Here is a 55,885-nt window from a genome sequence, read left to right as displayed (position 1 = left end):
GGATCGGCAGGTCGGACACCGTCCAGGCCTGGGCATCGGCGCGCTGCAGCTTGCGGACCTCGTCCCGGCTGAGCCACGGAGCACACATCCGCAGATAGGCGGGCACCGACCACAGGTCCGACACGAGGTCGGCCGGTTCGAGCAGCGGCCATGCGCGGTTGAAGACCGTGAGCAGCTCCCGGTTCTGCGTCAGTGATCTGCGGAGCAGGTCGGCCGGCACGTCGCCGTCGTGCTTGTCCTGGAGGATCGTGAGCAGTTCCTCCCAGACCTGGTCGCGTGCCTCGTTGTGCGGGGTGCCGGGTTCCGCCGCTTCGAAGGCCACGGCCCAGTCCTGGGCGCTGAGGTGGATGTCGGACCAGTGGGTCGTGACCGTCATTCCCTCGGCGGGCGGCTCCTCGTAGAACCGGACGGCCTTCTCGATCGCCCTCACCATGTCCGCCGACGATTTCAGGCGTGCGACGTCCGGGTCGGCCTCGGCCCCCGCCGCGGCTCCCTCGGTGACGAGGTCCCGCAGGACGCAGGTCTGCACGCCTTCCTCGCCGAGGCTGGGCAGGACGTCGGAGACATAGGACAGGTAGGGCCGGTGCGGGCCGACGAACAGCACGCCGCCCTTGCGGTGCCCGAGGCGGGGGTCGGAGTAGAGGAGGTAGGCGGAGCGGTGCAGGGCGACGACGGTCTTGCCGGTGCCCGGGCCGCCGTCGACGACGAGGGCGCCGCGGGAGCCCGCGCGGATGATGGCGTCCTGGTCGGTCTGGATGGTGCCGAGCACGTCCCGCATCCGGGGCGAGCGGTCGGTGCCCAGGCTGGCGATGAAGGCGGACTGGTCGTCGAGCGCGGCGTGCCCGGAGATGCCGTCCGCGGTGAACACCTCGTCCCAGTAGTCGCTGATCCGGCCGCCGGTCCAGCGGTACCTGCGGCGGCTCGCCAGGCCCATCGGGTCGGCGTGGGTGGCTCCGAAGAACGGCTCGGCGGCGGGGGAACGCCAGTCGACCAGCAGCCGGCTCCCCTCGCTGTCCGTGAGGCCGAGTCGTCCCACGTAGACGGGCTCGGAGCCGTCGGCACCGACCATGTGCCCGAGGCACAAGTCCAGTCCGAAGCGGCGCAGTGCGCGCAGGCGGGTGGTCAGCCGGTGGATCTCCGCATCTCTGTCCATCGCCTGCCGGCCATGGCCGCCGGGCGCCTTGCGCTCAGCCGCCAGTCGGCCGGACAGTTCGGCGATCGACTGCTCGAGGCACTCGGCGATGGCCGCGAAGTGCCGCTCGTCTCCGGCGGTCAGCGCAGGGTCGGCCTTGTGGGAGAGGCGGTCGGGAAGATCGAACGCGGTGGTGGTCAGGGGGGTCACGTCATGCTCCCGTATCCGCAGGTCCTGGGCTCAGGCCGGACAGTCTGCGGCACCAGGGGGGCCTTGCCGCAAGGCCCCCTGTGCGCTATAAGTTGAGAGTGGCAAGGAGATCTCTCCTTGCCTTTCTTGTTTTCCTTTCTTGTTTTCCGTTCTTGTTCTCGCCGACGTTTCGGCACCGTTGAGAGGCGGCGGCATGCGGATAGGACTGCTGGGCACCGGACCGTGGGCGCAGCTGGCCCACGCGCCCGCACTGAGCGGGCACGAGGAGCTGGACTTCGCAGGAGTGTGGGGCCGCCGTCCCGAGGCCGCCAAGGAGTTGGCCGAGCGGCACGGTGTGCGGGCGTACGACGACGCCGACGAGCTGTTCGCCGACGTGGACGCGGTCGCCGTGGCGCTGCCTCCGCAGGTGCAGGCCGAGCTGGCCGCGCGTGCGGCCCGGGCCGGGTGCCATCTGCTGCTCGACAAGCCTCTCGCGCCGACGGTGGAGCAGGGGCGGGCCGTGGTCGAGGCCGTCGAGGAGGCGGGGGTCGCCTCGGTCGTGTTCTTCACGACCCGCTTCCAGCCCGAGCCGGAGGCGTGGATCACCGAGCAGGCGGCGGCGCGGGGCTGGTTCACGGGGTGGGCGCAGTGGCTCGGGGCGGTGTTCACGAGCGAGAGCCCCTTCGCGACGCCGTGGCGGCGGGAGAAGGGCGCCCTGTGGGACGTCGGTCCGCACGCCCTGTCCGTGCTGCTGCCGGTGCTCGGCGACGTGCGGCGCGTGACGGCCGCCGCCTACGGCCCCGGGGACACGGTGCATGTCGTCCTCGACCACGCCGGCGGCGCGTCGAGCACCCTCACCCTGAGCCTGACGGCACCGCCCGCGGCGGCCGGTGCCGCACTGGAGTTGAGGGGAGAGGCCGGGGTCGCGGTCCTGCCGGAGAGCTCCGACGGGGCGGTCCCCGCGCTGATGCGGGCCGCGGACGCCCTGCTCACCGCGGCCCGCACCGGCCGCCCGCACGCGTGCGACGCGGCGTTCGGCCTCCGTGTCACGGAGATCCTCACGGCGGCCGAGAACCTGCTCAACGGCGGCGCGCACTAGAAGCTTTCGGGCCCGCGCCGCCGGACGACCGCCTACGCCGGGTGGAAGTTGAGCCGTTCCCTGACCACCGGGTACCCGGCCTTGGCGAAGTTCGCGGCCATGGGGAAGTTGCCCTGGTCCGTGGCGGCGGCGACGAACTCCGCGCCCTGTCCGACCAGGAAGTGGGTGCACTCGGCCAGCAGGTCGTAGGCGTAGCCGTGGCCGCGCTGGTCGGGCAGGACCCCGATGAAGCCGACGCACGGGCCCGACGGGTTGTGGGCCGGGATGTGGATGCCGGCCGGCTCGCCCTCCGCTGTGTACGCGACCTGCCACCACTCGCGCGGCGAGGGGCACCAGTGGAAGAAGTCGAGTTCCTCCTGGGCGGCCCGGTCGAGTCCGCCCTCCTCGATGGCCTTCAGCGCGTGGGCGTCCAGGGTGGCGGAGTGGATCCGGCGCAGCGCGTCGAAGAACACGGCGTCGTCCGGTTCGGCGCGGAACACCAGGCGCCCGGACCGTTCGGGCAGGCCGTGCTCAGGGGTCCACCGGTACAGCAGGCGTTCGACCAGGAGGTCGTAGCCGGCCTTCCGTGCGGCGGTGAAGCGGGTCTCGGCGGCGGTGCGCAGGGCCGGGGTGTCGCGCCAGCCGGCCGGCAGGTTCAGTTCGAGTTCCACCTGCCAGGGGGCGGAGCGCAGGAGTGCGGCGCCCGCTTCCTCCTCGCCCTCCGCCACGTCGAACCAGTTGAGGTTGACGGGCTCGGTGTCGTCGGGGCCGCCCCACCAGGCGCCGCGGGCGACGACCGTGCCGTCGCGCAGAGCCACCCGTTTCCAGTCGGGGCGGTGCCGGGTCTGCCGGTGGCCCTCGCGGGCGCCCAGCGGGTCGGGCAGGGTGTCGAAGAGATCGGCGGTGCTCGCGTCGAGCGCGCGGATGACCACGTCGGTCATGGACTTCCTCCGGGAAGCATGCTGTGCGGAGCGCTCCCGGTCAGGTCGGTCGAGACACGCCGGGGACGAGGGGCAGGGAGCGCTGGAACAGTGTGAACTGCACGGCTCTGCCCTCCTTCCACGGGTCTCGGGGCGTGCGCCCCACAGGTTACGAGGCCGCCGACGGACCATCCATCGAATTCCCGGCCCGGCTCAAGGGACCCTCCGGCCTGACCGGCCACTCCTCCCGGCCGACGCCCACGCCCCGCCTGCCGGCCCGGGGTGCCCGCGCGGGTCCGGCGTGCGGCGCCCGGCCGGGCGTAGCAGCGTGGTGGTGTGAGCAGTGTGCGCGGCCGGTTGCCGCGCCGGGACCGGGACCGGCGCGGCTGGCTGCGCGGCGCGCCCCCGCCGGGCTGGGCGCGGGTGCTGCCGTCCGCGCTGCTCGCGGGCGTGTGCGCGGCGGAGCTGATCAGTCCGGAGCCGCTCGACATCGGCTTCCTGCTGGGCGCCATTCCGCCACTGGCCGTGCTCGCGCACGGACCGGCGGCGACGGCGGTGCTGGGGGCGCTGGTCGTGGTCGTGCTGACCATCCCGGTCTTCAGCCTGAACGACCCCGGCAGCACCGATTTACTCACCGTGTGCTTCGTGGCGGTGCTCAGCGTGCTGCTGTCGTTCGTCCGCAGCCGGCGTGACGCCCAGCTGGTCACCGAACGGGCCGTCGCCGAGGCCGCGCAGCAGGCCGTCGTGCCGCCGCTGCGGGAGCGGGTCGGGCCGGTGCGGTGCGCGGGGCTGTACCGGGCCGCGCAGAGCGGGACGCTGGTCGGGGGCGACTTCTTCGACGTACGGGCGGGCCCCTACGGCGTACGGGCGGTCATGGGTGATGTCCAGGGACACGGTCTTTCGGCGGTCGCCACGGTCGCGTCGCTGCTCGGGGCGTTCCGGGAGGCGGTGCTGGACCATCAGGATCCGGAGGCGGTGGCGGCCCGGCTCGACCGGAGGCTGGTGACGGACTCGGCGGGCGAACCGCACGCCGAGTTGTTCGCGACGGCGGTGCTGCTCGGCTTCTCCGCCGACGCGAGCGTGGTGCGGATCGTGGCGTGCGGGCAGTCGGGGCCGCTGCTGCTGCGCGACGGGCGTGCCGTCGAGCTGGACATCGAGCCGTGCACGCCGCTCGGTCTCGGCCTGGCCGAGGCGATTCCGCCCCGGGTCGTCTCGGTGCGGCTGCGCGCCGGTGACCGGCTCTTCCTCGCGTCCGACGGGGTCACCGAGGCCAGGGACGCCGACGGGGTCTTCTATCCGCTGGCGGAGCGGCTGCCGGGCTTCGCCGGGGAGGAGCCGGCCGCCCTGGCCGAGCGGGTGTGGGCCGATCTGGTCCGGCACTGCCCGGACGTACGGGACGACGTCACGATGCTCGTGCTCGCGCCCGCTCGGCGGAACGGGCCCTGACGGCGGCCGGGGGGGGGGGGGGGCGGGGCCGGGGGGGGGGGGCGCCGCGGGGGGGGGGGGGGGGCCCCCCGCCGGCGGGCCGTACGACCGGTGGATCAGTCCTTGATCGAGCACTTGTTGCCGATGGCGGGGTTGAAAGCGCCGATGAAGTTGACCGAGTTGCCGCAGATATTGGCATCGATGTCGATGGGGATCTGTACGACGTTGCCGGAAAGGACGCCGGGGTTGCCGATGGAGATGGCCTCGGCCTCCGCGTCGGCGCTGGCCGTGCCGGCACAGGCCAGAAGGGCGGCGCAGGCCAGGCCGAACGCGGCGGTCACACGTGTGCGCATGGGAAAGCTCCTGTCGGTCGGTGGGGACACGTGTCCCCACCGTCGCCCGGGCTGCGGCGACGCGACATCGGTGGGCGTCCGAACGGGGGGCCGGGGCTTCCCCGGGCCAGGTCCGTGCTCTCCGGATGCACGCCGCGCTCGCGCAGGGAATGGTGATATCGGACCCGTTTTTCAGCACCGGGGCCGCACCCAGCGATCCGGACCCTAGGAGCAGAGAACATGTCGACGTCACAGCCCCACGCGTCCCGGCCGCCCGAGGACCGCGCCACCCCGGACCGCCTGCTCCACGCCCGCACCGGCACCGACGTGTCGCCGGAGGACCTGGTCCTCGCCTCGGGCAAGGACCTCACCCCGCACAACCTCGAATGGGCCAGGCGCAAGCTGGCGGCCGAAGGGCCCGCCGCGCTCGAGAAGCTGCTGCCGTAGCCGACCGCCCCCTCGGCGTCCGCCGAGGGGGCGAATCTCCCGGCCGCGGGTGGGTCACGCCCTGTCGTCGTCCCCGGGCAGGGTGCTGTCGTCCTCTACCACGTGCACGGCGGCCTCCTCCGCACCGGCCGCTCCGCCGTCGATGCCGATGTCGGTCGCGACGGTCTCCTTCGTGGTGTCGGCGTGGGCGCCCTCGTCCGGGGCGACCAGGCGGCCGGCGCGGGCGGTGCCCGCCTCCGGGTCCACCGGTTCGCCGTCGCCGTCGGGGCTGTCGCCCACGTCGTCCCCGGCCGGTTCGGCCGACACGTCGGGGACCTCCTGGGACAGCCGCTCGTCGAGGGTCTCGCCCTCGTGCTGCTCGGCGGCGGTGGTGCCGCTCTTGCTGACGCCGAGCGGCTTCTCCGGCGGGGAGTAGCCCTCGTCGAGGGTGTCGTCGTAGGTCCGTTCGCCGACGGCGTCCTGCAGGTCCAGCGGTGCGGCGTCCGCCTGCTCCTCGTTGGTCCCGGTGGGCTGGTACGCGTCGTCCGCCATCGGTTCGGGGCGCATCGGTTCCGTGCCCATCACTTCTGCCTCCCTGTCGCGCGCTGCGGCGACTCGTCGGTCTCAGGTGCCCGTTCCGCGTTTCCCGATACGCGGGCTCTAACCTCGACGGAGGCCGTCGCCGAGGCGGGGCCCGCCCTGCGTCAGGGGCCGTCCCTCGGCGGCCGCGGTGCGACGCGGACGTCCAGGTCCGAGATCCGGTGGACGGGCCAGGTGCGGGCGTAGCGGGGCGGGGTGCCGTCGGCCGGTGCGAGGTGGGCGACCGGGAGACGGTCGGCGGTGCGCAGGATGGCTCCCGCGGTGGTGTTCTCGTTGTTGCCGGAGGTCGCGCCCGAGGAGCAGCCCGTGTAGTAGCCGATCGGGATGGCCTCGTGCCCGGTGAGCAGGCAGGGCGGGCGGACGCCGAGGCGGTGCAGGGCGTCGGCGGTGCGGCCCCAGTCGCGGCGGCTCTCGGTGTTGCGGGACACTGCCCCGTTCAGGACGGCGAGCTGCGCCGCCAGGTGTCCGGCCAGCCCGAGCGCGACCAGCGTGGCGGCCACCGGCCGCCAGGTGCCGCGCGGGGTCCTGACCAGGTGCCACAGGGCGTCGGCGACCGGGATCGCGAGCAGCGCGTAGGCGGGTGTGAGGAAGCGCGGTGCCGCGTAGCCGATCATGAAGAGGTACGGCAGGGCGGCCGTGGCGGCGCAGGCCAGCGGGACGAGGGTCCGCCCCAGGCGCCGGGCCCGGCCCGCGACGAGCAGTCCGAGGCCGGCCAGTACGGGCAGGACGAACCACCAGATGAGGACCAGGGGGTTGGGCATCGACCCGGTGCACGGCCGGCACAGGGCCCGGCCGCCGAGGCTGCGCAGCTGGTCGTCGACGGCGAAGTACCAGCCCAGTCCGCCCTGGATACGGGAGGCCTCCGACAGGCGCTCCCCCAGGCCGCCGTGGCCGAGGTAGGCCTCGATCACCCACGGGACGGCGCCCGCGGCGAGGCCCGCCAGGAGGGCGAGGAGCAGGCGCCCGTGGCGGCGCGCCAGTGCGAGGACGAGCAGCGGCACGGTCACGTAGACCGCGTCGGTGGGCCGCATCCACGCCATGAGCGCGGCGCCGGCGGCGACCCCCCACAGGGCCGCTCGGGCGGAACGTTCCTGCCGAGCCCGCAGGAAGCAGCCCACGCAGATCAGGGCGCCGATCGCCACCCAGTAGTTGGGCATGGCCTGCGGACCGTAGAAGAGGGTCACCCACAAGGAGGCGAAGAGGGCGCCGCCGACGACCAGGACACGGGTCGGGAACAGGCCCCGCCAGGCGCGCAGGGCCAGGTAGAGGCCGAGGCCGGACAGCAGGGCGAGGTAGACGCGCAGCAGCGGGACGGATGTCGACCAGGACGCCACGGGCGCCACGAGCAGTGAGACGCCCCGGGAGCGCGGTGCGCTGAAGAAGGCCGCCGGAGTGTGCGAGGTAACCTGGCTTACGTAGACGATCTCGTCCCAGCCGAGGCCCAGCACGGGCCGGACCAGGGCGAGTTGAGCCAGCGTGAAGACGGCCGCCACTGCGGCGAGCGCCCTGTTCCCCCGGGTTCCGCTGGGCGCGCCCGGCCCGGCCGTCTGTTCGCGTCTTCGCCTGCGAACGAGGATGGCGTTGGAGCCGTCGGTCATGTTCCGCCCCTTGTCCCTTTATCCTAAAAGCTGACAAACAAGGACAAACTAACCCGCGAGATGGAGGAACGCAGGGCGGAATACGGCCAAGTGCCTGACGCGAAGTGAGCGTCAGCGGGCGTTCGGGGCCCGGTGCGGCGGCTGGCTCGGGGCCGGACGTCGGGTCAGCGGGGGCACGGTCCGGGTCACCGGGGCGTCCTCACTCACCGTCAGCTCGATGCCGTGGTGATGGAGCGTCAAGGGCGGGCCGGAGCTCAGGGTGTAGGTGGCGCGGTCGGCGGCCAGCTCCACGCGCAGGCACCGGCCGAGGAACCCCACCGTGAAGGCCAGCCGGCTGAACCTCTCGGGCAGCCGCGGCGCGAACCGCAGGGTCCCGTCGGCGCACCGCATGCCGCCGAACCCGGCGACCAGCGCCATCCAGGTACCGGCCAGCGAGGCGATGTGCAGTCCGTCGCGGGTGTTGTGCTCCAGGTCCCCGAGGTCCATCAGCGCGGCCTCGGCCGTGTAGGCGTAGGCCAGGTCCAGATGGCCCGCCCGGGCGGCCACGACGGCCTGGACGCACGCCGACAGGGAGGAGTCCCGCACGGTCAGTGGCTCGTAGTAGGCGAAGTTGCGGGCGATCTGCTCGTCGGCGTGGCTGTCGAAGTGCTCCTCGAAGTAGCTGCCGCACGTGTACATCGCCAGCACCAGGTCCGCCTGCTTGATCACCTGCTTGCGGTACAGGTCGAAGTAGGGGAAGTGGAGCATCAGCGGGTACTGGTCCGGGCCCGTGCCGGCGAAGTCCCAGCGCTGGTAGCGGGTGAAGCCGGCGTGCTGTTCGTGCACGCCGAGTTCGTCGTTGTAGGGGACGTGCATGGCCTCGGCGGCGTCCCGCCAGGCGGCGCTCTCCTCCTCGTCGGCGCCGAGCCGGGCCGCCTCGTCGGGGTGGCGTTTGCAGGCGTCGGCGGCGGCCACCAGGTTCGCGCGGGCCATGAGGTTGGTGTACGTGTTGTCGTCGGCGATCGCGCTGTACTCGTCCGGTCCGGTGACGCCGTCGATGTGGAAGGCGCCCCGGTCGTCGTGGTGACCGAGGGAGCGCCACAGCCGGGCGGTCTCCACCAGCAGTTCCACACCGACCTCGCGTTCGAACCTCTCGTCGCCGGTGACCGCCACGTACCGCACGACGGCGTCCGCGATGTCGGCGCCCACATGGAAGGCGGCCGTGCCGGCCGGCCAGTAGGCGGAGCCTTCCGAGCCCTCGATGGTGCGCCAGGGGAACGCGGCGCCGCTGAGGCCGAGTTGGGCCGCGCGCTCCCGGGCGGCCGGCAGGGTGTCGAGGCGCCAGCGCAGTTCCTCGGCGGCGGCGCCCGGCGCGGTGTGGGTCAGCAGGGGCAGGACGAACGCCTCGGTGTCCCAGAAGGCGTGGCCGTCGTAGCCGGAGCCGGTGAGCCCCTTGGCGGGGATGGCGCGCTGTTCGGCACGGGCGCCGGCCTGGAGAACGTGGAAGAGGGCGAAGCGGACGGCCTGCTGGATCTCCGCGTCGCCGTCGATCTCGACGTCGGCGCGGCCCCAGAAGTCGTCGAGGCAGGACCGCTGGTCCCTCAGCAGCCCCCGCCAGCCGCTGTGCGCGGCCGCCGCCAGCGCCGCCTCGACCTGGTCGCTCATCGCGGGCCGGGAGCGGACGCCGGACCAGCCGTGCGCGACCAGCTTCTCCACACGCAGCCGCTCCCCCGGCCCCAGCACGGAGGTGACGGTCAGCCGGGCCATGTCCACGTTGCTCTCGCTGCTCGTCGTGGTCCGTTCGGGGCCGGTGACGACGTGGTCGGCGGCCACGGCGACCCTGAGCCCGCTGCGGCGGGTGCGGTGGACCAGGCGCAGCCGGGTGCCCGAGGCGAGGTCCTCCTCGGGTTGGAGCGGCGACTTCAGGGCCTTGGCGGCGCGCGGGTCGCCGTCCGGCTCGGGCAGGCTCTCGTTGGTGACCAGCTCCGACTGGACGACGACGCGGGTACGGCTGTCGACGGGCTCCACCTCGTACGCCACGGCGGCGATCGCCCGCTGGGTCAGGGAGACCAGCCGTGTGGAGCGCACACGGACGGTCGAACCCGCCGGGGAGGTCCACTCGCAGACCCGTTCCAGCACGCCCCGCCTGAGGTCCAGGGTCCGCTCATGGGTGACGAGCCGTCCGTAGCGCAGGTCGAAGGGCTCGTCGTCGACCAGGAGGCGCAGCACCTTGCCGTTGGTGACGTTGATCGACGTCTGGCCGGACTCCGGGTAGCCGTAGCCCGCCTCGGCGTAGGGCAGCGGGTGCAGTTCGTGGACGCCGTTGAGGTAGGAGCCGGGCAGGCCGTGCGGTTCGCCCTCGTCGAGGTTGCCGCGCCAGCCGATGTGGCCGTTGGACAGGGCGAACACGGACTCGCTCTGGGCCAGGAGGCCGAGGTCGAGTTCCGTCTCGCGCACGGTCCACGGCTCGACGGCGTACGCCCGCTGCTCGATCACTCCCGGCCTCCCAGCTCGTCGAGGTCCTTCACCACGACGTCGGCGCCGTGCGCGTACAGGGCGTCGGTCTGTCCGACGCGGTCGACGCCGACGACGTACCCGAAGCGCCCCGCGCGGCCCGCGTCCATGCCGGCCAGGGCGTCCTCGAAGACGGCTGCTTCGGCCGGCCGGATTCCCAGGTCCTCGGCGGCGGCCAGGAACGTGTCGGGGCGCGGTTTGCCCGGCAGCTCGCGCTCGGCGGCGACCACACCGTCGATCCGTACGTCGAAGAAGTGCTCGGCGCCGATCGCCCGCAGCACGTCCCGGCAGTTGGCGCTGGAGGAGACGATCGCGGTGCTCAGGCCGTGGGCGCGGACGGCCTCCAGATAGCGCAGGGTGCCGTCGTAGGCCTCGACTCCGTCGGTGCGGATCTTCGCCAGGACCAGTTCGTTCTTGCGGTTGCCGAGCCCGTGCACGGTCCGCGCGCCCGGTGGGTCGTCAGAGTCTCCGTCGGGCAGGTCGATGCCCCGTGAGGCGAGGAACGTACGCACGCCGTCGGCCCGTGGCCGGCCGTCGACGTACTCGTCGTAGTCGGACGCCGCGTCGAACGGCCGGAAGTCCTCGCCGTCGCGCTCGCGCAGGAAGGCGTCGAACATCTCCTTCCAGGCGGCCGCGTGCACGACGGCCGTCCTGGTGACGACGCCGTCGAGATCGAAGAGGCAGGCGTGGATGTCTTCGGGAAGACCGAGCTGCGTCATACAAGACCGGTTCCCCGCAGGGAGGCCTCCAGTGAGTGGCGCACGCCACACACGTGCCCCGGACGGCCCTGGCACGGGGTGACACACTCTGCGGTGTGCCGCTCGCCTTCGACGACCTCGTCCACCGCGCCCGCGCCCTCCCCCAGGGCGGCCGGCGCGCGATCCTCGGCATCGCCGGCAGCCCCGGCGCGGGCAAGTCGACGCTCGCCGAGCACCTGGTGCGGGAACTGAACGGATCCGGCGATCCCTGGGTCGCGCACGTGCCCATGGACGGCTTCCACCTCGCCGACGCGGAACTGGAGCGGCTCGGCCGCGGGGACCGCAAGGGCGCGCCCGACACGTTCGACGCGGCCGGGTACGCGGCGCTGCTGGGGCGGCTGCGCGAGGAGAGGCACGACGACGTCGTGTACGCACCCGGCTTCGAACGCGTCCTGGAACAGCCGCTCGCGGGGGCGATCCCGGTGCCGGCGACGGCCCGGCTCGTCGTCACCGAGGGCAACTACCTGCTCCTGGACACCGGCGCCTGGGCCCGGGTCCGCCACCGGCTCGACGAGGTGTGGTTCTGCGAGCTCCCCGAGCGGGAACGCCTCCGCCGGCTCGTCGCCCGGCACGAGCGGTTCGGCAAGTCCCACGAGGAGGCGGTGGCATGGGTGTCGCGCTCGGACCAGCCCAACGCCGAACTGGTCACCACGACCCGGGGACGGGCCGACCTGGTGGTACCGGAGTCGGCGCTGCCGCGCGTGGAGAAGTGACCATGGGCCTGGACATCACCGTGCTGGCGGTCGACTGGGAGCGTCTCGAGCGGACGCCGTTCGGGGAGCGGTACGCGCTGCTCGAGGATGCCGCGCTGCCCGAGGACGAACTCGACCGGTACGCGGAGCCGCAGCGCGGCTGGGTGTGGCCCGCCGCGCCGAATGTTCCCTGGTGCGGCCGGTACGAGTTTCACAGCACCCCCGGCTCCTACAAGCCCCACTTCTGGGCGGGGCAGGCGTGGGAGGACGTACGGGAGCACGCCGGGCCGGAACCGCGTGAGCACCTGGACGCGTTCCTGCGGGACCTGATCTGGGACACCGGCGCCGAGGACGCCCCGGTCCGTGGACTGTTCCCCGCGGACCCCGACCCCTGGCACCCCCGGACCCTCCTCGCCTGCCCGCCCGCGACCGTGTCCGCACTGGCCGGGCACTGGGCACGGGCCGAGCCCCTGCTGGAGGGCCTGCGCGAGCCGTACGGCACGCACGCGGCGTGCCCCGGACGGTGGATCGAGGACTTCGACGAGTTCTCGGTGCTGCTGCGCGAGTGGGGCGTGGTGGTGACCGAGGCCGAACGACGCGGGTGGGGCCTGGTAGGCCTGCCCCTGTGACGCCCGGGCCGCCTCACACGGGAGTCACACGACAGGTGCGGGCCGGCGGACGCGCAGTGCGACGGTCAGGGTGTGCGGGCCGAGTCCACCGATGTAGACGCGGTTCCCGGTCGTCGCGTCGGTGCCGCCCACCACGGTGTAGTCCTGCCCCGGGTCGTAGCGCAGTACGTCGCCCCGGTCCGGCCCGGCCAGCGGTCCGCCCGCCTCGACGTCGGCCTTGATCCGGATCTCGTCGTCACCGACCCTGTAGGTCATCGGCCCGGTCGTCAGGCACCAGCGTCCCTCGCCGACCGGTACGGCGCCCTCCGGCACTCCCCCCGGCCTGAAGGTCAGTTCGAGGGCCCAGGGCACCCGCGGTCCGCTGATGTCGATCCGCAGGTCGGCACCGTCGTCCCTCAGGTCCACCTCGACGCGGGTCGTGTGCGAGACCTCGTCCCGGGGCCGGTCCGGGAAAGCCATCGAGGCCGAGAAGCGTCCGTCGTCCACCAGCCGGTAGACGCCGTCGTCCCGTCTCTCGTCCTTCGGCAGCGGCTGGTAGTAGGACGCCGTGAGGGTTTCGGTGAGCCGGAACCGGTCGTCGGCGAGCTGCTCCATGGCGGCGGCGCGGAACGGGCCCAGGTCGAAGAATCCCCGGGAGAGACGGACCGCGTCGAGGACCGCGTCGCCGGCGAACAGACGCAGGAAGGTGGGATTGCAGGCGAGGCCCGAGCGGATGCGCCGGTGCTGGGGCACGTCGGAGCCGCCGTACACCACCGTGTGCGCGGTGGCCGAGGCGCGTGCGGCGAGGCGCGCGGTGGTGATGTACCGGTCGCGCGGAAGGGTCTCCGCGTCCGGTGCCGGCAGGACGCGGCACAGGTCCGGAGTGAGGAGGATCTCGGCGAGCAGGTCGGGGTCGTCGATGCCGCCGACGGCCGCCAGGCGCGCCGCCCGGGCGAAGTCGCCCCGGCCGGTGCGGATCGCGAGCAGCCGGTAGTGCGACAGGTAGGGCGCCAGCGGGAACGGGTGCTGCTGGTCCTGCCGTCGTGAGAGGACGGTCTCGACCGTGCCGTCCGGCCTGATCAGGTCCAGGGTGGTGGCGAGATTGTGTTCGACGGCGTCCCGCAGGTCGGTGCGGCCGAGTACGTCGGCCAAGAGCAGCAGCGACGGGTTGGACACATGGGCCGCGTAGTTGGCGCTCCGTTCCGAGTACAGGCCCTCCGCGTCGATGTCGACGCCTTCGGAGAGCCACTCCTCGATGCGGGCGAGCAGCCGGTCGTCCGGGAACGAACGGTGCAGCCGGGCCAGCGCCGCGGACAGCTCCCAGCGGTGGTTCGGGGTGTGCACCCCACCGGTCAGGAGACTGCCCGAGGCGGCCCCGGCGATCTCGGCGAGGGCGGCCGTGACATCGCGCAGTTCCGGCCCCGCGCCCGCGGCGAGGACGTGCGCGTCGCACACGTCGTTGACGGTGAACCCGGAGTCCGGCGGCGACTGCACGTTGTCGCCGCCGGCGAAGAGTCCGGTGGGTGTCTGCGCGGCCAGGAGGGCGCGGAGGTGGGTCATCGCCGCGGCGACGGCCTGTCCGCTGCCGTGCAGTGCAGACTCCGGGGACCGGTACGCCGCGACCAGAGTCTTCACCCGGCGCGCCAGAGGGCGGTGGGGCACACCGGCGGGTTCCTCGTCGGGGTCGGCCGCCAGGGGGGCGACCGACCGGTCGGCGGCGCGGGCCACCGCGCGGACGAACTCGTGGTCGAGCGGGGTGGGCAAGATCAGTCCTTCAGTCCGGCGTTGATGTCGGCGTTCATGACGTAGCGCTGGAACACCAGGAAGACGACGATCAGCGGAATCATGGTGATGACCGAGCCGCCGAGCACCACCGACCAGTTGATGTTCTGCGCGCCGACGAGGCTCTGGATGCCGATCTGCACGGTGAACTTGCTGGGGTCGTTGAGCATCAGCAGCGGGAAGATGTAGTCGTTCCATCGCCACTGGAACGACAGGATGGCGAGGGTCAGCATGATGGGCCGGGAGATCGGCACCATGATCCGCAGGAAGATCGACAGTTCACGCGCCCCGTCGATGCGGGCCGCCTCGATGAGCTCGTCGGGGACCGTCAGGAAGAACTGGCGGAACATGAAGCATCCGGTCGCGGTGAGCAAGGCCGGGACGATGATGCCGGTGAGCGAGTTGTACAGGCCCAGGTCGCGGACCACCAGGAACTGCGGGGCGAGCATGACCTCGCCCGGCAGCATCGTGGTGGCCAGGATGCCGACGAAGAAGACCTTGAGCCACTTGTTGTCGTACTTGGCCAGCGCGTACCCCGTGCAGCAGCTGACTCCCACCGTGAGGATCGTCGCGATCACACACACGATGGCCGTGTTGATGAAGTACTGGGAGAAGTTGGCGCCGTCCCACGCCGCCTTGTAGCCCGACAGGGTGGGGTCGTCCGGAAACAGCGACAGCGAGGAGAACAGGTCTCCCGCCGGCTTGAACGAGCTGAGGACGAACCACAGCACCGGAAACCCGTAGATGGCCGCCAGGACCCACAGCAGTGTGGTCGCGGGCACCGCGCGCCGAAGCCCGCCGCTGGCTGCCCCGCGGCGCCGCTTCTTGGGAACAGCCCGTCCGGGCCCGGCGTCGACCTTGCGTGGCATGTCTGTGGTTGTCATCGGTTCTCCACCCGCCGGTTGACCATCAGCTGGATGACCGCGACGGCCATCAGGATGAGCATGAGCACGAACGACGCGGCGCTCGCGTAGCCGATCTGGCCCGATTTGAAGCCGGTCTGGTAGATGTACTGGACAAGCAGGTTGTTCGACGTTCCGGGTCCGCCGTTGTTGAGGGAGGCGAACAGCGGGTACTCCTTCATCCCGTGGATCGTGTTGAGCAGGATGACGATGAAGGACGTGGGCGCGATGCTCGGCAGTGTGATGCTGATGAACTGGCGCCACGGACCGGCGCCGTCGAGCGCGGCCGCCTCGTAGTACGACTGGGGTACGTTCTTGATCGCCGCGATGAACAGCAGCATGGAGAAGCCCGTCCAGGCCCAGGACGCCGCCACCACCACCACGATCAGCGACAGGTCCGCGTTCGACTGCCACGGAACGGCACTTCCGCCGAGCTTCTCGATGACGTGGTTGACCAGTCCGAAGTTCTCACCGAACAGCCACCGCCACAGGACACCCACGACGATGGGCGACAGAAGCCACGGGATGAAGAAGAAGACGCGGGCGACCGACACACCCTTGGCGTGCTTGCTCACCAGCACATTGGCGATGAGCAGCGACAACACGAAGTTCAGCGGCACGAAGAGCACGGTGTACAGCAGCGTCCGGGTCAGCGCGTCGAAGAAGGTGGAGTCCCCGAACAGGTTGCTGTAGTTGTCCAGTCCGACGAACTGGAACGCCCCGATGCCCGTGTAGTTCGTGAAGGAGTAGACGAGCCCGATCACCGCCGGCCAGACGAAGAACAGCGCGAAGAGCACGGCATTGCCCGCGATGAGGACGAGCGGCGCGACGGTGTACTTACTGCGTCTCCTGGGTGGGCTCGCGGACACGGCCGAGGCGCGTTTTGTCATCTTCCTGACTCCGTGCTGGTGGAATGGATTGCTGTGGGCTCAGGCCATGAGCCCGGCATCACGTGGGCGCCCAGGGCCGGGCGGCGGGTCTGGACCCCGCCGCCCTGCCCTGTGGTCTACGATGCGCCGCCGACCTGCTGGTTGTAGCCGGCCACGATGTTCTCCAGGGCCTTGTCGGCCGACTGCTGGCCGTTGATCGCCTTGCCGAGCTCCGTCGGGGTCGGGTCCTCGGTGATGCTCTTACCCTTCAGCGCCCACTGCGTCTGCGCGCGGTTGAAGTAGCCGGAGATCGGGTCGTAGAGCGGGATCGACTCGTTGTACAGCTTGAACGCCGCCTGCGCCGCCTCGGACTTGAAGGGGTACTTCGGGTTCAGACCGGTCTCGACGGGCAGGAACCCGGAGGCCTCGCACAGCGCCTGGTAGTGGGCCGGCTCGTACAGCCAGGACAGGAACTTCTCCGCGGCGGCGGCCGCGTCGGCGTTGTTGTTGAAGCCGACCGTCATGCCGCCGCTGTTGACGTCACTGGCCTGCACCGGCTCGGCGGGAGTCGGAACGCTCGCCCACTCGAACTTCGTGATGCTCTCCGCGTAGGCGGCGACCTGCCACACGCCGGACCAGTAGGCGACGACGTCACCGCTCTGGAACATGGCCGACGGGTCGGCCTCGCTGGTCCACACCGACTTCGGCATGGTCTTGTCGTCGTTCCATCCGACGAAGGTGTTCACGGCCTTCTTGGTCGCCGCGTCCACCGAGAACTTGCCGGAGTCGTCGGCGTGGACGTACTTGCCGCCCCTCTCGTACACCATGGCGCGCAGCCGGGACGGCGACGGGTCGAAGGTCAGGGAGTACTTGGCCTTGGTCTTCTCCCGGACCTTGTCCGCCGCCTTGATGAACTCGGTCCAGGTCCAGGTCTTCTCGGGCGAGGTCGGGTAGTCGACGCCGGCCTTCTCGAAGAGCGACTTGTTGATGAACATGCCGGACGCGGTGATGTCCGAGGGGATGGACAGCACCTTCCCGGACGAGTCCTTGGCGATGAAGTTCTTGTTGATCTTGTTGCTCTTCTTGTTGGCGATGGAGCCGAGGTCGATCAGCTTGTTCGCCCAGATCGGGTCCAGCTTCGGCACCGCCGCCACGTCGGGCAGGGAGTTCGCCTGCGCGGCGTTGCGCAGCTTCGCGTCATAGCCGTCGTAGGGGATGTTGACGAGGTTGACCTTGACGCCGGTTTCCTTCTTGTACTGCGCCACCATCTTCTTCCAGCCCGCGTCCTGGCCCGGAACCGTGGAGATCCAGAACGTCAGCGACTTGGAGGTCCCGCCCGAGCCGGAGTCCGACCCGCAGGCGGAGAGCAGCAGGGCACCCGCCGTGGCCACGGCAGCGAGGGGAACAACGCGGCGTATGCCGCCGCGGCCGAGCCGGCGCGAGCGCCGCACACCCAGACTGGTCATCTTCAATCCCTTTTCGTCGTAGCGGAAGAAGCACGGCGCCAGCCGAGGCGGCACGGGTGCATTTTGCAGGAAATTTCGCTTTCCGGGGGCACGGCCTCGCCCGGCCGCGTCGCCCTGACGGGTGGGGTCCCCGGCCATGACGGCCGACGTCGCACAAGCACGCCCTCGTGCGGCTGCCGTACTTCGCGTACGGGCGGGAGGCTCACCCGGAGTCGGCGTCCCGGCCGACTCAGAAAGCGCTTGTCCGGACATTGGCAGACCGACGACGCAGCCGTCAATGCTTCGCCAGCACAGCTCCGGTCACGGTTTGGATTCCATGGGCGACCGCGAGCCTGCTGGCGCCCGCGACCGTGCCGCTGTCCCCCACCACGCTGCTGACCACCTCGGTGGGCCAGCTCAGCCGGGCCAGCTCGGCCCGTACACCGGGCAGGAGCTGGGGATCCGCGCCGGTGCCGCCGCCCAGCACGATCAGCCCGGGGTCCATGACGGCGGCGACGGCGGCGGCGAGCCTGCCCACGTCGGCGGCGTGCGAGCCGAGGACGGCACGGGCCGTGGCGTGCCCCTGCCCGGCGAGGGCGAGGAGCCGCTCGGCGGTGCGCGGGCGGGGTCCGTCGGTGTCCTGCCAGGTCTCGGCGGCACGGCGGAGCAGGGTGCGCGAGCCCATGCGCTGCTCCAGGCCCTCATGGCGGGGGGCGCGCAGGTCGTCCCAGGGGTAGGGCAGTCTGGCCACCTCACCGGCGGCGCCGTTCGCGCCGCGCAGCACCCGGCCGCCGATGACGACGGCGAGACCGATGCCGACGCCGATCCGCAGATAGCCGAAGGTGTCGCGGCCGACGGCGGCACCCTCGTGCAGTTCGGCGAGGGCGGCGCAGTTGACGTTGTTCTCCAGGTGGACGGGGACGCCCTCGGGCAGCGCGACGGCCATGGCGTCGAAGACGGGGCCGGCCTTGGCGGTCGCGGGGCGTTCCCCGGCGCCCTCCCCGTCCCGGGTGGTCACGTCACCGACGGCGACGACGACGGCCCGCAGCGGGGCCCCGGCGGGCAGCGCGTCGAGGACCTTGCGGACGGTGTCGGCGGCCTCCGGGCGGGTGCCGGTGCCCTCGGCGAGCAGCGTGCCGTCCAGGGCGCACCCGCGCACCCGCGTCTTGGCAGGTCCGAGGTCGACCGCGAGCACGGCGCCGGCGGCCGGGCCCAGCCGGTAGACCGCGGCGCTGCGGCCGGTGCCGCCGGAGGCCCGCCCGGAGTGGGCGGCGAGCTCCACGGCCTCGAGTTCGGCGACGGCGGTGGAGACGGTCGGCTTGGAAAGGCCCGCACCGGCCGCCAGCTGGGGCCGGGTGGCCGTGCCCGCCCCGGCCAGTACGTCGAACACCACACGGGCACTCTCACTCAGCTGCATGGTCTCCCCAGGTCGTGCTGCGGCCGGGCGGGCGGCCGCGAGGGTCGCGCGGCATCGGGAATTCCGTGCCTCTTGACGCACCCTACTTCGTTAGTTAACTTCCTAACGAACTTCACGGTACTCGCCTGCCGTGCTCCGCAGAAGCCCGTCCCGGGGCTTCCCTACCTCTTCAACTGCCGTGGCCCGACGCTCTGTTCGCCTGCCGTTCGTCTGGCCGCGCAACACCGAAAGAGGACCCGTGCAGGACTCCACTCCTTACGCGGTCGGTATCGACGTGGGCGGCACCAAGACCCAGCTGCGCGCCCTCGCGGGCGGCGAGATCGCCGTCGACCGCGTCCGCGCCAGCACGGGCTGGCGGCCGCACGACCCCGGGGCCGCCGCCGACTGGCTGACCGCTCTGGTGGACGACGCCCTGCCGCCCTCCGTACGACCGTCCGCGCTCGCCGTGGGCGGTCACGCCTGTGAGACACCCCGCCAGTGCGAGGGCATCCGGGGCGCGCTTCAGGAGCGACTGGGTGTGCCCTGCCTGGTCGTGGGCGACGCGGAACTGCTCGTCCCCGCCGCCGGGCTGGACAAGGGCGTCGGCCTGGTCGCCGGTACCGGTTCGGTCGCGGTGGGGCGGTTGCCCGACGGCGGTCCGGTCCAGGTCGGCGGCTGGGGCGCCGTGCTCGGCGACGAGGGCGGCGCGGCCGGACTCGTCCGCGAGGCCGCGCGGGCCGTCTGGGCGGCGCATGACCGCGGCGCGGAGCCCGACGCGCTGGCCACCGGTCTGGTCGCCGCCTTCGAGGTGGCCGAGGTGCCCGCGCTCGGCGCGGCACTGGAGGCCGCGACGGACGTGTCGGCCGAGTGGGGCCGGCACTCCCCCGTGGTGTTCGCCGCCGCCGAGGCGGGCTCACCGCTCGCCCGGGCCGTGATCACCGAGGGCGGCAGGGCGCTCGCCGCGCTGGTCGTACGGCTCGCCCGGCGCGGGGTCGCGGTGGACGACGTGGTGGTGGCGGGCGGCACGGTGCTCGCCCAGCCCGCGCTGTACGAAGCGTTCACCTCCGCGCTCGCCGAAGTCCTGCCCGGAGCCCGGCCGGGGCCCCTGCGCGTGCCGCCGGTCGAGGGCGCGGTGGCGCTGGCCCGTTCGCTTCTGTGAGCCGGGCGGACGCCGTTCATCTTCCGGACACCGGTCCGTGGCCGTTCCCTCTCCGAAGGGTCACAACACGGCCGTAGATCTTCGCTCGTACGCAACAGGTGCCACAGAAGTCGCCAGAGGCACCCCGAGTCGCACACGTTGCACCATCTCCCCGGCCGAACGGCCGAAGCACCCGTCGCAGAACTCAAGAGAGGCGCACGCCATGCCGCCATCAGCCGGGCACCGCAGCACCGCAACCGTCGACCGACGGGGCTTCCTCAAGACCTCCCTCGGGGCCTCGGCGGGCCTGATCGCCGCACCGGCCTTCGCCACGTGGCTCACCGCCGCCGACGCGAAGGCCGCCACCGGTCCCGCCGCGTTCGTCGACGACTACAAGTCGAACGTCACGACGAACCTGACCCCCGAGACCAACGCGGTCGTCCGAGTCCTGGGGGGCATGTCGAAGGTGTGGAAGACCGGCGGCGCCTGGGACACCGGCCGGGTCCTGGACCGCGAGGTGCTGCGCGCCAATGTGCGCTACTGCGAGCGGATCACCGCCGAGCGCACCGACGCGGAGGCGAAGGAAGCCTTCATCATCGACCGCCAGCACCAGAGCTACTCGGTGATCGACGGCCTCGGTCCGCTCGCCGCGCTCTACAAGAAGGGCGCCAAGGCCGTCACGTCGATCACCAGCGCACCGGACGGCACCCCGCCGGCAAAGATCAACGACGCCGTGCCCGCCGACGCCCCGGCCGGCTCCGCGCTGGGCGCGGGCTCGTACGACTCCGAACTGGGCCAGGTCGCCCGGCTGCAGGACACCCTGCGCGGCAACTGGGCCTCCAGCAACCCTGCCAAGTTCGCCTACCTGTACCCGCGGCCGTGGCGGATGAACGAGGACAGCGAGGTCGTCGACACCGGCAGGACGGACGAGTTCGGCTTCCCCGTGTACGAGTCGAAGGTCGTCGTCGCCCCCCAGCTGCTGCGCCAGCGCGGCGACAAGCCGGCCGAGGACGGTGGCTTCCCCAGCGGCCACACCAACGCCCTGCACCTGGCGTCGCTGGCCTACGCGTACGCGGTTCCCGAGCGATTCCAGGAACTGATGACGCGCGCCCTGGAGCTCGCCCACACCCGGATCGTGGCCGGCATGCACTCCCCCGTCGATGTGATCGGCGGCCGGATCATGGCGACCGCGCTGGCCGCCGCCACTCTGGCGGACCCGGCCAACGCCACGCTCAAGGCGGCGGCCCGCGCCCAGGCGCTGGCCTATTTCACGGAGCAGACCGGCACGACGGCCGACACCCTGTACGCGTACGCGCACTCCGCGGACACCGGCACCGACCCCTACGCCGACCGGGACGCCAACGCCCGTGCGGTCCGGCCCCGGCTGACGTACATCCTGCCCCGGCGGGGCCGCGACAAGCCGCTCACCGTGCCGAAGGGCGCGGAGGTCCTGCTGGAGACGCGGCTGCCGTACCTGGACGCGGCCCAGCGGCGCGAGGTGCTGCGGACGACCGCGCTGTCCTCCGGGTACGTCCTGCTGGACGGCTTCGAGCAGTGGGGGCGGCTGAACCTGTTCGCCGCCGCGGACGGGTACGGCGCCTTCGACCGCGACGTCACGGTGACGCTGGACGCGGCGGCCGGTGGTTTCCACGCGGCGGACAGCTGGCGCAACGACATCGAGGGCGACGGCGGGCTGACCAAGCGCGGTACCGGCACGCTCACCCTCACGGGCCACAACCGCTACCACGGCGGGACCGTACTCGAGGACGGGGTGCTGGTCGCCGCGGCGCCCAACGCACTGGGGCAGGGTGACGTCCGGGTCACGGGCGGCACGCTCCGCGCGGACAAGGTCCTGCGGGTGCGCGGCTCCTACGTCCAGGAGGGCGAGTCGACGCTGGAGCTGCTGCTCCGCAAGAACCACGGCCCGGCGCTCACGGTGAGCCGGCGGGTCCTGCTGGGCCGGGGCAGCGTGCTGTCGCTGCGGCTCGACACCGAGCGCCCGCCGGTGGCGGGGACGACGGTCCCGGTCCTGTCCGCTCCGGCGCTGCGGGGCCGCTTCGACCGTGTCGAGCTGGATTCCGACACGCTGCGGGCCGTACCCGTGCACACGTCAGAGGGCCTGTCGGTGCGACTCGTGCGGCGGTGACACCGTGCGCGGCGGGGGCTGATGCAGAGTGGGTCCATGAGGGACCTCTCCATCGCTCCCGCCGTTCCCCGGCCGGTGCCGCTCCCTCCCCCGGCACCGGCCGGGGCCGTGCGACGGCCCGGCCGCCGGTGGTGGGTGCCGCTCCTGGTGGTCGCGCTGCTCGGGCAGATGGCCTTCGCGATGGTCACGACCGCCGTGCGGCAGACCCCCACCATCGACGAACCGGTGTACGTGGGCGCGGCCGCCGAGTACACGCACGAGCACCGGCTGCGCCACAACCCCGAGCATCCGCCACTCGGCAAGCTGGTCATCGGCGCCGGGGTGGCCCTCGCGGATCCGCATATCGATCCGTCCTTCACCGGTGACCAGGGCAGGCTGGGGCGGCATCTGCTGTACGAGTCGGGCAACGACCCGTGGCGGCTGATGCTGTTCGCCCGCCTCCCCGTGATCGCGCTGACGCTGCTGTTCGGTCTGGTCGTGTTCGCCTTCGCCCGTGAACTGGCGGGGACGGCAGGAGCGTTGGCGGCACTCGCGTTGTACTGCTTCTCCCCCGACGTCGTCGCCCACGGCTCACTGGCCACGCTCGACGTGCCGGCGGCCGGGTTCGTGCTCACGTCGGTGTGGCTGCTGTGGCGGGCCCGCTACAGACCCCGGCTCTACGTGCCGCTCGCCGGGGTGGCGCTCGGGGCGGCCCTGGCGACGAGGATAAGCACGCTTCCTGCCGTACCGGTGCTCATGGCACTGGGCGCCGTATCGGTGTGGCACGCGTCGGCGGGCACCCGGGCCCGGGTACTGGTCCGGGCGGCGGCGGGCGCGGGTGTGGTGGCTCTGGCCGCGGTCGCGGTCGTGTGGGCCACGTATGTGATGGTCGATCCGCTGCTGAGGTGGGCTCCCGACCAGCACGTGCCGCATGTGCGGGGTCTGCGGGGGCTGCTGGTCGAGCTGATGCCGTTCCCCGAGGCGTACCGGGACGGGATGCGGGTCCAGTTCGGACTGGAGAACCGGCCGTGGCAGGGGTTTCTGTTCGGCCGGCTGTACTCGGGCTCGCTCTGGTACTACCTGCCGGCGGCGCTGCTGGTGAAGACGCCGCTGGGGATGCTCGGCCTGTGGGTCTGCGCCGCGGTGGTGGTGGTCGCGGTGCGGCGGTTGCGGCCGGCGGCGCCGTATGTGCTGGCCACTCCTGTGGTGCTGCTGCTGGTGGCCATGCAGGGGGCGCGGGACTTCGGCACCCGCTACGCCGTCTTCCTGCCGCTGTTCCTCGCGGTGGGGGCGGGGTGCGTTCTCGTGGTGCGACGGCCGTGGGTGTCCGGTCTGGCGGGGGCGCTGGTGGTGTTCGTCGCCGTCAGTTCGGTGCGTACGTTTCCCTACTATCTGCCGTACTCCAACGAGGCGTTCGGAGGGCCGGGCAGGACGCGGGAGCTGTTGCACGACTCCAACGTGGACTGGGGTCAGGACCTCGGGCGGCTCGCGGAGCGGTTGCGTGAGGAACGGTATGCGGATGAGCGGGTGTGGCTGGTGTACAAGGGCAGCGGGGTGCCGGCCGCGTATGGCATCGAGGCCGGGGATCCGCGTCGAGTGCGCGACGGTGACGTGCGGGGGTTGCTGGTGGTGTCGGACTCGGCTGCCGCGAAGGCGACGGGACGGCTGGCCGCTTTGATCGGCAGCAGCCGCCCCGTTGACGACGTCGGGCACTCGATCACGATCTATCGCCGTTGAGCGCTGCTCAATGGGTCGCGTGGAAGAAGCCGTCCACGCTCACATGCTCCATGACCCGACTCGCCACGTGGTAGCGGCCGTTGGGGACCTCGGGGCACCTGGCGACGTGGACCGCGAGCGGGCCCGCGAACTCGTAGCCCTTGCGTTCCGCGTGGCGGGCCAGGGCGTCGGTGAGGGCCTGGCACACATGGGTGCTGTGGCTGGCCAGGCGGTCGTGGATGTCGTCGACGAGTTCCACGTCGTAGGCGTTGGGGACCATGACACGGCCCTCCCGGCACACCACGGCGTTGTCGTCGCACTCGCGTCGCAGGGCGTCGACGACCTCGACCGGGTCCTTGTCTCGGACCCGGGCCCACAGGGCGTCAAATCGGTTCTCCAGGGTTTCTTCCAGCGCACTCAGCGCGCCCATACGGTGTCACCTGCCGGAACGTCGTCGGGTCGGTCGGGGCGGAGGGGGACTGGGTGCCGGCTACCGGTCGTCGAAGTCGTCGGGCCGCACCTCGGCCTCCTCCAGCGCTTCGCGGAGCGTGCGGCCGGTGGCACCCGGCGGTCGGGACCGGGGATCGTCTTGGTGCTCCAGGACCTCGTCCGTGGTCTCCGTCTTCGGCCGGTTCTCCTCGGGGACGGTCATGACGTGGCTCCTCTCGGGATGATCTGTGGCAGCGGGTTCCCGCCCGGCCTCCGGGTATCCCCGCGCCGGGCACCTCATGTGCTGTCCGAGGAAGCCCTGGTCACCTCGGTGCGTGAGCTATGTTGAACGTTCGTGGGAGACGAAGGAGGCACACCGGTGCCATCGCCGCAGCAGGCACGCGCCCAGGCATCCGCGATCACCTCGGGGAATGCCGCACCCGAAGCGGAGGTCTCCCCGTCCTCCCAGTTGCGCACGCTGTTCGACCGTCCCCGGCTGTCCCCGGGCCAGCGGCGCATCGCCCAGTACCTGATCGAGCACATCACCGAGGCGGCGTTCCTGTCGATCACGGATCTCGCCGACCGGGTCGGGGTGAGCCAGCCCTCGGTGACGCGGTTCGCCTCGGCGGTCGGCTTCAGCGGGTACCCGGCGCTGCGGGAGAAGCTCCAGTCGATCGCGCTCGGCACCCTCGCGGGCGGCCCGGCAGAGGAGATCCGGGGCAACGAGCTGCAGGCGGCGGTCGACGCCGAGATCGAGAACCTGGAGAACCTGCGGCGGGACCTCGCCGATCCGAACCTGGTGATCGACATCGGCCGCAAGCTGTCGTCGTCGACCCCGCTGACGGTCCTCGGCCTGCGCATCTCCGTCTCGCTCGCCGAGTACTTCGCCTACGCCGCCCGGCGGATCCACCCGGACGTCAGGCTCGTGACCCGGGGCGGCAGTGTCGCCTACGACGCGCTGCTGCAGTCCCGTGAGGCGGGCGGCACCTGGGTGCTGGCGTTCTCCATGCCCCGGCACGCGCAGGAGACCCTGACGGCCGTGCGGGTGGCACGCGGTGCCGGGCTCAAGGTCGCCCTGATCACCGACCTGGCGCTCGGGCCGCTCGCGGACGAGGCCGATGCCGCCTTCGCCACCGGCACCGGATCACGCCTGGTCTTCGACTCCTACGCGGCCCCGGGCGTCATGTGCTCGGCACTGCTGCAGGCCATGACGGACGCGGATCCGGAGCGGACGCAGGCCCGGCTCGAGGAGTACGAACAGGTCGCCGACCAGCACCATTTCTTCCTCCGGGACTGAGGGGCGGCCTGCCTCACCCGCCCCTGGACCAGGCACTGGACCAGACAAAGGGATCATCCACAACAAAGCGCGCATGAATGTTTTCATGCTCCTTGCAAACCGGATGGCATATATAAATACTGCTCACGGATCGCGACCCGGCCCTTCCGGGTCCGTTCCCACCCGAGGAGGCCGGGTCCTACCCACTCCGGCGTCCCGGGTGTCCGTGGCGGCCCCGGCCATCCCCTAGGCCGGGGCCGCCCCGACCCGTCGTCCACCCTCACGACGCCGCACACCCGGAAGCGATGATCATGCCCCTGACGACCACGCGCATCAGCCCGGACTGGCCCTGCCAGGTCAAGACCCCCGGAAGCTACGACTGGGAGCGCTCGGCGGCCAAGTGGCTGCGCGAGCTGGTGCCCACGCGCTACGCCGGCTACCCCGTGTTCATCCGCCACCCCGTCCTCCTCGCCCGGCACGCCCAGATCCAGGTCCAGCAGGAGATCCGGGTGGCCCGCACCGCCCTGCAGACCGCCCGCGCCGACCTGCCCGGCCTCGGCCTGCACGAGGGCGTCATCGAGCACACGATCAAGCTCTACGCGGCCGAGGTCATGCAGTTGCAGCACATCGCGCGCAGCGTCCGGGCGGTCACCCAGGCCCTGGTGGAGGCCAACCGCCAGCCGTGATCGGACCCCGGGGGGCATGACCCGAGCCGTGCGTGGCACACGTGAGGGGATGAGCACCACCGAAGTCCGGCGCGCGGAGCCGGTGACCACGGTCCTGACCTGGCAGGTGCGCCCCGGCCATGAGCGCGAGTTCGAGGAGTGGACGCACGGCATCTCCCGCTGCGCCAGGCAGTTCCCGGGCAACGAGGGCGTCTCCTGGCTGACGACGGAGGACGGGCACCGCTTCCACGCGGTGCTGCGCTGGTCCGACCAGCACCGGCTGGCCGCCTGGCTGGAGTCCGAGGAGCGGGCGCACTGGCACCGGAAGATCGAGGACATCGCCACCGAGATCAGCAGCGAACGCCAGTCGACCACCGGGATGGAGACGTGGTTCAGCCTCCCTGGCACCACGGTGCAGGCCCCGCCCCGGTGGAAGATGGTCCTCACGACGTTCCTCGGCGCCTACCCGTTCACGCTGCTCATCCAGTGGCTGGTGACGCCGCAGACCGCCGGCTGGCCGCTGCCGCTGCGGGCCGCCGTGTTTCCCCTGGTGCTGCTGCCGGTGCTGACCTATCTGGTGATGCCGCGGCTCAGCCGGTTGCTGCGGCTCTGGCTGTATCCGCGCGACGGCCACTGACCAGCGCGGAGAGCCGGACCCGACGGGCAGGACGCCGCGCCTCCGCGGGCGGTCCGTGCGCACGAGTGGGTCTTCGAACGGCCCCGGGTGTGCCATGCTCAAGGCGTGACGAGCGAGCCTGTGACGCCGGCGCAGCCCGGTGCCGCACCGGACCTGGTCGAACTGGCCAAGATCGTCGCCCGACAGCGCGCCGAGCTGGACCGGCTGCGCGACCAGGCGGTGATGTCAGCTGTCGTGGAGCGGGCCACGGGCGCGGAGATGGCGCTGACCGGGTGCTCCGCCGACGCGGCCGGCGAGCAGCTGCTCCAGCGGGCCAAGGCGGCCCGTCACACCCTGTTGGAGGAGTGCTGGATCACGCTCGGGAGTCTGGCGCCGACCGCGCCCGACCAGGGCGCGCCCACCCGTCCCGTCGGCACCGGCGCTCCCGGTCCCGGGTCCGGAGCCAGGGCGGAGACGGCCACGCCGGACGACGTCGCCGCAGCCCTGGCCCGTATCGGCCAGGCCCTCGTCCGGGTGACGACACCGCACGACCTCGCGCGGTGTCTGCTGGAGCATCTCGCGCCGGACATGGCGGCGGACGCGATCATGCTCTACGCCCGCAGGCCCGACGGCGGACTCGAACTGATCGGGCACGCCGGCATCGAGGACCAGCTGGCCGCCCAGTGGAGCCAGGTGCCGCCGCTGACCGGGATCGCGGCGCTGGACGCGCTGCGGGCCGGGGAGCCGCGCTGGCTGGAGGACTTCGCCTCGGACGTCCGGCGGTACCTGCTGATCGGGGAGCCTCCCGAGCGGTGGCGGTCGCGTGCCTGGCTGCCGGTGTTCACGGCCGGCTCGGCCGAGGTCTGCATCGGCGTGCTGCGCGGCCGAGCCGGGGCGTTCACGCCCCGCGACCGCGCTCACCTGCGCGGCGTCACCGGACTGTGCGCCGGCCGGCTGCGTGCCTTCGACGCACCGCCGGAGCGGACCGCCGACGCCGCCACGGACGCGGTGCAGGGACTGTTCGACGCGCTGCCCCTCGCCGCGATGCTGCTCACCCCGGTGAGCGCCGCGTCGGGTGAGACCGAGGACTTCCGGGTGGAGGCGGCGACCGCCCAGGCGGGCGACCTGCTGGGCCGTCCCGGCGAGGAGCTGGCCGGGCGGCGGCTGCTGGAGTTCCGGCCCGCCCTGGTGGGCGAACCGCTGTGGTGGGGCTGCGTGCACACGCTGGCCACCGGGGAGCCCTACGAGAGCGAGCCGTTCGCGCACGAGGAGGTCCTGGCGGGCATCGCCGCGCTCTCCACCTACACGGCGCGGGTGGCGCTGCTGGGCGACGCGCTGGTCGTCAGCTGGGTCCGGCACGGCTCCTCCGACCGGCAGGAACAGCGGCTGGCGGATCTCCAGCGGCTGGGCAACCTCGGCTGGGCCAACTGGAACCTGGCCACGCTGGAGGCCTCCTGGTCGACCCAGGTGTTCGCCATCTTCGGCCGGGACCCCGCTCAGGGGCCGGTGGGTCTCGCCGGTCTTCCGGAGCTCGCGCTGCCCGAGGACGCGCCCGGGCTGACCCGTGCCGTCCGCGCCCTCGTCCAGGACGGGCGGACGTTCGACCTGCCGTTCCGCATCAGGAGGTCCGGCGTCATCCGGCATCTGCGCCTGGTGGCCGAGACCGTGGCCGACACGCACGGCACGCCCGTCGAAGTGCACGGTGTCGTGCAGGACCTGACCGACCAGCGGCGGGCGGAGCTGGCCCTGGTCGAGAGCGAGCAGGCGATCCTCACGCAGAACGACGTACTGCGGGCCGAGCGGACCCTGGCGTCCCGGCTTCAGCACGCGCTGCTGCCGATGGCCAACCGTCCGGTGCAACTGGCGGGACTGCGGGTCGAGGTCGCCTATCTGCCCGCCCAGTCGGGTGTACACGTCGGCGGCGACTGGTTCAGTGCCGTGGAACTGCCCGACGACGGCGCGCTGCTGGTCGTCGGCGATGTCGCCGGGCACGGCGTCGGTGCCGTCGCCACGATGGCGCAGCTCCGCTTCACCGCCAAGGGCATGGTCATCACCGGCTCGTCGCTGACCGGCGCGCTCGCCCGGCTGAACACGCTGCTGCTGCACTCCCGCGACTCCCATGCGACGGCCACGATGGTGCTGGCCCGCTACAACCCCCGGCAGCGGCGCCTGGTCTGGGCCCAGGCCGGGCATCCCCCGCCCCTGCTGCTGCGGGACGGCGAGGCGCGGTATCTGCGCCGGCCCGGCGGCATGCTGCTGGGGGCATCCTCCAAGCCGGTCTACGAAGAGGCGGAGTGCCGTCTCGAACCGGGCGACCGGCTCATCCTCTTCACCGACGGCCTGGTCGAGCATCCCCCGGAGAGCATCGACCGGGGGCTGGAGCGGCTCGCCGAGGCCGTGGCGGCTCCGCACGCCGACGGGCCCGAGTCGCTCGGGCCGTTGCTCGCGCGGATGCTGCCGGACGAGCGGCGGGACGACGTGTGCGTCGTGGACGTCCGGGTTCCGAGGGTGCGGGAGCGGTAGGCGGGCCGCGTCCCGGGTCAGGAGTCACCGCGGTGTCGCCAGTACCACCACAGGCCGACGAGCAGGGCCAGCAGGAACAGGGTGGGCAGCACCAGGCCCGGTATGCGGGAGCCGTTCATGGGCAGGGCCTTCGGTTCGCGGCGGACGGGGCCCTCACTCGCCCTGGGCCAGGGTGAAGCCCCGTCTGCCCCGCGGTCCCGTCCTTTTCCGAGCCGTTGCCCGGTGTTCGACATCCGGGGCGCCGGATCAGTCGACCGGGTGACCGGGCGCGATGGTGTGGGCGTCGGACAGGCGCAGCAGGGGCCCGTCGTGCGTCTCCCGTCCGCCCCATTCGACCGGGTCGAGAACGAAGCCGATGTGGTCTCCGCCGCCGGCACGCGTCACGATCCGGCCGACGAACCAGGCCGGCACGTCCTCCAGTACGACCGCCCCGTCGTACCCCTCCCGCAACGGCAGCCCCTCGAACTTGTCCGTCCGGTCGCCGGTCCGCCCGCCGAACAGCTCGGCGAGGCCGCGCTGTTCACGGTCGAGCAGATGCACGGCCAGCACCTCGGCGTTCCTGGCCACCCGGAAGGTGTGGTTGAGCTCGGACAGCCACACCACGAACCGCACGGGCCGGATCGAGCACTGCGAGGCGAACCCGACCAGACAGCCCGCCCGTTCACCCCCCGCGACGGCCGTGACCACACACATGTCGGGATTCAGCCGCCCGACGAACGCGTCCATGCCCACACCACTACTCCTCCACCACGGTGGCCGACGCCCCTCGCCATCACCCCACCATGCCGGGGGTGGGGGTGCCATCCCGGGACACGGTGCCGCCGTGGGGCCGATATGCCACCTGGCGGGACGGCGCCCTGGCGATCGTGGGGCAGCCAGGCCGGCTGACGTGCCGACCGGGTGGGCAGGTGTCGTCCGGCGGATGGGCCGCTCGGGGTCGGTGCCGACCGGCGGGCGGCCTGGGGGCCACCCCCGCCCGGCGACGCCCGTCAGGTCGTGTTCGGTGCTGTGCGGGACTCCAGTGCCGTGCGGGTGTCGTTGCCGTAGACGCCTGTTTCGTCGCCGCGGATGCCGTACCAGAGTTGGAAGCGGGCGACCGCCGCGGTCAGGGTGGGGTCGTAGCTGCCGCTGGTGGAGCCGTCGCGGTAGACGTCCGGGATGCGCAGGAGGCGTTCCTGGAGTTCGGTCACCTCGGGGCCGCTGGCTCCCTCGCGGAGGGTGCCGGGGCCGTCGGGGTCGGCCGGAGCGCCGGCTGGTGGGGTGGGTGTCGGTGTGGGGGTGGGGGCGGACGCGGTGGGGCGGGGTGCGGGGGCCGCGTTGTCCTCGGTCTTCTCACCGCCGCGGAGCAGAAGCGCACCACCGAAACCGATCACCGCGGCCGCGACGACCGCCACGGCGACGGCGGCGCGGCGCAGTCCGGATCCGGAGCGTACGGCACGGCCCTCACGGCGGGCGCGAGCCACCGGCGGCAGCTCCTGCGTCAGGGCCTCGGAGCCGGGCGGCGGCCCCGGCAGAGCGACGGATTCGTAGCCGCCGGAGTCAGGGCCGCCGGGTGCGGAGGACGCGGAGGCGGTCTGTTCTCGGTACTCCCGCATCAGTTCCGCCAGCGCGTCGGTGCGGCGGGGCCGCAGGACGCGGATGGGTTCGAGGGCCGGGCCGTCGTGCGGCTGCCGGGGCTCGGACGGTGTCGACACGTTGCTCTCCTTCCGTCCGGGCTCGCAGGCGCCCGTCTCGAGGACCGTTCCGCCGCTAGATACGCGGCTGCCGCGCCAGGAGTTCAGAGAGCACTCAGTTCCTCCTCGCGACTGCACCGAGTGCCATGCGCGGCCTTTCGGGTGCTACGTTCCAGCCCATGAGCTCCGAGAAAGCCGACCTCGGGAACGGTAAGCCGCCCATGCGGGACGCCCTGGTGGCGGCGGCCTTCCAGCTGTTCCTCGAGCGGGGTTACGAGCAGACCACCGTCGACGACATCGTGGCGCTAGCCGGCGTCGGACGGCGCTCGTTCTTCCGTTACTTCCCGTCCAAGGACGACGTGGTCTTCCCGGACCACGAGCGGTGCCTGGCCGACATGACGGCCTTCCTGGCGGAGAGCTCCGACGACGAGGAGCCCGTGCGACGGGTCTGCGACGCGGCCCGGCTCGTGCTGCGGATGTACGCCGAGAACCCGACGTTCTCCGTGCAGCGCTACCGCCTCACCAAGCAGGTCCCCGGGCTGCGCGCCTACGAACTGTCGGTGGTGTGGCGCTACGAACGCGCCCTCGCCGAGTACCTCCGCCGCCGTTTCGCGGCCCGCCGGGACGGGACCCTGCAGGCCGACGTCATCGCCGCGGCGGTGGTCGCGGCACACAACAACGCGCTGCGCTCCTGGCTGCGTTCGGACGGACAGGACGAGGCGGGTGCCACGGTGGACCACGCGCTGGCGTACGTGCAGTCCGCGTTCGGCGGCGCGCCGGCGCCCGTCGCGGAACCGCAGCCGGAGGACGTGGTGGTCGTCGTCTCGCGGCGCGGAGCACCTCTGTGGCGGGTGGTGCAGGAGATCGAGTCGACGCTGGGGCGGCCCGAAGGCCCGCACATTTGAGGGTACGGAGTGCCTTTACGAGTGGCACTGAGTGCCATACGCTGTGCTGCGTGCACGGTGGCACGGCGAACCGGGCACACCTGTGCGCGGGTGACCGCGCACCCGGGATTCCGCCCGAGTGCAGGGAGTTGACCAGCGTGTACCACCACTCAGGAAGCGTGACTCAGCCGGCAGCCGGCTCCTCGACGGGCCTCCTCGACCCGAGGGGCCAGAACACGGATGCCATCCTCTTCCAGCGCTGCACCTGGTGCGGCACCGCCATGTTCCACCGCCTGCTGTGTCCGGTCTGCCGGGGCAGCGACCTGCGGACGGAGCGCAGCGAGGGCGCGGGCACGGTGCGCCACTCCACGGTGGTGCACCGCAACACGCCCGCGGCGCGCAATGTGTCCATGATCGAGATGGCCGAGGGGTTCGTCGTGCGCGGCCGGGTGATGGGCCCGCCGATCGGCATCCACAGCGGGGACCGGGTGCGGCTGTCCACCGCCAAGGACCCGGTACGGGGCGAGCCGGTCTTCCAGCTGCTGGACGAGCCGTACCGGGCCTGGAGCTGACCGTTCGCCGGCCGGTGATCCTGACACCCCTTCAGTCCGCGATCCCGGCATCCCTCCGGCCCGCGAACAGTTCGCCGGTGCGCACCGGCCGTCCCGTCTCGAAGCTCCGGTTAGCGGCCAGGCCGACCGCCAGCGCCAGTGCTCCGTCATGCTCGGTGGCCGTCGGATGGTCCGCCAACGCCGTGTCCGCGGGGCGGGCGGGGTCGGCGGGGCCGAACAGCGCGTCGAGCATGCGCGGATCGCCGCCGCCGTGGGCCTCGTGGGCGACCTCGAGCGGCACGTCCACCGGGGGCTGCCACAGCGGGCGCAGCGTGAGGCGGGCACCGCCCGCGTGCTCGGCCGCGGTGTCCCCGTGCAGGGCTCCGGCGGCCGAGGTGACCCGGGTGAAGGCCGGCTGCCAGCGGCTCTCCTCGACCTCCAGCTCCAGCCGGCCCGCGCTGCCGTTGAACATCACCCGGTAGCCCTCCCACGGGGAGTAGGCGGTCAGGTGGTACGTCATCGTCACGCCCCGCGAGTAGCGCACGAGGACGGACATGTCGTCCTCGATGCTGATGGGCCCGTCGAAGACGTTCCGGTCGCGCAGGTATCCGTCGTCCCGCTCGGCGTCCAGATAGAGGGCGCGCAGGGTGTCGTCGGCAGCGAGGTCCAGGGCGAAGGGGTCGTCGGCGGCCCGGTCGGCGCCGTGGGCGCGGTCGTACTCCCGGCGCAGTCCGTGCCGCTCCCCCGCCGTACGGCCGTAGAAGCCGAGCCGCCCGTAGCCGAAGGCCTCGCGGGGCTCGTCGGCGAGCCACCAGTTCACCAGGTCGAAGTGGTGTGAGGACTTGTGCACCATCAGGCCGCCGCTGCGGTGTTTCTCACGGTGCCAGCGGCGGAAGTAGTCGGCGCCGTGCCGTACGTCGAGCAGCCACTCGAAGTGGACGGACAGCACCTCGCCGATCGCTCCCTCGGCCAGCAGGGCGCGGACCTTCTCGTGTACCGGGTTGAAGCGGTAGTTGAAGGCGACGGTCAGGGAGTTGCCGGTCTCGCGGACGGTGTCGAGGATGCGGGCGCAGCGTTCGGCGTCGACGGTCATCGGCTTCTCGGTGACGACCCGGCAGCCCGCCTTCAGGGCCGGGACGATGTAGCGGTCGTGTTCGGCGTCGACGGTGGTGACGACGACCTCGTCGATGCCCTCCTTCGCGAGCAGGCCGGTGAAGCGGTCGGGCTCCCACGGGGTGGCGGCGGGTGCGCCGGCCTCGGTCAGCAGGCGGTTGTGGAAGGCCATCCGGGTGGGGCTGGGGTCGCAGAGAGCGGTCACGAGGTGGCCGGGGCGTTCGGCGAGACCCCGGGTGAACAACTGGGCCCGGTGGCCGGTGCCGACGACGGCTGCGCGCAGGACGGGAGTTCGGCTCATGGCAGGTGGCCTTTCCCGGGGACGGGCGGTCCACTCCCCCGGCGCCGAAAGCGCTTGCTGAAGCCCTGGTCAGCGAGTGAGGGTGACGCGGATGCCCACGGTGCCGTCCAGGCCCCGCCGCAGCCGGCTGCCGAGCAGCGTGAGCCGGCCCGTGAGGCCGTACTTGCGGGCGATCAGCCGCCGGTAGCGGGCGGTGGTGGCGGGGTCGCAGATCTCCGCCGTCGCGGGCAGCTGCTCACCCGTCGGGTTGCCGCGCAGGTCGCAGGGCCCGGCCAGGACGTCGGCGCGGTTGCGGATCCGCTTCACCTTCCAGGAGCCGGCGGGTGTCCAGGCACCGAGCGCGTCCCCGTCGCGTACCACCCAGACGGGGGTGGCGACCGGCGTACCGTTTCTGCGGTAGCTGGTGATCAGCAGGTACTTGCCCGCGCCCAGTTCGTCCAGCGCACTGTCGTCCATGGCGGGCAGTGTACGAGCGCGGCCTGCGCGGCGCGCCCCGGGGCCTAGGCCCCGTCGTTTGGATCACGCCGCAGACGCGGGGCCCGGCACGCGCATCTGCCGCGTTGTCGTCGGTTGCCGATGCTCCGCATCGACGCCCTCCTCCGCCTTGCAGCTGCACGCACCAGACCCCGCTCACCGGCGCTGCCAAGGTGCCGCCGATTCCCTGCGACCTGATCCAAACGACAGGCCCCAGGCGTCCGGTCAGCGCAGCGCGGCGGTCATTCTCCGTACCGCCTCCGTGATCACTTCGGGCGAGGCCGCCAGGTTGAGGCGGACGTGCCCGGCGCCGCCGGTGCCGAAGGGGAGGCCGGAGTTGAGGGCCACGCGACCGCGCCGCAGGAAGACGTCCGCCGGGTCGTCGCCGAGACCTAGCGCGCGGCAGTCGAGCCATGCGAGGTAGGTGGCGTCACCCGGGCGGTAGCGGATCGCGGGCAGCTGCTCGGCCAGCAGGTCCGCGAGCAGCCGCCGGTTGCTGTCGAGGCCGGTCAGCAGGGCGTCCAGCCAGGCGCCGCCGTCGCGCAGGGCGGCGGTATGGGCGATGATGCCCACATGGCTCGGGCCGTGCCCGACCTCCTCGGGCATCCGGGCCAGGTCGGCGGCGGCCCCGGGCCCGGCGATGGCCAGGGCCGCCTTGAGTCCGGCGAGGTTCCAGGCCTTCGAGGCCGACATCAGTGACAGGCCGCGCTCGGCGCCCGGCACACTCAGGTACGGCACGAAGTCCGTCCCGCCGACGACGAGCGGCGCGTGGATCTCGTCGGCGACGACCCGCACGCCGTACCGCTCGGCGAGCGCGGCGACGGCGGACAGTTCCTCCGCCGTGTGGACGACGCCGGTCGGGTTGTGGGGGCTGCACAGCAGGTAGGCGGCCCGGTCCCCGGACGCCACGGCCTGCCGGAACGACTCCTCCAGGACACCGAGGTCGATACGCCCGTCGGTCCCGAGCGGCGCCTCCACCACGCGCCGGTCCATATGCGCGACGAACTGGTAGAACGGCGGGTACACCGGCGGATTCACGACCACCGCGTCCCCGTTCCCGGTGACCAGTTTCAGCATCTCGACGACGCCCAGCATGACGTCCGGCACGATCGCGGTGCGCTCCACGGCGAGCCCGTCCCAGTTCCACCGCTTCTCGGCGAAGGCGGCCAGCTCCTGCGCGTAGGCCGTACCGGCGGGGTAGCCGGTGTCCCCCAGGTCGAGGGCGTCGGTGACGGCCCGCACGACGGGCTCGGCGAGCGGTACGTCCATCTCGGCCACCCACAGGGGCAGCACGTCCTCGGGGTAGGTGCGCCACTTCATGCTCGTGCGGCGGCGAAGGCGGTCGAGGGTGAGGGCTCGCAGAGGATTCGGTTCACCGGACGTCTCGTGCGGGATCCTGGTCATGGGCACACGATAGGGGGCTGCGCGGTGAGCGGGAATCTTGCGGACGGGGTGCGGGGAGGGCCGGCGGGCCCGTTCCTGGAGATCGCCTGCGACGAGTCGGGGTCGGACGGCGAGAACCTCACCGGCGGGAACACGGACGTGTTCGCGCACGCCAGTGTCTCGCTGTCGGTGGCCTCGGCAGCGGCGGCCGTACGGGAGATCCGGGACCGGATCCGTTCGCCCGCGGAGGAGTACAAGGCGAACCATCTGCTGCGGGAGAAGCACCGCGCGGTGCTGGAGTGGCTGCTGGTGCCGGAGGGGCCGATGCACGGGCGGGCGCGGGTGCATCTCATGGAGAAGACGTTCTTCGTGGTGGACCGGGCGGCCGGGCTGCTGCTGGGCGACCCGGGCGCGGCCGTCGTCCTGTTCCGCGAGGGACGCCGGACCTTCGGGGAAGAGGGCTGGCGGGCGTTCCTGGAGGCGGCCAACCAGTTGCTGCGGGTCCGCAACAACGGAGAGCCGGGCGCCCCTGTCGAAGGGTTCTACGACACGGTCGACGCCCTGCGCCAGGCGCATCCGCGTACCGACGCGGGGAGGGTGCTGGACCGGCTCGGGGCGACCCGGCCCCGCGCGGTGTCCTATCGGGCGGACTTCCTGGACGGACCGCCCCTGATCCCGGTGCTCAACCCACTGCTCCCGGCGATCGTGCGGACGGCCGCGCTGTGGAGCGGGGACGGGCGGGAGGTCCGTCTGGTGCACGACCGGCAGAACATGCTGACGCCCGACCGCATCGCGTGGATCGAGGAGGCGGCCCGGCGGGCGGGGGCCGGTCTGGCCGGGCTGCGGCTCGTCGTCGCGCGTGAGGACGCGCGGGTGCAGGTGGCGGACTTCCTGGCCGGGATCGCCCGCAAGATCGCCTCCGACGAGCTGAACGGACGCGGGGACCCCGCGCTCACCGCCCTGCTGCGGCCCTACGTCGATCCGGCCTCGGTGTGGGGCGACACCCGCAGCCTGGCCCTGCTCGCCACCCCGGCCGCTCCGGTCACCGGACCGGCGGTGAAGAGATCACGCGCGCGCTGAACACGGCGCGGCTCCGCTCCGTATGGAGAACAGGGCGCTCAACTCCAGGAGGGCCCCGCGGTGTTCGCACCGCGATGTTCGGGTTCGGGAGCCATGCATGAGGCACGCACGACGACGGGTCGTCCGGCGAGTGACACAGCTGGCGGCCGTCGGCGGACTCCTCCTCGGAGGAACGATGGTCACCAGCGCTGTGGCGAGCGAGCCCCCCGACGCGTCCGTCGGCGTCCCCTACTCGGCGAAGCCCGGGACGGGCATGGGCACCGACCTGGTGTCCCGGCTCGGGACCGCGCGCACGGCGGGCAGCTGGGTCGACGCGTCCGGGCGGCCGGTCGTCGCGGTCACCGACGAGAAGGCGGCCGCCGAGGTCAAACGGGCCGGCGCCCAGGCGAAGATGGTCAGCCACAGTATGAGTGACCTCAAGTCGGCCACCGCGACGCTGCGTTCGGCACCCAGAGTGGCGGGAACCTCCTGGGCACTGGACTACAAGAACAACAAGGTGGTCGTACGGGGCGACAGCACCGTCTCCTCCTCCGACTGGTCCCGGCTGACGGATGTCGCGGACGGCATCGGCGGATTCGTGCGCATGGAGCGCACCGAGGGCACGTTCACCACACGGATCAACGGCGCGGAGCCGATCCTGTCGACCGCCGGGCGCTGTTCGGCGGGCTTCAACGTGACCGACGGGACGACCGACTACATCCTCACGGCGGGACACTGCGGACCCGACGGTTCCGTCTGGTTCTCCGACGACCGGGGCCGCGATCAGGTCGGCACATCGCAGCGGGGGAGCTTCCCCGGCGACGACTACTCCCTGGTGAAGTACGACAGCGGCAAGGCCGGCAAGGGTGCGGAGGTCGTGGCGGTCGGCGAGGACGAGGGCGTGCGGATCACGGGTGTGGCCGATGCCGAGGTCGGGGAGAAGATCTTCCGCAGCGGCAGCACCAGCGGCCTGCGCGAGGGCGAGGTGACCGCGCTGAACGCGACGGTCAACTACCCCGAGGGCACGGTCACCGGGCTGATCGAGACGAATGTGTGCGCCGAACCGGGCGACAGCGGTGGCCCGATGTTCGCCGACGGCATCGCGCTCGGCGTGACCTCGGGCGGCAGCGGGGACTGCCAGGCAGGCGGTACGACGTTCTTCCAGCCGGTGACGAAGGCGCTGACCGAGCTGGGAGTCAAGCTGATCGTGGCCAAGCAGGCCGGTGGCACCGCGCCCGCGCCGTCGGCCTCGGGTGCCGCCTCACCCGGCTCGTCGGCGCCGGTGACGGGCGAGGACGTGTCGAGCCTGGTGACCCGGCTCACCGACCCGCGCAACGTCGGCCCCGGTCTGCTGGTCATCGCGGGCAGTCTCCTCGCTCTGGTGGCGACCCGCTGGATCCGCTCGGAGCAGGACCGCAAGGCGTATCAGCGGTACTACTCGGCCACTTGGGGATGAGCCCGGGAAACGGGGGCGCTCCGCGGTGGGTGTTCCCCTCACCCCAGGGTGAGCAGCACGGTCGCGACTCCCGCCCCCAGCAGCCCCATCGCCTGACGGCCACTGATCCGCTCGTGCAGGAGCGCGAGACCGAGGACGACGGGCAGGGCCGGGTAGAGGGAGGCGAGGACGACGGCGACGGCCAGCAACTGCCGCTGGGCGGCGAGCAGATACAGCACGAGGCCCAGTGCGGCGCCGGCGCCGATGGCGAGGGCCTGGACGCGGCGGACCGGCGGCAGCTTCAGCCGGCGGGCATGGCGTGCGGCGTCCGGCAGGAGGACGAGGACGGCGGCGGCTCGGCCCGCGGCGACGGGCCACAGCCCGCTTCCCGGACCGGCCTGGCCGAGGGCGAGATACTGCACGGCCACGCCCGTGCTGGCGAGCAGTCCGTCCGCCGTTCCCTTCCCCGAACCGGCCCTGCCCCCGGACACGAACCACAACGAGGGCACCGTCACGGCGATGCCGAGCCAGGCCAGGGTGCCCGGACGGTCGCCGAGGACGAGCACCCCGCACAGCACCGACAGCGCGACGCCGGTGACGGCGCTCAGGGGCACCACGACCGTCATCGCACCGCCGCTCAGCCCACGGTTGAGGAACCGCATGGCGAAGGCGCTGCCGACGCCGGACAGCGCGCCCCACAGCAGGTCGGCCGTGTGGACGGCGTCGGAGGGCATGAGGAGCGCGGCAACGCAGGCGAGCAACAGCCCGCCGAGCTGGCCCAGGAAGGTGACAGCGGTGTGGTGGATGTGCCGGGACAGCAGGCCGCCGGCGATGGGGGCACCGCCCTGCTCGAGCGAAGCCGAGAGCTTGGGGGACGACGATGCCGTAGACGACGGCCGAGGCAAGTGCGAGAAGGGCACCCATTGGATCAGGGGTGCCCTGGGACGAGGGTCCGATGCGTCAGCGGACCTGGCTGACGCTCAGGCCGCGGGCGCGGGCTGCGGGGCCGCGGCGGCCCACTCCAGGACGAGCCGCTGGTACTGCTCGCGCTGCTCGACGCTCAGTGTCCCGCCCGACCGGCGCCACAGGGCCCGGATCTCCTCGTTGACCTCGTCAGCCGATCGCTCGGAAGAGGATTCAACAGTGGTGGACATGATGTGAAGCATACGATCCCGGACGTGAAGACGATGTGAGTAATCACGAGCCAAACGGGCATTCCGGACAGTGTTACTGATCACGTCCATCTCCCGGTAAACGTGAGGCTGTTCACGCTTCGGCCGATCCCAGGACCAGCACCTTGATAGCCAACACGGCGGCACCGCGCGCCCAGTCGTGAAAATCGGACACCTTCGTCTCGAGATCGACCGGCGCGGCCAGCGGATGCCGGTTGTCGCGGACGGCCTCCTCGACCGTGTCGCCCGCCACATCCATCAGCCCGACCCCCTCCCCCGCCAGCAGGATCTTCTGCGGCATCACGAAGTTGGAGATCTGGGCGACGAGCGTGCCCAGCGCGCGTGCGGCCTCGCCGACGACCCGGGCGGGCATCGGCTCCCCGGCGGCGGCCAGCGCGAGGATCTCCTCGTAGGTCCGGTCGCGGCCGGTGGCGGCCTGGACCTGGTAGCGGATGTTGGGGATGGTCAGCAGCGAGACGGCGCTGCCGCGCCGGCCGTCCGGGGTGAGCGGGCCGCCCGGGTCCACGATCCAGTGACGGCCGAAGCCGCGGTCCTCCTCGGCGCAGGACACCCGCTTGCCGCCCAGGACGAGCCCGTAGCCGATGCCGGCGCCGATGGTGAGGACGACGAAGCGGTCAAGACCGCGCCCGGCGCCGAACCAGGTCTCGGCCTCGACCAGGGCGGCGACGTCGTTCTCGACTACCACGGGCAGTCCAGTGCGCTCCTCGACGAGTTCGGCGAGGGGGACGTCCCGCCACAGCAGGAAGGGGGACTCACCGACCACGGCACGGTCCCGCACGAAGCCGCCGACCCCGATGCCGATCCCGGCGAGCCGGGGGTGCTCGGCGGCCAGTTCGGCGGTCATCGCGCCGAGCACGTCGGCGACCTCGGCGGGGTCGTGGGTGGTGAGCGGACGGTCGTGGCGGGCGACGATGTGGCTGCGGAGCGTGGTGACGACGCAGTAGACCGTGTCCTCGGTGATCTTGAAGCCGAGGAAGGACCCGGAGTCGGCGACCACGTCCAGCGGCTGTGAGGGACGTCCCTGGCGGGCCTCCGCCGGCGCTCCGGCCTCGGCCGCCTCGATCAGCAGGTTGGACTCGATCAGCGGCTTGGTCAGCCGGGTGAGACTGCCGGCCGACAGGCCCAGCCTCCGGGCGAGCTCGGTCCGGGACAGCGGGCCGTGGACGAGCACTTCGATCGCCACGGAGCGCTCCCCCGCGCTCAGCGGCAGCCAGCCGGCGGTGCCTGCGGTCATGTACGTCCGACTCCCCTCAGCCTTTTTTTCACACCGAAACCAACATGACCACTCTAAGGCGATGACGGTTCCTGGGAAAAGATGTTTGCGCACCCCTTGACGCAGCAATTGTTTCGCACCAAAAGTAAGTCCCGCCAGAGGACGAGCCGCCGTATGCGAGGGAGTCGCCCGATGACCATCGCCTCCAGCAGTCCTCCGTCACGTCTGCCCGCGGGCGGCGCCACGGAGGCACGCAGCAAACCCAGGACACGCCGGACCACCGTGGGGGACAACCAGGGAGACGGACGGCTGGCCGCGGTGTTCATCGCGCCGGCGCTGCTCGGCTTCCTGGTCTTCCTGCTCTGGCCGACGCTCCGGGGCATCTATCTGAGCTTCACCCGCTTCAACCTGCTGACGCCGGCGGAGTGGGTGGGCCTGGACAACTACGTCCGCATGGTCAACGACCCCATCTTCTGGGACTCGCTGTGGGTCACCGTCGAGTACGTCGTCATCAACATCGGCGTGCAGACGGTCGCGGCTCTCGCCATGGCCGTCCTCCTGCAGCGGCTGACCCAGTCGGCCATGCTGCGCGGGATCGTGCTCACGCCGTATCTGATGTCGAACGTCGTGGCCGGCCTCGTCTGGCTCTGGATCCTCGACACGCAGCTCGGCATCGGCAACGAGATCATCAGCGCTCTCGGCGCCGACCGCATCCCGTTCCTCGCCGACGAGACCTGGGCGATCCCGACGATCGCGCTCATCAACGTGTGGCGGCACGTCGGCTACACCGCCCTGCTGCTCTTCGCCGGCCTCCAGGCGATCCCGAACGACATGTACGAGGCGGCCAGGGTGGACGGCGCGAGCGAGTGGCGGATGTTCTGGCGGATCACCATGCCGCTGCTGCGGCCGATCCTCGCGGTCGTGCTGATCATGACGGTGATCGGGTCGTTCCAGGTGTTCGACACCGTCGCGGTGACCACCGCGGGCGGTCCGGCGAACGCGACCAACGTGCTCCAGTTCTACATCTACGGCTCCGCCTTCGGGCGCTTCCAGTTCGGCTACGCCTCGGCCATGTCCGTCGCCCTGCTGGTCGTGCTGAGCGCGATCACCATCCTCCAGTACCGGCTCACCCGGGCCGGCCGGACCGATCTCGGCTGACGGAAGGGAGACACCGACATGGCCACCGTGACGACAACGACGCCTACGACCCTGCGGCCGGTCCGGCGCAGGTTCCCCTTCGGGCGGGCCGCCGCCTGGACCGTGATGGGACTGATCGTCCTCATCACTCTGCTGCCGTTCTACTGGATCCTGCGCACCGCGCTCTCCACCAACGCCGGCCTGAGCGCCGACCCGACCAACCCGCTGCCGGTGGACCTCACCACGAGCGGATTCGAGCGGGCCCTGGGCATGCAGTCGGCCGAGGAGGCCGTCAAACAGGGCGGCGCGGGCGGCGGACTCGACTTCTGGCGCTATCTGCTCAACTCCGTGCTGGTCTCGACCCTGATCACCGGCTGTCAGATCTTCTTCTCCGCGATGGCCGCGTACGCCTTCTCGCGGCTGCGCTGGCGCGGGCGGGACAAGGTGTTCGGCCTGTTCCTGGCCGGGATGATGGTGCCGGCCATCTTCACCCTGCTGCCGAACTTCGTGCTCATCAAGCAACTCCACCTGATCGACACGCTCCTCGGTATCGCGCTGCCCACCATGTTCATGACGCCGTTCGCGGTGTTCTTCCTGCGCCAGTTCTTCATGAACATCCCCAGTGAGGTCGAGGAGGCCGCCCTGCTCGACGGCGCCGGGAAGATCAAGATCTTCTTCCGGGTGGTGCTGCCGATGGCGTCCACGCCGATCATCACGCTGGGCGTGCTGACGTACATCACCTCCTGGAACGACTACTTCTGGCCGCTGATGGTCTCGTACAGCGACAGCTCACGCGTGCTGACCGTGGCGCTCGCGGTCTTCCGGGCCCAGACCCCGGCGACCGGTGTCGACTGGTCCGGGCTCATGGCGGCGACGCTGATCGCCGCGCTGCCGATGCTGGTGCTGTTCGCCTGCTTCGCGCGCCGCATCGTCAGCTCCATCGGCTTCACCGGGATCAAGTAAGGGGACTGTGATGCGAATTCGACTTCGTCCGCTCGTCGCGGCGACCGGAGCGCTGGCGCTGTCCCTGGTCAGCGGATGCGCGCAGTCAGGCGCCGCCGGATCCTCCGCGAACACGGTCACGTACTGGCTGTGGGACGCCAACCAGCTGCCCGCCTACCAGGCCTGTGCCAAGGGGTTCGAGAAGGAGAACCCGGGACTGAAGGTGAAGATCACGCAGTTGGGCTGGAGCGACTACTGGACCAAGCTCACCGCCGGGTTCATCGCGGGCACCGCCCCGGACGTGTTCACCGACCACATCCAGAACTTCGGCCAGTTCTCCGATCTGAAGGTCCTCGAACCGCTCGACGACCTCGGCATCAAGGACTCCGACTACCAGCCGGGCCTCGCCGCCAACTGGGTCGGCAAGGACGGCCACCGCTACGGCGCTCCCAAGGACTGGGACACCGTCTCGCTGTTCTACAACTCGAAGATGGCCGAGGAGGCCGGGCTGACCGCCGATCAGCTGAACAGCCTGTCCTGGAACCCGAAGGACGGCGGCACCTTCGAGAAGGCCATCGCCCACCTGACGATCGACAGGAAGGGCAAGCGGGGCGACGAGCCGGGCTTCGACAAGAACAACGTCAAGGTGTACGGCATGGCCACGGGCGGCGGCGGCTTCGGCGACGGCCAGACGCAGTGGAGCCCCTTCACCGGCTCCGCCGGGTGGAACTTTCTGAACAAGCCGCGCTGGGGCACGAAGTACCAGTACGACAGCAAGACCTTCCAGTCGGTCGTCGAGTGGTACTTCGGACTGGCGAAGAAGGGCTACATGCCGCCCCTGTCGGACTACAACATCCAGTCCAACCAGCAGAACACCCAGATCGCCGCGGGCAAGGCGGCCACCGCGTTCGACGGGGCCTGGATGATCTCCACCTATGCGGGCTTCAAAGGCCGGGAGATGAGGACCGCCCTGACCCCGGCCGGCCCGACCGGCAAGCGCGCCACCATGATGAACGGCCTCGCCGACTCCGTCACGAAAGCCTCCCGGAACAAGACGGGCGCCAAGAAGTGGGTGGCGTATCTGGCCTCGGACAAGTGCCAGACCGTCGTCGGCGAAGCCGGCGTCGTCTTCCCCGCCACCGCGGCCGGGACCGAGGCCGCGGTCGCCGCGTACAAGAAGAAGGGCATCGACGTCTCGTCGTTCACCGACCCCGTGGCCGACAAGAAGCGCTTCCGGACGTTCTCGTACCCGATCGCCAGCTACTCCGCCGACATGACGGCGCTCATGCAGCCGGCGATGGAGGACATCTACGGCAACGGAAAGCCCGTCAGCAGCCTCGACCAGACCAACGACCAGATCAACCTGATCCTCTCGCAGTGATCACCCGACCAGTGAAGGGCACGCCTCACATGACGTTCTCCATCGGCATCGTCGGCGCCGGACAGTTCTCGGGCCAGTTCGCCACCCTGTTCCAGGCCCACCCCGGCGTCAGCGACGTCTACGTCACCGACCTGCTGCCCGAGCGGGCCGAGCAACTCGCCTCCGCCCAGGGGCTGGCCGGCACCTTCCCGTCGTACCAGGCCATGCTGGAGTCGGAGGAGGTCGACGCGGTCGCGATCTTCACCCAGCGCTGGACGCACGGCCCGCTGGTGCTCCAGGGCCTCAACGCCGGCAAGCACGTGTACTCCGCGGTCCCCATGGCGATCAGCACGGAGGAGATCGCGGCGATCATCGACACGGTCAAGGCCACCGGCCTGACCTACATGATGGGCGAGACCAGCGAGTACAACCCGGCGACCGTCCACGCCCGCAACCAGATAGCCGAGGGCGCCTTCGGGCGGCTCTTCTACGCCGAGGGCGACTACGTCCACGACATGGACCTGGGCTTCTACGAGGCCTACCAGTACAGCGGCGGCGAGAACTGGAAGGCCACCGCCAGCTATCCCCCGCTGCTGTACCCGACGCACGCGATCGGCGGGGTGCTGGGCGCCTGGCAGACGCACGCCGTCAGCGTGTCCGCGATCGGTGTCCTGGACGACCGGGGCGACGGCGTCTTCGACAAGGACGTCAGCCAGTTCGGCAACGACTTCTCCAACGCCACCGCGCTGTTCGAGGTCGCCGGCGGCGGCTCGTTCCGTACGAACGAGTTCCGGCGGGTCGGCTACCCCTCGCATATCCGGGAGTCGCGCTTCCGCTTCTTCGGCACCGAGGCGAGCATGGAGCAGCTCGCCACGGTCGCCCTGTGGCAGGACAAGCAGGGCGTGAAGGACATCAGCGAACTGCTGGAACCCAAGCCCACCATGGCTCCCGACGACCCGTCGCTAAAGCACATCGCGCCGGAGCTGTGGGCCGCCTTCACCTCCGGGTCGGCGCCCGTGCACGACCGGGAGCGGCTGCCGAGGGAGTTCGACAATCTGCACAACGGCCACGAGGGCAGCCACCACTTCCTGGTGGACGACTTCGTGACCGCGGTCAACTCGCGCACCCTGCCGTCGGTGAACGCGTGGGTGGCCGCCCGCTACACCTTGCCGGGCATCATCGCGCACGAGTCCGCGCGGCAGGGCGGGGTGCGGCTGGAGATCCCCGACTTCGGGGACGCGCCGCAGTAGGGGCCGGTGCGGGCCGGGTGCCTGGATCAGGTGCCCGGCTTGCGGCCGTAGACGAAGACGTCGTCGTTCTTCTTCAGCAGCGACCAGTACTTCTTGGCGTCGGTCTTGGTCATGTTGACGCAGCCGTGCGAGCCCGGCGGGTTCCACACGCTGATGCCGACCGAGTGGAAGGCCTGGCCGCCGTCGAAGAACTGGGCGTAGGGCATCGGCACGTCGTAGATGGAGGAGACGTGGTCGATGTTGCGCCAGTAGATCTTCTTCAGGCCCGTGCGGGTCTCGTCGCCGTCACGGCCCGTGCGGACCGGGACGGGACCGTAGACGAGCTTCTTGCCGTCCTGGATCCAGCTCAGCTGGAGGGTCAGGTTCACACAGGCGATCCGGCCCTTGTTGACCGGGCATTTGCCGTCCTTGTTGGGGTTCGTCCCGACGGCCTTCTGCTTCAGCATCAGGTCCATCACGCCCCAGGTGACGGGTCCGGCGTAGCCGGCGTTCGGGGAGATGCCGTGCTTGGTCTGGAAGGCGCGGATCGCCTTGCAGTCGGTGGCGGACTGCTTGCCGTCGACCGGACGGCCGAGGAACTTCTCCACCTGCTTCTGGTACGGGCCGGTCTGTGTGGTGCAGCTCGCGGCCTGCGCCGGGGTGGCGCCGAGCGCGAGTGTGAGCGGTGCCACCAGGCCGGTGATCCCGAGTGCGACGGCTCCCCGTCTGCGTACGTCCCCCATGGCTCGTCATGCCCTTTCGCGGAGTGAGTCTGCGGTGTTCTGCCAGCTAGACGGGCGGAGGGCGGCTTCGGTTGTGCGGGGATTCGGCCTGCGACGAAACGGTGACATACCTCACCGCGCGGCGACCGGGGGGAAGCGCTGCGCGGCACGGCCCCGCTAGGGGCGCAGGGCGTCGTGAAAGCCGGTGTTGACGGCGGTGAGGCCGCCGTCGACGACCAGGGTGGTGCCGGTGATCCAGGAGGCGTCGGACGAGGCGAGGAAGGTGACGGCCGCCGCGATGTCCTCCGGTTCGCCGACCCGGCCCAGGGGGTACAGCCGGCGCAGCGCCTCCAGGTCCTCGTCGCGGCCCTCCCAGGCGGTGGTGCGGACGGTGCCCGGCACCACCAGGTTGACGCGGACACCGCGCGCGGCGGCGTGACCGGCGAGGGTGCGGGTCAGGGAGCCCAGGCCGGCCTTGGCGGCGCTGTAGACACCTCAGGCGCTCAACGTGTCAAGCAGCTGCGGCGAGAGCGGTCGGGAAGGCGGTGTCTTCATCGAACAGTTTGCGGTTCTGGAGGCAGTGGTAGAGCTGGCCGATCATGCGGTTGAAGAGGTTGCGCTGGGCTGCTGCATGCCAGTCTGCGTGGTCGTCGCGGCGGCGCCGGTAGTGGGTCTTGGCGCCGGGTGAGGCGGTGATGGAGGCGAAGGCCCAGAGGTAGCCAGCGGCGTTGAGGCGGTCGTTCTTGACCCATCGGCGGGTGATGCTCGACTTCTTGCCGGAGGCCCTGGTGATAGGCGAGGCGCCGGCGTATGCCTTGAGGCCGCGGGCGTCCGCGAAGCGGGACCGGTCGTCTCCGATCTCGGCGAGCACCCGGGCGCCGAGCTGGACGCCGAGGCCGGGGAAGCTGAGGATGATCTCAGCGTCCGGGTGCTGAGGGAAAGCCTCTTCGACCGCCTCGGCGAGGTCGTCGGTGGCGGTGCAGGCGGCCTCCAACTGGACCAGGAGCGCGAGCATTTGCTTGCCCAGCGCGTCCTCGACCAGCGGCGGCTGGTGAGCGTAGTCGCCGCGGAAGACTCCTCGGAGCCGCTCAGCCTCGGGGGCGATTCCGCGCTTGCGGCCGGCCCGCTTGAGCGCGGCCTCCAGCTGCGTGCGGGTCAGCCCCGCGGCCCGGGTCGGTGTCGGGGCCGCCTTCAGAAGCTCCCGGGCCTCCGGCCGGCACAGGCCGTTGCGCCAGGGCTCGAAGGCCGCGAGGGCGGCCGGGTAGTACTCCCGCAGCAGCGAACGGAGCTGGTTGGACAGCTGCTGCCGGTTCCAGAGTGAGTCCTGCTGAGCACGGGCGAGGACGGCGACGGCCCGGCCGAGGTCGCTGTCGCCTGGCAGCGGACGGTGGGCGTGCATGTCGGTCCGCAGGATGTTGGCCAGCACCAGGGCGTCGCCGGGGTCGGACTTTTTGCGTGAGACCGAGTGCCGGTCGCGGTAGCGGGCGGCGGCCATCGGGTTGATCGCGAACACCTGCCGCTTGCCGGTCCTCAGCACGGCCACGAGCAGGCCGCGCGAGGTCTCGATCGCGACCGGGATCGGGTTCTCCTCGCCGTCGCCGTACTCGACCAACAGGTCCAGCAGGATCTTGTAGCCTGCAGCGTCGTCGGTGATGTGCCGCTTGGCCAGTAACTGGCCGCTGTCGTCGACCAGGGCGACGTCGTGCGTCTTCTCGGCCCAGTCGATGCCGCAGTAGATCAAAATGTTCCTCCCCAGAGTGCGCTGTTCATGCTGGTCACGAGCTCATGCGGAACCACGCAGCGACCTAATCCCAGGACTCAGCCTCGTTGGCCGGTCCGCCACCTCAGTAGCTGTTCGTGGCACCAGCTCGCCCCACGGGCCTCGGTCTATTGCAGGAGCTCAGACGGCTCGGGCTTCACAAGAGGTCACCATGCAGCGGGCTCGCACCACCAACACCAACGAGTGATCAAGGCGCGGGTGTTGACGCTCAACAGTCCTGGACACCGCCACTCTGCGTAAAGGGCCCATGAACCCAGGTGTGGCTAAGGCGTGTGTCCAGGACCGATGAGCATCAACATCCGCACCATGGATGCCAGCGGTGGACGGCCGAGCAGGTGCCGAACGCCGCGCGGTCTACAGCGAGGCGTCAAAGCCCGGCGTGATTCAGGCATCCGCTCCGCACCCGCCAGGCCGTCACCACAAGCCGCAGGGCTGCCCGCCGCTCTCTTCTGAAACACCGAGTGCCTGGCTGAGTACAGGCATGACAGCCCTGCTGTTCGAACAGTCCGGGGGGTAAAGCACTGGCCCGGCCCGTCCTTACGTGAGGATTAGGCGTGGTTGCCGAAGTCCTGGAGCCCGTTGACCGAGCCGATGGAGACGACGGCGCCGCGGCCCGAGGCGGCCAGGTGCGGCAGCGCGGCACGGCAGCAGCGGTACGCGCCGGACAGGGTGACGTCGAGGTCGCGCGCCCACGACTCGTCCGGCTCGTCCTCGAAGAGAGGCGCGTCGGGCGAGCAGTGGGCGGCGCTGTTGACCAGCACGTCGAGCGAACCGAAGGTGTGGACGGCGTGGGCGACGGCGGCCTCGGCGGCCGCCCGGTCGGCCACGTCGCACTCGATGCCCTCGGCGGTGAGCCCCTCGTCCCGCAGGGCCCGCGCGGTCCGGGTGGCCGCGGCCGGGTCCTGGTCGGCCACCAGGACCCGTGCGCCCTCCCGCGCGAACCGGCGGGCGGTGGCGGCGCCGATGCCGCGTGCCCCGCCGGTGATGAGAACCCCGTATCCCTCGAAGCGCCTGGTGTCCGTCATGGGCCGACCGTACTGCCCCGGGGGTGGCTCAGCGGTAGCCGCTCGTGTCGGCCGGCTTGCCCGCGTCCTGGACCTCGACGAGGTAGCGCCAGGCGTCCGGGCGGCTGCCGTCGAGGTCGGTGAAGCCGTACACCTGGGCGAGGCCGCCGCTGGAGAGGGACTGGCCGTTCCAGCGCGCCACGTCCGGGTCGGCGGCGAGCGCGGCCACGGCCCGGCCGACGTAGCGCGGGGTCTCCGAGATGGCGAAGTGGGGGACGCGCTCCAGGGCGTCGCGCCAGTTCTCCTCCTGCACCTCGAAGACCTCCAGCATGATCTCCGAGCGAAGCCAGCCGGGGGTGAGGGCGACGGCGGTGGCGCCGCGCGGGCCGAGCTCGTGGCCGAGGGCGAAGGCCATGCGCAGGACGGACGTCTTGGCGAGGTCGTAGAAGAAGCTCACGCGGTAGTTGTCGCGGTTGTAGTCGGCGGTGCCGTCGGTGACCTCGACGACCAGGCCGCCGGGGTGACGCAGCAGCAGGGGCAGGGCGTGGTGGCTGGTGATCGCGTGGGTCTCGACGGCGAGCCGGAGCAGGTGCAGCCCGTTGTCGAGGTCGTGCTCCCAGAGCGGGGCGTCCCATGCGAAGAGCTTCTCGCCGCCCCAGATGTCGTTGACGAGGATGTCGAGGCGGCCCTGCTCGCCGTCGATCCGCTCCACGAGGGTGCGGACCTGCGCGGGGTCGAGGTGGTCCGTGGGGACGGCGATGCCGTGTCCGCCGGCCTCGGTGACCAGGTCGGCGGTGTCCTCGATGGTCTCGGGCCGGTCGTACTCGGAGCGGCGGGTGCGCGTGCTGCGTCCGGTGACGTAGACGGTGGCGCCCGCCGCGCCGAGTTCCACCGCCATGCCCCGTCCCGCGCCCCGGGTCGCACCGGCGACCAGTGCGACCTTGTCCTTCAGCGGAGCTGACATGTCCGACCTCCCGTTGCCGTGAATGCGTGGTGCTTCGAGAGTGACGGGTAAGCCGGACATCTTCTGTCGCCTTTTGCCGGCGACACGCGGTCAGTGACCCCGGGCGATCCACTCCTGCAACTGCGGGGCCTCGGCGCCGACGGTCGTGGAGTCTCCGTGCCCGGTGCGGACCTTCGTCTCGGGCGGCAGCGTGAGCAGCCGGTCGCGGATCGAGTCGATGATCGTCGGGAAATGCGAGAAGGACCGGCCGGTGGCTCCGGGGCCGCCCTGGAACAGCGTGTCGCCGGTGAAGACGGTGGCAAGCCCGGGGTCGTACAGACACACCGCGCCGGGCGCGTGCCCCGGGGTGTGCAGGACGCGCAGGTCGGCGCCGCCCGCCTCGATCGTCTGGCCGTCGACGAGCCAGGCGTCGGGCTCCCGGTCCGGGTGGGTCTGCTTCCACAGCGGCAGGTCGTCGTGGTGCAGCCAGATCGTGGCGCCGGTGCGCTCGGCGAGGGCGGGGGCGGCGTCGATGTGGTCGTTGTGGGCGTGGGTGCACACGATGGCGGTGAGCCTGCGGTCCCCGACGGCCCGGGCGATGGCGTCGGCGTCGTGGGCGGCGTCGATGACGATCGCCTCGTGGTCGTCGCCGACGATCCACACGTTGTTGTCGACGTCCCAGGTGCCGCCGTCGAGGCTGAACTGGCCGGAGGTGACGAGGTGTTCGACTCGGGTGGTCATCAGAGCACCACCACCGAGCGCAGCACGTCGCCGTGGTGCATCCGCTCGAACGCCTTCTCCACCTCGTCGAGCTGGATGGTCTCGGTGACGAACGCCCCGAGGTCCAGGCGCCCTTGCAGATGCAGGTCGATCAGCATGGGGAAGTCGCGGGAGGGCAGACAGTCGCCGTACCAGCTCGACTTGAGCGATCCGCCGCGGCCGAAGACGTCGAGCAGCGGCAGTTCGAGCTTCATCTCCGGGGTGGGCACGCCGACGAGGACGACCGTTCCGGCGAGGTCGCGGGCGTAGAAGGCCTGCTTGTACGTCTCCGGGCGGCCGACCGCCTCGATGACGACGTCGGCGCCGAAGCCGCCGGTGAGTTCGCGGATGGCCTCGACCGGGTCGGTCTCGCGTGAGTTGACGGTGTGGGTGGCGCCCATCGTCCGGGCGGTCTCCAGCTTGCGGTCGTCGATGTCGACGGCGATGATCCGCGCCGCTCCGGCCAGCTGCGACCCGGCGACGGCCGCGTCACCGACGCCGCCGCAGCCGATGACGGCGACCGTGTCGCCCCGGCCGACCTGGCCGGTGTTGATCGCGGCACCGATGCCGGCCATGACACCGCAGCCGAGCAGCCCGGCCACCTGCGGGGCGACCTCCGGGGCGACCTTGGTGCACTGCCCGGCGGCGACCAGCGTCTTCTCGGCGAAGGCGCCGATGCCGAGGGCCGGGGAGAGCTCCTGCCCGGTCGAGGCGAGGGTCATCTTCTGCCCGGCGTTGTGGGTGTCGAAGCAGTACCAGGGCCGCCCGCGCAGACAGGCCCGGCATGTCCCGCACACCGCACGCCAGTTGAGGATCACGAAGTCGCCGGGCGCGACGTCGGTGACACCGTCGCCGACCGCCTCGACCACGCCCGCGGCCTCATGGCCGAGCAGGAAGGGGAACTCGTCGTTGATGCCGCCCTGCTTGTAGTGCAGGTCGGTGTGGCACACCCCGCAGGCCTGGACGCGCACGACCGCCTCTCCGGGGCCGGGGTCGGGCACCACGATCGTCTCGATCCGCACCGGCTCGTCCTTGCCTGGTGCGATCACACCGCGTACTTCCTGCGCCATCGCGCTGACTCCTTCGTCGGCCGGATCCGTCCCTTCCGACCCTACGCGCGACTGATCGGTAAGGGGCACGGATCGGCCACCTCAGACGCATGATCACGAGTTCGCCCACCGGCGAAATACCGGGCACCGCACGAGGCCCGAGCCGTAGCCTGAACGCTCCGCCCGACGCCGAAGGAGCGACGTGAGCCTCGCAGAGACCGATACCCCCGTGCCTCCCTGGCGGCTGCTCCTCGGATATGTCCGGCCGCACCGCTGGTCGCTGGCCGCCGGTGCCGTGCTCTCGCTGGTCACCGGGGCGACCGGGCTGCTGCTGCCGCTGGTGGCCAAGGGCCTGATCGACGACCTCTCGCACGAGCGGGCCATCACGGGAGCGCTGCTGGCGATGTCGGCGCTGGTGCTGGCCAACGCGGTGGTGGGGGCACTCGGTTCGTATGTGCTGCAGCGCACCGCCGAGTCGGTGGTGCTCGGCGCCCGGCGTGCCCTGTCGTCGTATCTGCTGCGGCTGCGGATCACGGCCGTGGACCGCAGCGAACCCGGGGATCTGATGGCCCGCATCACCTCCGACACCACGCTGCTGCGCCAGGTCACCACCAACTCGCTGGTCGGTCTGGGCACGGGCGGACTCACGCTCGTCGCGACGATCGTGATGATGGGCCTGGTGGATGTCGTGCTGCTGGGCGTCACACTGGCCGTGATCGCGGGAGCGGCGGTGATCCTCGGCGTGATCGTGCCGCGCATCAACAAGGCGAGCCGGCGGGCGCAGGACGCGGTGGGTGTCATGGGTGCCTCGCTGGAGCGGGTCCTCGGCGCCCTGCGCACCGTGAAGGCGTCCGGCGCCGAACACCGTGAGGAGAACACGCTGCACGAGGCGGCCGAGGAGTCCTGGCGGCAGAGCGTGCGGGCCGCCAAGTGGTCGGCGGCCGCGGGCAACACGGCGGGGCTCTCCATGCAGGTCGCCTTCATCACGGTGCTCGCGGTGGGCGGCGCCCGCGTCGCGACCGGCGCGGTCGACGTGGGCACGCTGGTCGCGTTCCTGCTGTACGTCTTCTATCTGATGTCGCCGATACAGCAGGTCGTCGGCGCCGTCACGCAGTACCAGACGGGCGCCGCGGCCCTCACCCGCATGCAGGAGGCGCTGCGCCTGCCGGCCGAGCCGTCCGCCCGGTTCGCGCCGCTGCCCTCCCCCGGCGCGGAGCCCGCCGCCCTCGCCTTCGACGACGTCCGCTTCCGCTATGCCGAGGACCTGCCGTACGTCCATCACGGCGTGACGTTCACCGTGCCCGCGCAGGGCATGACGGCGTTCGTGGGCCCGTCCGGCGCAGGCAAGACCACCGTCTTCTCGCTGATCGAGCGGTTCTACGACCCCGACTCCGGCGTGATCACGCTCGACGGCCGGGATCTGTCCGACTGGGAGCTGACCCGACTGCGGGCCGCGATCGGCTATGTGGAGCAGGACGCGCCGGTCCTGTCGGGCTCGCTGCGGGACAACCTGCTGCTGGGCAACCCGGAGGCGGACGAGGACGCGCTCGCGCGGGTGCTGAAGACGACCCGTCTCGACGGTCTGGTGTCCCGGCTGCCCGCGGGGCTCGACACGCTCGTCGGACACCGCGGCACCAAACTGTCGGGCGGTGAGCGGCAGCGCGTCGCCATCGCCCGCGCCCTGCTGCGCCGCCCCCGGCTGCTGCTGCTCGACGAGGCGACCTCGCAGCTGGACGCGGTGAACGAGGCAGCGCTGCGCGACACCGTCGCGGACGTGGCCCGTACGACCACGGTGCTCGTCGTGGCGCACCGGCTGTCCACGGTGACGATGGCCGACCGGATCGTGGTGATGGACGCGGGCCGGGTCCGGGCCGTCGGCACCCACCGCGAACTCGTGACCTCCGACCCCCTCTACGCGGAGCTGGCGGCGACCCAGTTCCTGGCCGCGGCCGACTGAGCCCTTGTGTCAGGGCCGGTGACCCGGCTGCGCTTGCCGAGCGCGGCGGGCGGGAGGAGGCTCAAGGGTGAGACTTCTCGCGGCCCGCTCCCCGTCGGGTCGCGGCCCTTCGAAGGAGGTCATCATGGGAACCGCGGCAGACCCCGCCTTCGACCGAGACACCCTGCGCCGGGGCGTGGAAGGACAGACCCCCGAAGTTCTGCTCTCCCTCTACGCCGACGACGCGGAACTGCGCATCGTGGACCGCACGACCCAGCCCAGCCACCCCAAGGTCCTGCACGGCCGGGACGAGATCGGCCGGATGCTGGAGGACGTCTACAGCCGCGACATGACGCACAAGATGGAGCGGTGCGTCGTCCAGGGCGACGAGGCCGCCTACAGCGAGAGCTGCCAGTACGCGGACGGCGTGCGCGTACTGTCCGAGTCCATGATCTCGCTGCGCGGCGGAAAGATCACCGAACAGACCCTGATCCAGGCCTGGGACGAGTAGCGTCCGCCCGGTGTGTGATCATCAGCGCATCCAGGCGCTGTACGACATGACGTCGCCCTTCTTGACGCCGTACTCCGGTTCGTCGGCGGTGAACGTGCTCTCGAGGCCGAGGACGGCGCCGGTGGCCGGGTCCGTGATCAGCATGTGGCGGACGCCGGAGCCGTCGTACACGTACGCCTGGCCGCGCCGGCCCAGCCGGTCGGTCACCTGGCCGACCGGCCGCAGCCCCTCGGCGTCGGCCAGGAGCCGGACGAGCGCCGCGGTCTCCCGGGCTCCGAGGGTCCAGTGGTCGAGCAGTACCTCGACGGCGTCGAGCAGTTGGGGCGGGGTCAGCGCCCCGTCGGTGTACTGGGCCTCCGTCAGATAGGCGCGCAGCCGTGCGGGGTCGCGCGGCGGAGGAGACTGGGGCGGGGCGTCGCTCCAGCTCGGCGGGTAGGTCCGGTCGCTGATGACGTGCCCGTCCTCGACGAGGTGTGGCTCGCCGCCCGCGTCGGAGAGGACCGGGCGGCCCGGATGCCTCGGGTCGGTGGCCACGACGAGTTCGGTGTGGCCGGCATCGGCCCGCCAGCGCACGATGCGCTCCTCGGGCAGGGTGATCGGGGGTTTGCCGTCCGACATGCCCAAGCTCCAGGACTGCACGTGGGTGCCCTTGCGCAGACGGGGCGAGCCGTCCGCCGCGGCCTGCTCGGCCCGCTCGGCCAGCCGGTCCAGGGGCACGGGTGTGGAGCCGGACTGCACCACCAGCGGGCGAGGTGCGGCGACCGCCGGTGTGGTGTCCGGGCCGCTCAGCACGAGGGTGAGGGTCAGGGCGGCGACGACGGCCGTGGCCACGAGCCCCCAGGCCAGCCGGGGCCGGCCCGGGCCCGGCAGCAGCCGGTTCCGCGGACGGCCGGAGGGCCGCTGACGCAGCAGCTGCTCGAGCCCGCGCTCGGCGTCGTGGTCCAGGGGGCCGTCGCCGAAGTGGGGGCCGTCGTGCGGCACCGGGTTGGCGCCGCGCAGCAGTTCGAGTTCGTCAGCCATGGCCGTGTTCCTTCGGGGCGGTCATGCGGGGGGCGGGCAGGGGGCGCGGGGCGCCGGCCCAGCCGGCCGTGGGGGCCTCGCCAGGGGAGGCGGTGCGGGCGCGACGAGGGACGGCCCTCGACGCGGCGCACCCGTCCGTCGTCGGCGGCGACGGACACGAGGCACGGTGCCGGATACCGCCGGTCGACCCGGAAGACGCGTCAGTCATCGTCCCGCCCTCCCACGCAGTGCGCGTCGGCCTTGGCGTGCTCGGGTGCCATGCGGTCGATCTCGGTTCTCAGGCGGCGGCGTGCCCGGTGCAGCCGCATGGCGGCGGCCCGGCTGCCGCAGCCGAGGGCGACCGCGACCTCGTCGACACCGAGTTCCTCCCAGGCCGTCAGGCGCAGCACCTCCTGGTCGGACGCGGAGAGACGGGAGAGTGCCTCGTGGACCCAGGCGCCGGGTGTGTCGGCCTCGGGTCCCACCGCGATGTGCCGCCCATGAGCCGTGTCGTCGTTGCCGAGCCGGTCGACGAGCCGGCGGCGGCGCCCGTGCCCGCGCACCGCGTTGGCCAGGCAGTTGCGGGCCACGCCGTACAGCCAGGGCAGCGGGGAGGGCGGCAGGTCGGCCCGGCGGCGCCAGGCGACCGTGAACACCTCCGCCACCACTTCCTCCACTTCGCCGGCCCGCCCGTCCAGTCGCCTCGCGACATAGCGGCTGACCGCCCAGTAGTGCTCGCGGTAGGCAGCGGCGAAGATCTCGTCGTTGCTCATGTCCCGTTCGTGTCCGGCACCTTCTCGATCGTCACACCCGTTTTCGTGATTCTCGTCGCGTGCGTGCAGTGTGACGTCCGGGCGGGGCTCGGACACAGGCGGGGTATGAGGCACCTCAAGTGGCTGACGACCACGGATCACAAGACGATCGGCACGCTGTATCTGGCGACGTCGTTCGCGTTCTTCGTCATCGGTGGCGTGATGGCGCTGTTCATGCGCGCCGAGCTGGCCCGGCCGGGTCTGCAGATCATGTCGAACGAGCAGTTCAACCAGGCGTTCACGATGCACGGCACGATCATGCTGCTGATGTTCGCGACGCCGCTGTTCGC

52 protein-coding genes and 2 pseudogenes (1 of these 54 cut by a window edge) are annotated in these 55,885 nt (G+C 71.6%); 23 read left to right on the top strand and 31 right to left on the bottom strand.

Annotated features, from left to right (window positions below; translation table 11 throughout):
• Positions 1-1,342 carry the 5' portion of an RNA polymerase recycling motor ATPase HelR gene (gene helR / locus ACIBK5_RS42285; protein WP_399028612.1) on the bottom strand. The gene continues 857 nt to the left of window position 1, outside the view, so the window shows 1,342 of its 2,199 coding nt (coding positions 1-1,342); its start codon is at positions 1,340-1,342; the stop codon falls past the left edge of the window.
• A gap of 193 nt (positions 1,343-1,535) precedes the next feature.
• On the opposite strand from helR, the gene ACIBK5_RS42280 reads away from it, so the two are divergent.
• Entirely contained in the window at positions 1,536-2,420 is an 885-nt protein-coding gene (locus ACIBK5_RS42280) for a Gfo/Idh/MocA family protein (protein ID WP_399028610.1), read from the top strand.
• Between the two features lie 32 nt (positions 2,421-2,452).
• On the opposite strand, the gene ACIBK5_RS42275 is transcribed toward ACIBK5_RS42280, so the two are convergent.
• Positions 2,453-3,340 (bottom strand): GNAT family N-acetyltransferase, encoded by an 888-nt coding sequence (locus ACIBK5_RS42275; protein ID WP_399028608.1) that lies wholly within the window; start codon positions 3,338-3,340, stop codon positions 2,453-2,455.
• Positions 3,341-3,655: 315 nt separating this feature from the next.
• Here ACIBK5_RS42275 and ACIBK5_RS42270 point away from each other — a divergent pair, with 315 nt between their 5' ends.
• Positions 3,656-4,765 carry a PP2C family protein-serine/threonine phosphatase gene (locus tag ACIBK5_RS42270; protein ID WP_399028606.1) on the top strand — a complete coding sequence of 370 codons (1,110 nt, stop codon included), beginning with the start codon at positions 3,656-3,658 and terminating at the stop codon, positions 4,763-4,765.
• 95 nt (positions 4,766-4,860) lie between these two features.
• Here ACIBK5_RS42270 and ACIBK5_RS42265 read toward each other — a convergent pair whose 3' ends face one another.
• Complete coding sequence (locus ACIBK5_RS42265) at positions 4,861-5,097, bottom strand: chaplin (RefSeq protein ID WP_399028604.1); 237 nt, start codon at positions 5,095-5,097, stop codon at positions 4,861-4,863.
• Positions 5,098-5,316: 219 nt separating this feature from the next.
• Between ACIBK5_RS42265 and ACIBK5_RS42260 the strand changes: the two genes are divergently transcribed.
• Positions 5,317-5,523 (top strand): hypothetical protein, encoded by a 207-nt coding sequence (locus ACIBK5_RS42260; protein ID WP_189727596.1) that lies wholly within the window; start codon positions 5,317-5,319, stop codon positions 5,521-5,523.
• A gap of 54 nt (positions 5,524-5,577) precedes the next feature.
• On the opposite strand, the gene ACIBK5_RS42255 is transcribed toward ACIBK5_RS42260, so the two are convergent.
• The 4 genes from ACIBK5_RS42255 to ACIBK5_RS42240 form a co-directional block, all read right to left on the bottom strand.
• Positions 5,578-6,069, bottom strand: coding sequence for a DUF5709 domain-containing protein (locus ACIBK5_RS42255; protein WP_399028665.1), 492 nt, complete (start codon positions 6,067-6,069; stop codon positions 5,578-5,580).
• A 137-nt stretch (positions 6,070-6,206) separates the two neighbouring features.
• Positions 6,207-7,700 carry a hypothetical protein gene (locus ACIBK5_RS42250; protein ID WP_399028601.1) on the bottom strand — a complete coding sequence of 498 codons (1,494 nt, stop codon included), beginning with the start codon at positions 7,698-7,700 and terminating at the stop codon, positions 6,207-6,209.
• Positions 7,701-7,811: 111 nt separating this feature from the next.
• Positions 7,812-10,175: a glycoside hydrolase family 65 protein gene (locus ACIBK5_RS42245; protein WP_399028599.1), complete on the bottom strand. Its 2,364-nt coding sequence runs from the start codon at positions 10,173-10,175 to the stop codon at positions 7,812-7,814.
• On the bottom strand, positions 10,172-10,912 hold the full coding sequence (locus ACIBK5_RS42240; RefSeq protein WP_399028596.1) for an HAD family hydrolase: 741 nt from the start codon (positions 10,910-10,912) through the stop codon (positions 10,172-10,174). Before ACIBK5_RS42240 ends, ACIBK5_RS42245 begins: the two co-directional genes overlap by 4 nt.
• A gap of 95 nt (positions 10,913-11,007) precedes the next feature.
• On the opposite strand from ACIBK5_RS42240, the gene ACIBK5_RS42235 reads away from it, so the two are divergent.
• Positions 11,008-11,664 carry a nucleoside/nucleotide kinase family protein gene (locus tag ACIBK5_RS42235; protein WP_399028594.1) on the top strand — a complete coding sequence of 219 codons (657 nt, stop codon included), beginning with the start codon at positions 11,008-11,010 and terminating at the stop codon, positions 11,662-11,664.
• A gap of 2 nt (positions 11,665-11,666) precedes the next feature.
• Complete coding sequence (locus ACIBK5_RS42230; RefSeq protein WP_399028592.1) at positions 11,667-12,272, top strand: hypothetical protein; 606 nt, start codon at positions 11,667-11,669, stop codon at positions 12,270-12,272.
• 24 nt (positions 12,273-12,296) lie between these two features.
• Here ACIBK5_RS42230 and ACIBK5_RS42225 read toward each other — a convergent pair whose 3' ends face one another.
• The 5 genes from ACIBK5_RS42225 to ACIBK5_RS42205 all read right to left on the bottom strand — a co-directional run bounded on the left by ACIBK5_RS42225 (position 12,297) and on the right by ACIBK5_RS42205 (position 18,666).
• Positions 12,297-14,015, bottom strand: a complete 1,719-nt coding sequence (locus tag ACIBK5_RS42225) for a hypothetical protein (RefSeq protein WP_399028590.1) — start codon at positions 14,013-14,015, stop codon at positions 12,297-12,299.
• Between the two features lie 2 nt (positions 14,016-14,017).
• Positions 14,018-14,917: a carbohydrate ABC transporter permease gene (locus ACIBK5_RS42220; protein WP_399028588.1), complete on the bottom strand. Its 900-nt coding sequence runs from the start codon at positions 14,915-14,917 to the stop codon at positions 14,018-14,020.
• The gene (locus ACIBK5_RS42215; RefSeq protein WP_399028586.1) at positions 14,914-15,825 is read right to left on the bottom strand and encodes a carbohydrate ABC transporter permease; all 912 of its coding nucleotides are present in this window, start codon (positions 15,823-15,825) and stop codon (positions 14,914-14,916) included. The genes ACIBK5_RS42220 and ACIBK5_RS42215 overlap by 4 nt, the downstream gene beginning before the upstream one ends.
• Positions 15,826-15,941: 116 nt before the next feature.
• Positions 15,942-17,270 carry an extracellular solute-binding protein gene (locus tag ACIBK5_RS42210; RefSeq protein ID WP_399028584.1) on the bottom strand — a complete coding sequence of 443 codons (1,329 nt, stop codon included), beginning with the start codon at positions 17,268-17,270 and terminating at the stop codon, positions 15,942-15,944.
• Positions 17,271-17,544: 274 nt separating this feature from the next.
• Entirely contained in the window at positions 17,545-18,666 is a 1,122-nt protein-coding gene (locus ACIBK5_RS42205; RefSeq protein WP_399028582.1) for an ROK family protein, read from the bottom strand.
• A gap of 238 nt (positions 18,667-18,904) precedes the next feature.
• Here ACIBK5_RS42205 and ACIBK5_RS42200 point away from each other — a divergent pair, with 238 nt between their 5' ends.
• The 3 genes from ACIBK5_RS42200 (at position 18,905) to ACIBK5_RS42190 (ending at position 23,645) form a co-directional block, all read left to right on the top strand.
• The gene (locus ACIBK5_RS42200) at positions 18,905-19,804 is read left to right on the top strand and encodes a BadF/BadG/BcrA/BcrD ATPase family protein (RefSeq protein WP_399028580.1); all 900 of its coding nucleotides are present in this window, start codon (positions 18,905-18,907) and stop codon (positions 19,802-19,804) included.
• Positions 19,805-20,006: 202 nt separating this feature from the next.
• Positions 20,007-21,929, top strand: coding sequence for a phosphatase PAP2 family protein (locus ACIBK5_RS42195; protein WP_399028578.1), 1,923 nt, complete (start codon positions 20,007-20,009; stop codon positions 21,927-21,929).
• Between the two features lie 36 nt (positions 21,930-21,965).
• On the top strand, positions 21,966-23,645 hold the full coding sequence (locus ACIBK5_RS42190) for a phospholipid carrier-dependent glycosyltransferase (protein ID WP_399028576.1): 1,680 nt from the start codon (positions 21,966-21,968) through the stop codon (positions 23,643-23,645).
• Between the two features lie 7 nt (positions 23,646-23,652).
• On the opposite strand, the gene ACIBK5_RS42185 is transcribed toward ACIBK5_RS42190, so the two are convergent.
• Complete coding sequence (locus tag ACIBK5_RS42185; protein ID WP_399028574.1) at positions 23,653-24,054, bottom strand: DUF3662 domain-containing protein; 402 nt, start codon at positions 24,052-24,054, stop codon at positions 23,653-23,655.
• A 60-nt stretch (positions 24,055-24,114) separates the two neighbouring features.
• Entirely contained in the window at positions 24,115-24,276 is a 162-nt protein-coding gene (locus ACIBK5_RS42180) for a hypothetical protein (RefSeq protein WP_399028572.1), read from the bottom strand.
• A gap of 156 nt (positions 24,277-24,432) precedes the next feature.
• Between ACIBK5_RS42180 and ACIBK5_RS42175 the strand changes: the two genes are divergently transcribed.
• The 4 genes from ACIBK5_RS42175 (at position 24,433) to ACIBK5_RS42160 (ending at position 29,133) form a co-directional block, all read left to right on the top strand.
• Entirely contained in the window at positions 24,433-25,350 is a 918-nt protein-coding gene (locus ACIBK5_RS42175; protein ID WP_399028570.1) for a MurR/RpiR family transcriptional regulator, read from the top strand.
• A gap of 284 nt (positions 25,351-25,634) precedes the next feature.
• Complete coding sequence (locus ACIBK5_RS42170) at positions 25,635-26,015, top strand: hypothetical protein (RefSeq protein WP_030847522.1); 381 nt, start codon at positions 25,635-25,637, stop codon at positions 26,013-26,015.
• A gap of 49 nt (positions 26,016-26,064) precedes the next feature.
• Entirely contained in the window at positions 26,065-26,631 is a 567-nt protein-coding gene (locus ACIBK5_RS42165) for an antibiotic biosynthesis monooxygenase (protein WP_399028568.1), read from the top strand.
• 105 nt (positions 26,632-26,736) lie between these two features.
• Complete coding sequence (locus ACIBK5_RS42160; RefSeq protein ID WP_399028566.1) at positions 26,737-29,133, top strand: SpoIIE family protein phosphatase; 2,397 nt, start codon at positions 26,737-26,739, stop codon at positions 29,131-29,133.
• A gap of 246 nt (positions 29,134-29,379) precedes the next feature.
• On the opposite strand, the gene ACIBK5_RS42155 is transcribed toward ACIBK5_RS42160, so the two are convergent.
• A complete protein-coding gene (locus tag ACIBK5_RS42155) occupies positions 29,380-29,859 on the bottom strand; it encodes a flavin reductase family protein (RefSeq protein WP_399028564.1) in 480 nt (159 codons plus the stop codon).
• Positions 29,860-30,122: 263 nt separating this feature from the next.
• Entirely contained in the window at positions 30,123-30,827 is a 705-nt protein-coding gene (locus tag ACIBK5_RS42150; RefSeq protein WP_399028562.1) for a peptidoglycan-binding protein, read from the bottom strand.
• Positions 30,828-30,985: 158 nt separating this feature from the next.
• Between ACIBK5_RS42150 and ACIBK5_RS42145 the strand changes: the two genes are divergently transcribed.
• Complete coding sequence (locus ACIBK5_RS42145) at positions 30,986-31,711, top strand: TetR family transcriptional regulator (RefSeq protein ID WP_399028560.1); 726 nt, start codon at positions 30,986-30,988, stop codon at positions 31,709-31,711.
• A gap of 137 nt (positions 31,712-31,848) precedes the next feature.
• Positions 31,849-32,262: a Zn-ribbon domain-containing OB-fold protein gene (locus ACIBK5_RS42140; protein WP_399028558.1), complete on the top strand. Its 414-nt coding sequence runs from the start codon at positions 31,849-31,851 to the stop codon at positions 32,260-32,262.
• 31 nt (positions 32,263-32,293) lie between these two features.
• Here the strand turns inward: ACIBK5_RS42140 and ACIBK5_RS42135 are convergent, their stop codons facing one another.
• From ACIBK5_RS42135 to ACIBK5_RS42125, 3 genes are all read right to left on the bottom strand, one after another.
• Entirely contained in the window at positions 32,294-33,655 is a 1,362-nt protein-coding gene (locus tag ACIBK5_RS42135; RefSeq protein ID WP_399028556.1) for a Gfo/Idh/MocA family protein, read from the bottom strand.
• A gap of 69 nt (positions 33,656-33,724) precedes the next feature.
• Positions 33,725-34,111 (bottom strand): PPOX class F420-dependent oxidoreductase, encoded by a 387-nt coding sequence (locus ACIBK5_RS42130; protein WP_399028554.1) that lies wholly within the window; start codon positions 34,109-34,111, stop codon positions 33,725-33,727.
• A gap of 243 nt (positions 34,112-34,354) precedes the next feature.
• Positions 34,355-35,533 carry a MalY/PatB family protein gene (locus ACIBK5_RS42125; protein ID WP_399028552.1) on the bottom strand — a complete coding sequence of 393 codons (1,179 nt, stop codon included), beginning with the start codon at positions 35,531-35,533 and terminating at the stop codon, positions 34,355-34,357.
• A 24-nt stretch (positions 35,534-35,557) separates the two neighbouring features.
• On the opposite strand from ACIBK5_RS42125, the gene ACIBK5_RS42120 reads away from it, so the two are divergent.
• The gene (locus ACIBK5_RS42120; RefSeq protein WP_399028550.1) at positions 35,558-36,592 is read left to right on the top strand and encodes a hypothetical protein; all 1,035 of its coding nucleotides are present in this window, start codon (positions 35,558-35,560) and stop codon (positions 36,590-36,592) included.
• 97 nt (positions 36,593-36,689) lie between these two features.
• On the top strand, positions 36,690-38,027 hold the full coding sequence (locus ACIBK5_RS42115) for a S1 family peptidase (protein ID WP_399028548.1): 1,338 nt from the start codon (positions 36,690-36,692) through the stop codon (positions 38,025-38,027).
• 38 nt (positions 38,028-38,065) lie between these two features.
• Here the strand turns inward: ACIBK5_RS42115 and ACIBK5_RS42110 are convergent, their stop codons facing one another.
• The 3 genes from ACIBK5_RS42110 to ACIBK5_RS42100 form a co-directional block, all read right to left on the bottom strand.
• Positions 38,066-38,911, bottom strand: a complete 846-nt coding sequence (locus ACIBK5_RS42110; RefSeq protein ID WP_399028546.1) for an EamA family transporter — start codon at positions 38,909-38,911, stop codon at positions 38,066-38,068.
• A gap of 75 nt (positions 38,912-38,986) precedes the next feature.
• Positions 38,987-39,172: a hypothetical protein gene (locus ACIBK5_RS42105; RefSeq protein ID WP_399028544.1), complete on the bottom strand. Its 186-nt coding sequence runs from the start codon at positions 39,170-39,172 to the stop codon at positions 38,987-38,989.
• A gap of 100 nt (positions 39,173-39,272) precedes the next feature.
• Positions 39,273-40,433, bottom strand: a complete 1,161-nt coding sequence (locus ACIBK5_RS42100) for an ROK family protein (RefSeq protein ID WP_399028542.1) — start codon at positions 40,431-40,433, stop codon at positions 39,273-39,275.
• A 171-nt stretch (positions 40,434-40,604) separates the two neighbouring features.
• Between ACIBK5_RS42100 and ACIBK5_RS42095 the strand changes: the two genes are divergently transcribed.
• Genes ACIBK5_RS42095 through ACIBK5_RS42080 form a run of 4 tightly spaced genes read left to right on the top strand, consistent with a single transcriptional unit; the run spans position 40,605 to position 45,101 of the window.
• Positions 40,605-41,570: a carbohydrate ABC transporter permease gene (locus ACIBK5_RS42095; protein WP_399028540.1), complete on the top strand. Its 966-nt coding sequence runs from the start codon at positions 40,605-40,607 to the stop codon at positions 41,568-41,570.
• Between the two features lie 18 nt (positions 41,571-41,588).
• Positions 41,589-42,512, top strand: a complete 924-nt coding sequence (locus tag ACIBK5_RS42090) for a carbohydrate ABC transporter permease (RefSeq protein ID WP_399028538.1) — start codon at positions 41,589-41,591, stop codon at positions 42,510-42,512.
• Between the two features lie 10 nt (positions 42,513-42,522).
• Positions 42,523-43,872, top strand: a complete 1,350-nt coding sequence (locus ACIBK5_RS42085) for an ABC transporter substrate-binding protein (protein ID WP_399028536.1) — start codon at positions 42,523-42,525, stop codon at positions 43,870-43,872.
• A gap of 29 nt (positions 43,873-43,901) precedes the next feature.
• Positions 43,902-45,101, top strand: a complete 1,200-nt coding sequence (locus ACIBK5_RS42080; protein WP_399028534.1) for a Gfo/Idh/MocA family protein — start codon at positions 43,902-43,904, stop codon at positions 45,099-45,101.
• 26 nt (positions 45,102-45,127) lie between these two features.
• On the opposite strand, the gene ACIBK5_RS42075 is transcribed toward ACIBK5_RS42080, so the two are convergent.
• From ACIBK5_RS42075 to ACIBK5_RS42045, 7 genes and pseudogenes are all read right to left on the bottom strand, one after another.
• On the bottom strand, positions 45,128-45,823 hold the full coding sequence (locus tag ACIBK5_RS42075; RefSeq protein ID WP_399028532.1) for a L,D-transpeptidase family protein: 696 nt from the start codon (positions 45,821-45,823) through the stop codon (positions 45,128-45,130).
• A gap of 156 nt (positions 45,824-45,979) precedes the next feature.
• A pseudogene (locus ACIBK5_RS42070) lies at positions 45,980-46,291 on the bottom strand (SDR family oxidoreductase); the annotation flags it as partial.
• Between the two features lie 22 nt (positions 46,292-46,313).
• On the bottom strand, positions 46,314-47,543 hold the full coding sequence (locus ACIBK5_RS42065; protein ID WP_399028530.1) for an IS110 family transposase: 1,230 nt from the start codon (positions 47,541-47,543) through the stop codon (positions 46,314-46,316).
• Positions 47,544-48,133: 590 nt separating this feature from the next.
• Positions 48,134-48,607 (bottom strand): annotated as a pseudogene (locus ACIBK5_RS42060) (SDR family NAD(P)-dependent oxidoreductase); the annotation flags it as partial.
• Between the two features lie 28 nt (positions 48,608-48,635).
• Positions 48,636-49,550: an SDR family oxidoreductase gene (locus tag ACIBK5_RS42055; protein ID WP_399028528.1), complete on the bottom strand. Its 915-nt coding sequence runs from the start codon at positions 49,548-49,550 to the stop codon at positions 48,636-48,638.
• Positions 49,551-49,640: 90 nt separating this feature from the next.
• Positions 49,641-50,270, bottom strand: coding sequence for an MBL fold metallo-hydrolase (locus ACIBK5_RS42050; RefSeq protein ID WP_399028526.1), 630 nt, complete (start codon positions 50,268-50,270; stop codon positions 49,641-49,643).
• Positions 50,270-51,358 carry an S-(hydroxymethyl)mycothiol dehydrogenase gene (locus ACIBK5_RS42045; RefSeq protein ID WP_399028524.1) on the bottom strand — a complete coding sequence of 363 codons (1,089 nt, stop codon included), beginning with the start codon at positions 51,356-51,358 and terminating at the stop codon, positions 50,270-50,272. The genes ACIBK5_RS42050 and ACIBK5_RS42045 overlap by 1 nt, the downstream gene beginning before the upstream one ends.
• A gap of 181 nt (positions 51,359-51,539) precedes the next feature.
• Between ACIBK5_RS42045 and ACIBK5_RS42040 the strand changes: the two genes are divergently transcribed.
• Positions 51,540-53,294 (top strand): ABC transporter ATP-binding protein, encoded by a 1,755-nt coding sequence (locus ACIBK5_RS42040; protein ID WP_399028522.1) that lies wholly within the window; start codon positions 51,540-51,542, stop codon positions 53,292-53,294.
• A 124-nt stretch (positions 53,295-53,418) separates the two neighbouring features.
• Complete coding sequence (locus tag ACIBK5_RS42035; RefSeq protein WP_399028520.1) at positions 53,419-53,784, top strand: nuclear transport factor 2 family protein; 366 nt, start codon at positions 53,419-53,421, stop codon at positions 53,782-53,784.
• Between the two features lie 21 nt (positions 53,785-53,805).
• On the opposite strand, the gene ACIBK5_RS42030 is transcribed toward ACIBK5_RS42035, so the two are convergent.
• Together ACIBK5_RS42030 and ACIBK5_RS42025 are read right to left on the bottom strand one after the other, a co-directional pair.
• Positions 53,806-54,804 (bottom strand): CU044_5270 family protein, encoded by a 999-nt coding sequence (locus ACIBK5_RS42030; protein ID WP_399028518.1) that lies wholly within the window; start codon positions 54,802-54,804, stop codon positions 53,806-53,808.
• A gap of 200 nt (positions 54,805-55,004) precedes the next feature.
• On the bottom strand, positions 55,005-55,556 hold the full coding sequence (locus tag ACIBK5_RS42025) for an RNA polymerase sigma factor (RefSeq protein ID WP_399028515.1): 552 nt from the start codon (positions 55,554-55,556) through the stop codon (positions 55,005-55,007).
• Positions 55,557-55,661: 105 nt separating this feature from the next.
• Between ACIBK5_RS42025 and ACIBK5_RS42020 the strand changes: the two genes are divergently transcribed.
• The coding region (locus tag ACIBK5_RS42020) for a cbb3-type cytochrome c oxidase subunit I (protein ID WP_399028663.1) at positions 55,662-55,885 on the top strand (224 nt) is incomplete at its 3' end.

Source organism: Streptomyces sp. NPDC050546 (assembly GCF_044457425.1).
Taxonomy (GTDB): Bacteria; Actinomycetota; Actinomycetes; order Streptomycetales; family Streptomycetaceae; genus Streptomyces.
This window is presented reverse-complemented; position numbering and strand designations above follow the sequence as displayed.

Coding starts and splice junctions, on each gene's coding strand:
- ACIBK5_RS42280 (WP_399028610.1), top strand. CDS start 1,536: ATGCGGATAGGACTGCTGGGCACCGGACCGTGGGCGCAGCTGGCCCAC.
- ACIBK5_RS42275 (WP_399028608.1), bottom strand. CDS start 3,340: ATGACCGACGTGGTCATCCGCGCGCTCGACGCGAGCACCGCCGATCTC.
- ACIBK5_RS42265 (WP_399028604.1), bottom strand. CDS start 5,097: ATGCGCACACGTGTGACCGCCGCGTTCGGCCTGGCCTGCGCCGCCCTT.
- ACIBK5_RS42260 (WP_189727596.1), top strand. CDS start 5,317: ATGTCGACGTCACAGCCCCACGCGTCCCGGCCGCCCGAGGACCGCGCC.
- ACIBK5_RS42255 (WP_399028665.1), bottom strand. CDS start 6,069: ATGCGCCCCGAACCGATGGCGGACGACGCGTACCAGCCCACCGGGACC.
- ACIBK5_RS42250 (WP_399028601.1), bottom strand. CDS start 7,700: ATGACCGACGGCTCCAACGCCATCCTCGTTCGCAGGCGAAGACGCGAA.
- ACIBK5_RS42240 (WP_399028596.1), bottom strand. CDS start 10,912: ATGACGCAGCTCGGTCTTCCCGAAGACATCCACGCCTGCCTCTTCGAT.
- ACIBK5_RS42230 (WP_399028592.1), top strand. CDS start 11,667: ATGGGCCTGGACATCACCGTGCTGGCGGTCGACTGGGAGCGTCTCGAG.
- ACIBK5_RS42220 (WP_399028588.1), bottom strand. CDS start 14,917: ATGACAACCACAGACATGCCACGCAAGGTCGACGCCGGGCCCGGACGG.
- ACIBK5_RS42215 (WP_399028586.1), bottom strand. CDS start 15,825: ATGACAAAACGCGCCTCGGCCGTGTCCGCGAGCCCACCCAGGAGACGC.
- ACIBK5_RS42210 (WP_399028584.1), bottom strand. CDS start 17,270: ATGACCAGTCTGGGTGTGCGGCGCTCGCGCCGGCTCGGCCGCGGCGGC.
- ACIBK5_RS42205 (WP_399028582.1), bottom strand. CDS start 18,666: ATGCAGCTGAGTGAGAGTGCCCGTGTGGTGTTCGACGTACTGGCCGGG.
- ACIBK5_RS42195 (WP_399028578.1), top strand. CDS start 20,007: ATGCCGCCATCAGCCGGGCACCGCAGCACCGCAACCGTCGACCGACGG.
- ACIBK5_RS42190 (WP_399028576.1), top strand. CDS start 21,966: ATGAGGGACCTCTCCATCGCTCCCGCCGTTCCCCGGCCGGTGCCGCTC.
- ACIBK5_RS42185 (WP_399028574.1), bottom strand. CDS start 24,054: ATGGGCGCGCTGAGTGCGCTGGAAGAAACCCTGGAGAACCGATTTGAC.
- ACIBK5_RS42180 (WP_399028572.1), bottom strand. CDS start 24,276: ATGACCGTCCCCGAGGAGAACCGGCCGAAGACGGAGACCACGGACGAG.
- ACIBK5_RS42170 (WP_030847522.1), top strand. CDS start 25,635: ATGATCATGCCCCTGACGACCACGCGCATCAGCCCGGACTGGCCCTGC.
- ACIBK5_RS42165 (WP_399028568.1), top strand. CDS start 26,065: ATGAGCACCACCGAAGTCCGGCGCGCGGAGCCGGTGACCACGGTCCTG.
- ACIBK5_RS42155 (WP_399028564.1), bottom strand. CDS start 29,859: ATGGACGCGTTCGTCGGGCGGCTGAATCCCGACATGTGTGTGGTCACG.
- ACIBK5_RS42145 (WP_399028560.1), top strand. CDS start 30,986: ATGAGCTCCGAGAAAGCCGACCTCGGGAACGGTAAGCCGCCCATGCGG.
- ACIBK5_RS42135 (WP_399028556.1), bottom strand. CDS start 33,655: ATGAGCCGAACTCCCGTCCTGCGCGCAGCCGTCGTCGGCACCGGCCAC.
- ACIBK5_RS42130 (WP_399028554.1), bottom strand. CDS start 34,111: ATGGACGACAGTGCGCTGGACGAACTGGGCGCGGGCAAGTACCTGCTG.
- ACIBK5_RS42125 (WP_399028552.1), bottom strand. CDS start 35,533: ATGACCAGGATCCCGCACGAGACGTCCGGTGAACCGAATCCTCTGCGA.
- ACIBK5_RS42115 (WP_399028548.1), top strand. CDS start 36,690: ATGAGGCACGCACGACGACGGGTCGTCCGGCGAGTGACACAGCTGGCG.
- ACIBK5_RS42105 (WP_399028544.1), bottom strand. CDS start 39,172: ATGCTTCACATCATGTCCACCACTGTTGAATCCTCTTCCGAGCGATCG.
- ACIBK5_RS42100 (WP_399028542.1), bottom strand. CDS start 40,433: ATGACCGCAGGCACCGCCGGCTGGCTGCCGCTGAGCGCGGGGGAGCGC.
- ACIBK5_RS42095 (WP_399028540.1), top strand. CDS start 40,605: ATGACCATCGCCTCCAGCAGTCCTCCGTCACGTCTGCCCGCGGGCGGC.
- ACIBK5_RS42090 (WP_399028538.1), top strand. CDS start 41,589: ATGGCCACCGTGACGACAACGACGCCTACGACCCTGCGGCCGGTCCGG.
- ACIBK5_RS42085 (WP_399028536.1), top strand. CDS start 42,523: ATGCGAATTCGACTTCGTCCGCTCGTCGCGGCGACCGGAGCGCTGGCG.
- ACIBK5_RS42080 (WP_399028534.1), top strand. CDS start 43,902: ATGACGTTCTCCATCGGCATCGTCGGCGCCGGACAGTTCTCGGGCCAG.
- ACIBK5_RS42075 (WP_399028532.1), bottom strand. CDS start 45,823: ATGGGGGACGTACGCAGACGGGGAGCCGTCGCACTCGGGATCACCGGC.
- ACIBK5_RS42055 (WP_399028528.1), bottom strand. CDS start 49,550: ATGTCAGCTCCGCTGAAGGACAAGGTCGCACTGGTCGCCGGTGCGACC.
- ACIBK5_RS42050 (WP_399028526.1), bottom strand. CDS start 50,270: ATGACCACCCGAGTCGAACACCTCGTCACCTCCGGCCAGTTCAGCCTC.
- ACIBK5_RS42045 (WP_399028524.1), bottom strand. CDS start 51,358: ATGGCGCAGGAAGTACGCGGTGTGATCGCACCAGGCAAGGACGAGCCG.
- ACIBK5_RS42035 (WP_399028520.1), top strand. CDS start 53,419: ATGGGAACCGCGGCAGACCCCGCCTTCGACCGAGACACCCTGCGCCGG.
- ACIBK5_RS42030 (WP_399028518.1), bottom strand. CDS start 54,804: ATGGCTGACGAACTCGAACTGCTGCGCGGCGCCAACCCGGTGCCGCAC.
- ACIBK5_RS42025 (WP_399028515.1), bottom strand. CDS start 55,556: ATGAGCAACGACGAGATCTTCGCCGCTGCCTACCGCGAGCACTACTGG.